The sequence below is a fragment of the Micromonospora sp. B11E3 genome, assembly GCF_039871625.1.
Taxonomy (GTDB): Bacteria; Actinomycetota; Actinomycetes; order Mycobacteriales; family Micromonosporaceae; genus Micromonospora.
In genome coordinates this window covers 1-56766 of the sequence record NZ_JBDPMC010000037.1, presented here as the reverse complement: position 1 = coordinate 56766, position 56766 = coordinate 1, and the positions used below count along the sequence as shown (strand labels likewise).

The 56766-nt window shown below is 74.5% G+C and carries 53 protein-coding genes, 1 tRNA gene, 1 pseudogene and 1 riboswitch; of the genes and pseudogenes, 13 read left to right on the top strand and 42 right to left on the bottom strand.

Annotated elements, in window-relative coordinates:
* Positions 1-79 precede the first annotated feature (79 nt).
* From gcvP to ABGB16_RS19275, 18 genes are all read right to left on the bottom strand, one after another.
* On the bottom strand, positions 80-2902 hold the full coding sequence (gene gcvP, locus ABGB16_RS19360) for an aminomethyl-transferring glycine dehydrogenase (protein WP_347669484.1): 2823 nt from the start codon (positions 2900-2902) through the stop codon (positions 80-82).
* An 82-nt stretch (positions 2903-2984) separates the two neighbouring features.
* A riboswitch (glycine riboswitch) is annotated at positions 2985-3082 on the bottom strand.
* Between the two features lie 95 nt (positions 3083-3177).
* Positions 3178-4035, bottom strand: a complete 858-nt coding sequence (locus tag ABGB16_RS19355; protein WP_347669483.1) for an NAD-dependent protein deacetylase — start codon at positions 4033-4035, stop codon at positions 3178-3180.
* A gap of 95 nt (positions 4036-4130) precedes the next feature.
* Positions 4131-4763, bottom strand: coding sequence for a hypothetical protein (locus ABGB16_RS19350; RefSeq protein ID WP_347669482.1), 633 nt, complete (start codon positions 4761-4763; stop codon positions 4131-4133).
* On the bottom strand, positions 4760-5992 hold the full coding sequence (locus tag ABGB16_RS19345) for a globin domain-containing protein (RefSeq protein WP_347669481.1): 1233 nt from the start codon (positions 5990-5992) through the stop codon (positions 4760-4762). Before ABGB16_RS19345 ends, ABGB16_RS19350 begins: the two co-directional genes overlap by 4 nt.
* Positions 5993-5995: 3 nt before the next feature.
* Positions 5996-7189 carry a nitric oxide synthase oxygenase gene (locus tag ABGB16_RS19340; RefSeq protein ID WP_347669480.1) on the bottom strand — a complete coding sequence of 398 codons (1194 nt, stop codon included), beginning with the start codon at positions 7187-7189 and terminating at the stop codon, positions 5996-5998.
* A gap of 360 nt (positions 7190-7549) precedes the next feature.
* Entirely contained in the window at positions 7550-8131 is a 582-nt protein-coding gene (locus ABGB16_RS19335) for a MerR family transcriptional regulator (protein WP_347669479.1), read from the bottom strand.
* A gap of 207 nt (positions 8132-8338) precedes the next feature.
* Entirely contained in the window at positions 8339-8803 is a 465-nt protein-coding gene (locus tag ABGB16_RS19330; protein WP_073833177.1) for a bifunctional nuclease family protein, read from the bottom strand.
* 225 nt (positions 8804-9028) lie between these two features.
* Positions 9029-9733, bottom strand: a complete 705-nt coding sequence (locus ABGB16_RS19325) for a MerR family transcriptional regulator (protein ID WP_347669500.1) — start codon at positions 9731-9733, stop codon at positions 9029-9031.
* Between the two features lie 50 nt (positions 9734-9783).
* The gene (locus tag ABGB16_RS19320; RefSeq protein ID WP_347669478.1) at positions 9784-10233 is read right to left on the bottom strand and encodes an FHA domain-containing protein; all 450 of its coding nucleotides are present in this window, start codon (positions 10231-10233) and stop codon (positions 9784-9786) included.
* Between the two features lie 213 nt (positions 10234-10446).
* On the bottom strand, positions 10447-10827 hold the full coding sequence (gene gcvH / locus ABGB16_RS19315) for a glycine cleavage system protein GcvH (RefSeq protein WP_347669477.1): 381 nt from the start codon (positions 10825-10827) through the stop codon (positions 10447-10449).
* A gap of 61 nt (positions 10828-10888) precedes the next feature.
* Positions 10889-11812, bottom strand: a complete 924-nt coding sequence (locus ABGB16_RS19310; RefSeq protein ID WP_347669476.1) for a DUF881 domain-containing protein — start codon at positions 11810-11812, stop codon at positions 10889-10891.
* A 10-nt stretch (positions 11813-11822) separates the two neighbouring features.
* Positions 11823-12155, bottom strand: a complete 333-nt coding sequence (locus tag ABGB16_RS19305; RefSeq protein WP_347669475.1) for a small basic family protein — start codon at positions 12153-12155, stop codon at positions 11823-11825.
* On the bottom strand, positions 12152-13117 hold the full coding sequence (locus ABGB16_RS19300; protein WP_347669474.1) for a DUF881 domain-containing protein: 966 nt from the start codon (positions 13115-13117) through the stop codon (positions 12152-12154). The genes ABGB16_RS19305 and ABGB16_RS19300 overlap by 4 nt, the downstream gene beginning before the upstream one ends.
* The gene (locus ABGB16_RS19295) at positions 13114-13743 is read right to left on the bottom strand and encodes a CDP-alcohol phosphatidyltransferase family protein (RefSeq protein ID WP_347669499.1); all 630 of its coding nucleotides are present in this window, start codon (positions 13741-13743) and stop codon (positions 13114-13116) included. The genes ABGB16_RS19300 and ABGB16_RS19295 overlap by 4 nt, the downstream gene beginning before the upstream one ends.
* 437 nt (positions 13744-14180) lie before the next feature.
* The gene (locus tag ABGB16_RS19290; RefSeq protein ID WP_347669498.1) at positions 14181-15659 is read right to left on the bottom strand and encodes an IS1182 family transposase; all 1479 of its coding nucleotides are present in this window, start codon (positions 15657-15659) and stop codon (positions 14181-14183) included.
* Positions 15660-15778: 119 nt separating this feature from the next.
* A complete protein-coding gene (locus ABGB16_RS19285; protein ID WP_347669473.1) occupies positions 15779-16240 on the bottom strand; it encodes a MarR family transcriptional regulator in 462 nt (153 codons plus the stop codon).
* A 46-nt stretch (positions 16241-16286) separates the two neighbouring features.
* Positions 16287-17474, bottom strand: coding sequence for a PP2C family protein-serine/threonine phosphatase (locus tag ABGB16_RS19280; RefSeq protein WP_347669472.1), 1188 nt, complete (start codon positions 17472-17474; stop codon positions 16287-16289).
* 173 nt (positions 17475-17647) lie between these two features.
* Positions 17648-18394: an SAM-dependent methyltransferase gene (locus ABGB16_RS19275; RefSeq protein WP_347669497.1), complete on the bottom strand. Its 747-nt coding sequence runs from the start codon at positions 18392-18394 to the stop codon at positions 17648-17650.
* Positions 18395-18514: 120 nt separating this feature from the next.
* Between ABGB16_RS19275 and ABGB16_RS19270 the strand changes: the two genes are divergently transcribed.
* From ABGB16_RS19270 to ABGB16_RS19260, 3 genes are all read left to right on the top strand, one after another.
* Positions 18515-19390 (top strand): universal stress protein, encoded by an 876-nt coding sequence (locus ABGB16_RS19270; RefSeq protein ID WP_347669471.1) that lies wholly within the window; start codon positions 18515-18517, stop codon positions 19388-19390.
* Between the two features lie 85 nt (positions 19391-19475).
* Positions 19476-19685 (top strand): phosphatidylethanolamine-binding protein, encoded by a 210-nt coding sequence (locus ABGB16_RS19265; RefSeq protein ID WP_347669470.1) that lies wholly within the window; start codon positions 19476-19478, stop codon positions 19683-19685.
* A complete protein-coding gene (locus ABGB16_RS19260) occupies positions 19682-20155 on the top strand; it encodes a hypothetical protein (RefSeq protein WP_347669469.1) in 474 nt (157 codons plus the stop codon). The genes ABGB16_RS19265 and ABGB16_RS19260 overlap by 4 nt, the downstream gene beginning before the upstream one ends.
* Before the next feature lie 4 nt (positions 20156-20159).
* Here ABGB16_RS19260 and ABGB16_RS19255 read toward each other — a convergent pair whose 3' ends face one another.
* Positions 20160-20366: a hypothetical protein gene (locus tag ABGB16_RS19255; RefSeq protein ID WP_347669468.1), complete on the bottom strand. Its 207-nt coding sequence runs from the start codon at positions 20364-20366 to the stop codon at positions 20160-20162.
* 123 nt (positions 20367-20489) lie between these two features.
* Here ABGB16_RS19255 and ABGB16_RS19250 point away from each other — a divergent pair, with 123 nt between their 5' ends.
* Positions 20490-21143 (top strand): hypothetical protein, encoded by a 654-nt coding sequence (locus tag ABGB16_RS19250; RefSeq protein ID WP_347669467.1) that lies wholly within the window; start codon positions 20490-20492, stop codon positions 21141-21143.
* Positions 21144-21152: 9 nt separating this feature from the next.
* Here the strand turns inward: ABGB16_RS19250 and ABGB16_RS19245 are convergent, their stop codons facing one another.
* From ABGB16_RS19245 to ABGB16_RS19175, 15 genes and pseudogenes are all read right to left on the bottom strand, one after another.
* Positions 21153-21338, bottom strand: a complete 186-nt coding sequence (locus ABGB16_RS19245) for a hypothetical protein (RefSeq protein WP_347669501.1) — start codon at positions 21336-21338, stop codon at positions 21153-21155.
* 97 nt (positions 21339-21435) lie between these two features.
* Complete coding sequence (locus ABGB16_RS19240; protein WP_347669466.1) at positions 21436-22713, bottom strand: hemolysin family protein; 1278 nt, start codon at positions 22711-22713, stop codon at positions 21436-21438.
* A gap of 34 nt (positions 22714-22747) precedes the next feature.
* Positions 22748-22945: a hypothetical protein gene (locus ABGB16_RS19235; RefSeq protein ID WP_347669465.1), complete on the bottom strand. Its 198-nt coding sequence runs from the start codon at positions 22943-22945 to the stop codon at positions 22748-22750.
* 87 nt (positions 22946-23032) lie between these two features.
* Positions 23033-24799 carry a selenocysteine-specific translation elongation factor gene (selB, locus tag ABGB16_RS19230; protein WP_347669464.1) on the bottom strand — a complete coding sequence of 589 codons (1767 nt, stop codon included), beginning with the start codon at positions 24797-24799 and terminating at the stop codon, positions 23033-23035.
* Position 24800: 1 nt separating this feature from the next.
* Positions 24801-26105 (bottom strand): L-seryl-tRNA(Sec) selenium transferase, encoded by a 1305-nt coding sequence (gene selA, locus ABGB16_RS19225; RefSeq protein ID WP_347669463.1) that lies wholly within the window; start codon positions 26103-26105, stop codon positions 24801-24803.
* Between the two features lie 104 nt (positions 26106-26209).
* Positions 26210-26305 (bottom strand) — tRNA-Sec (locus tag ABGB16_RS19220).
* A 58-nt stretch (positions 26306-26363) separates the two neighbouring features.
* Entirely contained in the window at positions 26364-27512 is a 1149-nt protein-coding gene (gene nrfD, locus ABGB16_RS19215; RefSeq protein WP_347669462.1) for an NrfD/PsrC family molybdoenzyme membrane anchor subunit, read from the bottom strand.
* Entirely contained in the window at positions 27509-28552 is a 1044-nt protein-coding gene (locus ABGB16_RS19210) for a 4Fe-4S dicluster domain-containing protein (protein ID WP_347669461.1), read from the bottom strand. Before ABGB16_RS19210 ends, nrfD begins: the two co-directional genes overlap by 4 nt.
* Positions 28545-31813, bottom strand: a pseudogene (gene fdh, locus ABGB16_RS19205) (formate dehydrogenase). The gene ABGB16_RS19210 and the pseudogene fdh overlap by 8 nt, the downstream one beginning before the upstream one ends.
* A gap of 481 nt (positions 31814-32294) precedes the next feature.
* Entirely contained in the window at positions 32295-32888 is a 594-nt protein-coding gene (locus tag ABGB16_RS19200) for a hypothetical protein (protein WP_347669496.1), read from the bottom strand.
* A gap of 601 nt (positions 32889-33489) precedes the next feature.
* Positions 33490-33798 carry a MazG-like family protein gene (locus ABGB16_RS19195; RefSeq protein WP_347669460.1) on the bottom strand — a complete coding sequence of 103 codons (309 nt, stop codon included), beginning with the start codon at positions 33796-33798 and terminating at the stop codon, positions 33490-33492.
* Between the two features lie 274 nt (positions 33799-34072).
* Positions 34073-34816, bottom strand: a complete 744-nt coding sequence (locus ABGB16_RS19190) for a hypothetical protein (RefSeq protein WP_347669459.1) — start codon at positions 34814-34816, stop codon at positions 34073-34075.
* Positions 34817-35034: 218 nt separating this feature from the next.
* The gene (locus ABGB16_RS19185; RefSeq protein WP_347669458.1) at positions 35035-35844 is read right to left on the bottom strand and encodes a DUF3626 domain-containing protein; all 810 of its coding nucleotides are present in this window, start codon (positions 35842-35844) and stop codon (positions 35035-35037) included.
* 87 nt (positions 35845-35931) lie between these two features.
* Positions 35932-36561: an MBL fold metallo-hydrolase gene (locus ABGB16_RS19180; protein WP_347669457.1), complete on the bottom strand. Its 630-nt coding sequence runs from the start codon at positions 36559-36561 to the stop codon at positions 35932-35934.
* On the bottom strand, positions 36558-37646 hold the full coding sequence (locus tag ABGB16_RS19175; protein ID WP_347669456.1) for an S-(hydroxymethyl)mycothiol dehydrogenase: 1089 nt from the start codon (positions 37644-37646) through the stop codon (positions 36558-36560). The genes ABGB16_RS19180 and ABGB16_RS19175 overlap by 4 nt, the downstream gene beginning before the upstream one ends.
* Positions 37647-37850: 204 nt before the next feature.
* Between ABGB16_RS19175 and ABGB16_RS19170 the strand changes: the two genes are divergently transcribed.
* Positions 37851-38273: a hypothetical protein gene (locus tag ABGB16_RS19170; RefSeq protein ID WP_347669455.1), complete on the top strand. Its 423-nt coding sequence runs from the start codon at positions 37851-37853 to the stop codon at positions 38271-38273.
* Positions 38274-38374: 101 nt separating this feature from the next.
* Here the strand turns inward: ABGB16_RS19170 and ABGB16_RS19165 are convergent, their stop codons facing one another.
* Entirely contained in the window at positions 38375-39691 is a 1317-nt protein-coding gene (locus ABGB16_RS19165; RefSeq protein WP_347669454.1) for an MFS transporter, read from the bottom strand.
* A complete protein-coding gene (locus tag ABGB16_RS19160) occupies positions 39688-40350 on the bottom strand; it encodes a GntR family transcriptional regulator (protein ID WP_347669453.1) in 663 nt (220 codons plus the stop codon). Before ABGB16_RS19160 ends, ABGB16_RS19165 begins: the two co-directional genes overlap by 4 nt.
* A 160-nt stretch (positions 40351-40510) precedes the next feature.
* On the opposite strand from ABGB16_RS19160, the gene ABGB16_RS19155 reads away from it, so the two are divergent.
* Positions 40511-41959, top strand: a complete 1449-nt coding sequence (locus tag ABGB16_RS19155) for a cryptochrome/photolyase family protein (protein WP_347669452.1) — start codon at positions 40511-40513, stop codon at positions 41957-41959.
* Between the two features lie 6 nt (positions 41960-41965).
* On the opposite strand, the gene ABGB16_RS19150 is transcribed toward ABGB16_RS19155, so the two are convergent.
* The 3 genes from ABGB16_RS19150 to ABGB16_RS19140 all read right to left on the bottom strand — a co-directional run bounded on the left by ABGB16_RS19150 (position 41966) and on the right by ABGB16_RS19140 (position 45133).
* Complete coding sequence (locus ABGB16_RS19150) at positions 41966-42862, bottom strand: SDR family oxidoreductase (protein ID WP_347669451.1); 897 nt, start codon at positions 42860-42862, stop codon at positions 41966-41968.
* Between the two features lie 22 nt (positions 42863-42884).
* Complete coding sequence (locus ABGB16_RS19145) at positions 42885-44399, bottom strand: NAD(P)/FAD-dependent oxidoreductase (RefSeq protein WP_347669450.1); 1515 nt, start codon at positions 44397-44399, stop codon at positions 42885-42887.
* 125 nt (positions 44400-44524) lie between these two features.
* Positions 44525-45133, bottom strand: a complete 609-nt coding sequence (locus ABGB16_RS19140) for an MBL fold metallo-hydrolase (protein WP_347669449.1) — start codon at positions 45131-45133, stop codon at positions 44525-44527.
* Positions 45134-45287: 154 nt separating this feature from the next.
* On the opposite strand from ABGB16_RS19140, the gene ABGB16_RS19135 reads away from it, so the two are divergent.
* Positions 45288-45716, top strand: coding sequence for an archease (locus ABGB16_RS19135; RefSeq protein WP_347669448.1), 429 nt, complete (start codon positions 45288-45290; stop codon positions 45714-45716).
* Between the two features lie 72 nt (positions 45717-45788).
* Here the strand turns inward: ABGB16_RS19135 and ABGB16_RS19130 are convergent, their stop codons facing one another.
* On the bottom strand, positions 45789-47207 hold the full coding sequence (locus ABGB16_RS19130; RefSeq protein WP_347669447.1) for an RtcB family protein: 1419 nt from the start codon (positions 47205-47207) through the stop codon (positions 45789-45791).
* A 177-nt stretch (positions 47208-47384) separates the two neighbouring features.
* On the opposite strand from ABGB16_RS19130, the gene ABGB16_RS19125 reads away from it, so the two are divergent.
* Positions 47385-48338, top strand: coding sequence for a pentapeptide repeat-containing protein (locus ABGB16_RS19125; protein ID WP_347669446.1), 954 nt, complete (start codon positions 47385-47387; stop codon positions 48336-48338).
* A 74-nt stretch (positions 48339-48412) separates the two neighbouring features.
* Entirely contained in the window at positions 48413-48658 is a 246-nt protein-coding gene (locus ABGB16_RS19120; RefSeq protein ID WP_347669445.1) for a hypothetical protein, read from the top strand.
* 82 nt (positions 48659-48740) lie between these two features.
* Here ABGB16_RS19120 and rnhA read toward each other — a convergent pair whose 3' ends face one another.
* Positions 48741-49256 carry a ribonuclease HI gene (gene rnhA / locus ABGB16_RS19115; protein ID WP_347669444.1) on the bottom strand — a complete coding sequence of 172 codons (516 nt, stop codon included), beginning with the start codon at positions 49254-49256 and terminating at the stop codon, positions 48741-48743.
* A 164-nt stretch (positions 49257-49420) separates the two neighbouring features.
* Here rnhA and ABGB16_RS19110 point away from each other — a divergent pair, with 164 nt between their 5' ends.
* Entirely contained in the window at positions 49421-50533 is a 1113-nt protein-coding gene (locus ABGB16_RS19110; protein WP_347669443.1) for a serine hydrolase domain-containing protein, read from the top strand.
* Positions 50534-50764: 231 nt separating this feature from the next.
* On the opposite strand, the gene ABGB16_RS19105 is transcribed toward ABGB16_RS19110, so the two are convergent.
* Positions 50765-51985 carry a lycopene cyclase family protein gene (locus ABGB16_RS19105; protein WP_347669495.1) on the bottom strand — a complete coding sequence of 407 codons (1221 nt, stop codon included), beginning with the start codon at positions 51983-51985 and terminating at the stop codon, positions 50765-50767.
* A gap of 1675 nt (positions 51986-53660) precedes the next feature.
* Between ABGB16_RS19105 and ABGB16_RS19100 the strand changes: the two genes are divergently transcribed.
* The 3 genes from ABGB16_RS19100 (at position 53661) to ABGB16_RS19090 (ending at position 56068) form a co-directional block, all read left to right on the top strand.
* Positions 53661-54143, top strand: a complete 483-nt coding sequence (locus ABGB16_RS19100; RefSeq protein ID WP_347669442.1) for a hypothetical protein — start codon at positions 53661-53663, stop codon at positions 54141-54143.
* Between the two features lie 89 nt (positions 54144-54232).
* Positions 54233-54859, top strand: coding sequence for a class F sortase (locus tag ABGB16_RS19095; RefSeq protein WP_347669441.1), 627 nt, complete (start codon positions 54233-54235; stop codon positions 54857-54859).
* Positions 54860-54961: 102 nt separating this feature from the next.
* Positions 54962-56068: a magnesium and cobalt transport protein CorA gene (locus ABGB16_RS19090; RefSeq protein ID WP_347669440.1), complete on the top strand. Its 1107-nt coding sequence runs from the start codon at positions 54962-54964 to the stop codon at positions 56066-56068.
* Positions 56069-56766: the final 698 nt, after the last annotated feature.

The window sequence follows — 56766 nt, the reverse complement described above, 5'->3', positions numbered from 1 at the left end:
TCACCCGGGCACACCGGCCGGCGCCGGCCTCGACGCGCCGGCCGGGGCGGCACGCTCGGCACCGCCCCGGCGCCGCCCGTCACAGCTCGAACGCCTCCGGCGACGGACACGAGCACACCAGGTTCCGGTCACCGTACGCGCCGTCGATACGCCGCACCGGCGGCCAGTACCGCCCCGCCCGATCCACACCCGCCGGGTACGCCCCCACCGACCGCGGATAGGCGTGCCCCCACTCGTCGGCCGACACCATCGCCGCCGTGTGCGGGGCGTTGACCAGGGGATTGTCCCCTGCCGGCCACTCACCCGAGGCCACCTTGTCGATTTCACCCCGGATGGCGATCATCGCATCGCAGAACCGGTCCAGCTCGGCCAGGTCCTCACTCTCCGTCGGCTCCACCATCAGCGTCCCCGCCACCGGGAACGACATCGTCGGCGCGTGGAAACCGTAGTCGATCAGCCGCTTCGCCACGTCGTCCACGCTCACCCCGCTGGCCTTCGTCAACGGACGCAGGTCCAGGATGCACTCGTGCGCCACCAGGCCCTTGTTGCCGGCGTACAGCACCGGGAAGTGCTCCCGCAGCCGCGCCGCCACGTAGTTCGCCGCCAGCACCGCCACCCCCGTCGCCCGGGTCAGCCCCGCCGCGCCCATCATCCGCAGGTACGCCCACGGGATCGGCAGGATCCCCGCCGACCCGTAGCGCGCCGCCGAGATCGCCACGGCGCCCTCGGCCCGCTCACCCGCCGGGTCACCCGGCAGGAACGGCGCCAGGTGCGCGCGCACCGCCACCGGACCCACCCCCGGACCACCGCCGCCGTGCGGAATGCAGAACGTCTTGTGCAGGTTCAGGTGCGACACGTCCGCCCCGAACCGGCCCGGCTTGGCGAACCCCACCAGGGCGTTGAGGTTCGCCCCGTCGACGTACACCTGCCCGCCCGCGTCGTGGACCTTCGCGCACAGCGACGCGATGCCCGTCTCGTACACCCCGTGCGTCGACGGATACGTCACCATGATCGCCGCGAGCGCGCCCCGATGCTTGTCGATCTTCGCGTCCAGGTCGACCAGGTCGACGTTGCCGTCACCGTCACAGCCGACCACCACCACCCGCATACCCGCCATCACCGCCGACGCCGCGTTCGTGCCGTGCGCCGACGACGGGATCAGGCACACGTCCCGGTGCCCCTCACCCCGCGAGCGGTGGTACGCGCGGATCGCCAGCAGCCCCGCCAGCTCCCCCTGCGACCCGGCGTTGGGCTGCACGCTGACCGCGTCGTAGCCGGTCACCTCCGCCAGCCAGCCCTCCAACTGCGCGATCATCTCCCGATAGCCGGCGGTCTGCGACTCGGGGGCGAACGGGTGGATGTGCGCGAACTCCGCCCAGCTCACCGGCTCCATCTCGGTGGTGGCGTTCAGCTTCATCGTGCACGACCCCAACGGGATCATGCCCCGGTCCAGGGCGTAGTCGAAGTCGGCCAGCCGCCGCAGGTACCGCAGCATCGCCGTCTCCGACCGGTGGCTGCGGAACACCGGGTGGGTGAGGAAGTCACCGGTGCGTCGCAACGCCTCCGGCAGCCGGGTGTCCGTCCCACCGTGCGCGGCCGGCACCCCGAACGCGGCGCACACCGCGTTCAGGTGCGCGCCGGTGGTGGTCTCGTCGCACGAGATCCCCACCCGGTCGGCGTCGACCAGCCGCAGGTTGACGTTGCGCTGCGCGGCGGCGGCCACCACCTCGGCGGCCCGGCCCGGCACCACCGCGGTGATCGTGTCGAAGAACGGCACGTCGACGACCTCAACGCCACCGGCACGCAGGCCGTCGGCGAGCCGCGCCGCCATCCGGTGCGTGCGCTCGGCGATCCCACGCAGCCCGTCCGGGCCGTGGTAGACGGCGTACATGCCGGCCATCACCGCCAGCAGCACCTGCGCGGTGCAGATGTTGCTGGTCGCCTTCTCCCGACGGATGTGCTGCTCCCGGGTCTGCAACGCCAACCGGTACGCCGGGGCGCCGGCCGCGTCGCGGGACACCCCCACCAGACGCCCCGGCAGCATCCGCTCCAGACCGGCACGCACCGCCAGGTAGCCGGCGTGCGGGCCACCGAAACCCATCGGCACCCCGAACCGCTGCGTGGTGCCGGCGGCGATGTCCACGCCGATCTCCCCCGGCGGGCGCAGCAGCGTCAACGCCAACAGGTCCGCCGCCACCGTCACCAGCGCCCCCACGGCGTGCGCCGCGGCGACCAGGCCCGCGTGGTCGCGTACCGCCCCCGACGCCCCCGGGTACTGCAGGTGCAGGCCGAAGAACTCCGCCGGCAACTCGTCGGCGTCCAGGTCGACCACCCGCACCTCGATGCCCAGCGGCTCCGCCCGGCCGGTGATCACCGCCACGGTCTGCGGGAGGGTGTCCGCGTCGACCACGTACACCGGACTCTTGCTCTTCGACGCCCGCCGGGCCAGGGTCATCGCCTCCGCCGCGGCGGTGCCCTCGTCGAGCATCGACGCGTTCGCCGTGGCCAGCCCCGTCAGATCGGTCACCATCGTCTGGAAGTTCAGCAGCGCCTCCAGGCGGCCCTGGCTGATCTCCGGCTGGTACGGCGTGTACGCCGTGTACCAGGCCGGGTTCTCCAGCACGTTACGGCGGATCACCGCCGGGGTGTGCGTACCGTGATATCCCAGCCCGATCATGGACACGGCGACGGTGTTGCGGGCGGCCAGGGCCCGCAGCTCGGCCAGGGCGTCGTGCTCGCTGGCCGGCTCCGGCAGGCCCAGGGTGCCGTGCCAGCGGATCACCTCGGGGATCGCCGCGTCCATCAGCTCGTCGATCGAGTCGTAGCCGACGGCCTGCAGCATGCGACGCTCCGCCTGCGGGTCGGGGCCGATGTGCCGGGCGGCGAACTGCTCTGCGGTCATGGGCGGACACTCCGGGGTGAGGTCGAACAGGTCGGCCTCCCCCTGAGTCGCACCCCACACGGCGTGGGGCTGCTCCACAGTGCCTGCCCACGAGGTCCTTTTGCCTGAGAGGTTCCGGGGAGGGGTCTGCCCCTTCGGCGCCGCCCGCGACACCCGGGCGGTCTCTCCCACGTGGGTGTACCGGCGCACTCCACGCTACCAGCGCCACCCGGCCGGCCGCGCCGCCGGTCCGGGTCGGCGCCCGGCGGCCCCGCCCGGACGCCCCTGCCGCCCGCTCAGACCGGCGACCCGACCGGCTCGCCGGCGACCCGGTCGGCCAGGGCCGGCACCACCACCCCCAGCGGCGCGTCCACCGTCACCGCCGCATACCCGTCACCGCGGGTCGCCCCCTGGTTGACGATCGCCACCGGAACACCCCGCCGCGCCGCGCGGATCACGAACCGGCGCCCCGACAGCACCGTCAACGACGACCCGAGCACCAGCAGCGACCGGGCCTCGTCCACCAGGTCGAAACAACGCGCCACCCGCGCCGGCGGCACCGCCTCCCCGAAGAACACCACGTCCGGTTTCAGCATCCCCGTGCCGCAGAACGTGCAGTCGACCGTCGTGAACCCGGCAGCCGTCTCGTCCGGCAGATCCACGTCACCGTCCGGGTTGACCGCCGCCGCCGCGGCCGCGAACCCCGGGTTCGCCTCCCGCAGCCGCCGGTCCAACTCCCACCGGGAGATCAGGTTGCCGCAGTCCAGGCACACCACCTCGGCCAACCGGCCGTGCAACTCCACCACCGACGGCGACCCCGCGGCGGTATGCAGCCCGTCGACGTTCTGGGTGATCACCGCGTCGACCAGCCCCGCCCGCTGCAGCCGGGCCACCGCCCGGTGCCCCGCGTTCGGCGCCGCCCCGGCGACCGCACGCCACCCCAGGTGGCTACGCGCCCAGTACCGCCGCCGGGCCACCGGGTCACCGGTGAACGTCTGGAACGTCATGGGGGTGTGCCGGCGGGCCACACCGCTCGGCCCCCGGTAGTCCGGGATGCCCGACTCGGTGGACAGGCCGGCGCCCGACAGCACCACGACCCCGCCGGCGGCGAGCAGCCCCGCGAGGGCGTCGATCGTCTCGGTCACGCCGTCCATGCTGCCGCACCGCCGACGGTGGCGGCGACCGCCGCCGCACCCGCGTCCACGAGCCCACCCGGCCGGGGCGGCCCGCACCGGCGCCGGACGGCGGGCTACCCGCCGAGCACCTGCCGCAGGTGCGCGCTGGCCGCCCCGGCAGTGACCGCGTCGGCCCGCAACTGCTCCGCCTGCTCCGCCAGCCGCGCCTGCCACTGGCTCAGGTGCTGCTGCGCCGCCGCCACCGCCGCCGACAACGCCGCGTGCCGGCCCTCCAACTCCCGTACCTGCCGCCGCAGATCCTCACCCGCCGGACCCGCCTGCGCGGGCACCGCCCCGGCCCGCCGGTGCGCCTCCGCGAGGATCTCGTCGGCCTGCCGCCGGGCGTCGGCGATGATCTCCGCGCCCTCCTCGCTGGCCTCACCGATCGTCCGGTTCGCCTCGTCCTGCGCCCGCACCGCCAACTCCACCACCATCGGGTCCGGGCCCTGCTGCCCGGCCGCGCCCGGCAACGCCCCGTGCCGCAGCAACTCCACCTGCTGCGCCAGGAGCTCGTTCTCCCGCCGCAGCCGGTCCAGCTCACCGCCGAGGAACGCCAGCCGCTCGTCGGCCGAGCGGGCCACGCGCGCCACCTCGTCCGCGTCCAACCACTGGGCGCCGCGGAACCGGCGCGCCTCCAACGCGGCCAACGCCCGCGACGTCTCACCACGCGGGTCGACGGCGACCAGATCGCCGTGGTTCGTGCTCATTGGGCACCCATCCAAGTGACGTCAGGCGACGCGGACGCCGCCGCGTTCACCAGAGGCGGATACAGGGAATGGTCGTAACTCTCCACGAGTATCCGGTCCGGCGCGACGCCGGAGGCCGCCAGGGCGGAAAGCGTCGCCTGGGTCATCTCCGGGCTGCCGCACACCAGCACCTCCGCGTCCCGCCACGGCCCCAACCGCACCGCCGCGTCCGCCGCCGTACCCACCGCACCCTGCCACTGCCACCCGGTCTCCACCGTCGGCACGTACCGCAGCCACCCGCCGCCGCCACCGGACTGCCACGCCCCCGCCGGCGGCATCGCCGCCAACTCCCGCAACGCCCGGTCGTCGTACAGGTCGTCCGGCGTCTTGCCACCCACCACCAGCGTCGTCGGCCGCCCCGGCCCCTGCTGCACCGCCTCGGCCACCGCCCGCAGCGGCGCCAGACCCGTACCGCCGGCCACCAGCAGCAGCGGCAGCTGCGGCGACCGGTTGAACGACGACAACGCCGTACCCACCGGCAACCCCAGCAGCAGCTGGTCACCCACCTGCAGCTTGCGCACCAGGTGCGTGGAGAACCGGCCCGCCGCGCGGACGTGGAACTCCATCGTCCCGTCCGGACGCGGCGCGTTCGCCGGCGACAGGTACCGCCACGTCCGCAACGCCGGCACCTGCACCGGCAGCGACTGCCCCGGCAGGTAGTCACACAGATAGTTCGGGCGCACCGTGAACACGCACACGTCCGCCCGCCGCCGCTGCGTCGCCAGCACCTCCGCCTCCCAGTACGGCGGCGACGTCCGCTCCGCCTCCGCCGCGCCGGTCAGCATCATCCGCGCCACCGTCTCGTACGCCGTCGCCCAGTCCGCCCGCAACGCCGGCGTCCACCGCGGCCCCAGGAACCGCTCCAACGTCGACAGCAGCGCCTGCCCGACCCAGATGTAGTGCCACTCCGCCAACGGCACCGACCGGCCCTGCCGGTCCTCACCCCGGAACCGCCGGTGGTCGGCGCCCAACCGCTGCGCGAACGCCGTCAACTCTCGCTCGTCGTCGACGTGCGTGATGATGTGCCCCAACGCCGCCAACAGCTTGTCCTGCTGATACTGCATGTTCGTCGGGAACATCGACCGGGTCTCCGGCGCGATCAGGAACAACGTGGCGTAGAAGTACTTCGCCGCCTCCGGGCCCGCCATGGAGAACTGGGCCCAGCTCTGCCGCAGCGCCGCGACGTCCACGGCTCAGCCCTCCCGCAGCCGGGCCGCGACGTGCCGCTGCCGCAGACCCAACTGCGCCACCCCGGTCGGCCCGTACGCGCGCTCCCCCGGCCACAGGTTAAGGTTCGGCACCCGCGTGTCGTAGTAGCGGTGGTGCACCGCGTGCAACGCCGCCCACCCCACACTGCCGTTGAGCCACGACCAGTCACCGTGCACCGGCCGACCCGCCCGCTCCTCCTGCGCGCAGAACTTCATGAACAGCTCCGACTCGGTGTGCGGATCCGACACCCGCACCCCGGCCTGCTTGAACGAGTACAGCACCGCCTGGTTGATCACCAGGGCGGCGTGTTCCCGCCACAATGTGTCCTCCCGGGACGTGTCCAATCCCAACCCCCGCGCCACCGGCAGCAACTGGTCGTAACGGCCCTGGTCGCCCAGGTTCCGGGTGCCGATCTCGTCACCCAGATAGTGGCCGTTGAACGGTGCGCAGCTGTAGTCCACCCCACCGATGCGCAACCGCATGTTACTGATCACCGGCAGGGCATGCCAGCGCAGCCGCAGCTGCTCGAACCACCGGTGCTCCGGGTGCACCAGCGCGACCTCCCGCACCAGCTCCCGCGGCGCCTCCACCAGCGTCGGGTCCTCGTACTCCGTCTCGATCACCCACGGCAGCAGGTCGAACCGGCCCAACACCGGCGGCGGACGCCAACCCAGCCGCTGCGCCGCGTCCGTCATCGCCACCTGCGCCGGATCACCCAGCACCGTGTCGCCGCCCGCCCGGTACCCGCAGTACCGGATCAGCTGGTCGTTCCAGATCCGCGCCCGCGGACCCACCCCCGGCCGGTCCGGCGCGAACACCGTCATCACCGACTGGATCCGCCCGCCGTTGTCCGCCGCCACCAGATGCTGCGCCAACTCCCGCGCGATCCCCGACACGGTGACCACGGTCCGGCGGTCCCGGACCTTCAACCCCGCCCACCGCACCCGGCCCACACAGCGCACCGAATTGCGCCACGCCACCTTCGCCCCGTACACCAACTCCTCAGTGGTGTGCCGGTACGTACCGGTCAGCGCGATCTCCTCGCGCAGCTGCGCGATCCGCGCCGCCACCCCGGGCAACCGCCGCTCGTCGTGATACAGGTGCAGGAACTCCACCGCCTCCGCCAGGACCTCGCCGGGCGGCGGCACCAGCGGCGCCGCCGGCGCAGGAGCGTGCATGACCGGGCAACCCGACCCGGCCCCGTTCATGAGACGTCCGTCGACATCCACCAACGTCGTGGTGGCATGACTGTCAGCATGCACTCTGCTTCAAATCCGATCGTCGGGCAGCGTCGTCGCCGTTCCTCGCATCGTCACCGGCTCACCGTCCCCACGCAGTGCGGACACGCGCGGCGACAACCCTCCACCGGGCGACGAGCCGGCCATTAGGATTCCTGGGAACACAAAAACTGTCAACAAGGCGACTTGCCCCAGGAGCCCGCAGAACAGACACATCCCGCCAGGGACGCCACAATGGACACCCGACACCGGCGGTGACCAGCGCAGACGCCCGCGCGTCCCCGCCGAGGACCGCCGCCGTCAGCCCGCGCGGCGACGCGCCCGACGCGCCGCCAACTCGTCGCCCACCGGATCCACCGCCGGCTCCTGCGGCACCGCCGCAGGCTCCGCCGGCAGATGCGACAGCGAACCCTCGATCTCCTTGAACGCCCCACCGATCGCGATACCGAACACGCCCTGGCCGCCCTGCAACAGGTCGACCACCTCCTCCGGCGACCGGCACTCGTACACCGTCGTCCCGTCCGAGATCAACGTGATGCCCGCCAGATCGGCCACCCCACGCGAGCGCAACGCCTCGATCGCCTTACGGATGTTCTGCAACGACACCCCGGCGTCCAACAGACGCTTCACGACCTTCAACACCACCAGGTCGCGGAACGAGTACAGCCGAGACGTCCCCGAACCCGACGCGTCCCGCACGCTCGGCACCACCAGCGACGTCCGCGCCCAATAGTCCAACTGCCGGTACGTGATGCCCACCGCGTGGCACGCCGTCACACCCCGGTAGCCCACCGCACCGTCACCCTCAGTCGCCGGCCCCGCCGGCACACCACCCGCCCCCTGCTGCTGCACACCAGGATCGGGATCTCGCGGCTCGTGCATCCGGACAACCTCCCCGCCAGTGCGGTGACACGTCGTTTCCGGGACGTGCACCCCTCGACACGGCAACCCTATAGCGCCCTTGAAGGGTTACCGGGCAGGAAGGGACGCGACACGCCGCGCAGCCACAGCAAAGATCACCAACGCCACCAGGCCGTCACCCACAGTGACCAAGCCGGAACGTGAAAAAACGGAAACGGACCGAGCACCTCAGCCGGCGAAATCCTCCGGACGCACCTGCTCCAGGAACTCCCGGAACTTCTCCACCTCGTCCTCCTGCTCGTCCGGGATCACGATCCCCGCCTCACTGAGGACCTGCTCGGCACAACGAATCGGCGCCCCGACCCGCAACGCCAACGCGATCGAATCGCTCGGCCGCGCCGACACCCGCACCCCGTCACCGATCAACAGATCGGCGTAGAAGACGTTCTCCTTCAACTCGGTGATCTCCACCGCCCGCAACGGCGCCTGCAACGCCGCCAACACGTCCCGCAGAAGATCATGCGTCAACGGCCGGGCCGGCTTGACCCCCTGCTGCTCGTAGGCGATCGCCGTCGCCTCGACCGCGCCGATCCAGATCGGCAGATAGCGGTCCCCCTCGACCTCCCGCAGCAGGACGATCGGCTGATTGCTGGGCAACTCCACCCGAACCCCGACCACGCTCAGCTCGCGCACCGCCGCCTCCGTGTCGTTGTCACCTACGCCCGCACCGTGCCCTTCCTGCACGGTACACGGACCGCGACACACACGTCCCATGCGCTACGTGCACCACGCCCCGCGCCAGAAAGGGGTTACCCCAGCAAGCCTACGACACGCACCCCGACCCAGATCTTTCCCACCGCCCCCGCAGACACCGACGCGGCCCGGGCCCACGCCCGGGCCGCGCAGCACCACACAGGATCAGCGACCCAACGTCGACCGCAACCCCACCCGCACCAACGCCGCGTGCAACTGCTGCGACAACGCCACCAACTCCCGCGCCGTCTCCGCCGCCCGCGCCCGCGCCGCCGGATCACTCTGCCGCGCCAACGGCGCCACCAACTGCGCGAACAGACCGACCTCCCGATCCGCCGCCGTCCGATAACCCCGCAGATGCCGCGGCTGGAACCCGTACGCCGCCAACCCCGCCACCGCCCGCGCGATGATCAACGCATCCCCGTCGTACCAACCCGGCGGATCCGACACCACCAACCCGAGCCGCTCCAACTCGGCCAACGTCGACTCGTCGACCCCGCTGCGCGCGATCAGATCCGACCGGCCCAGCCGCACCTGTGCCGAATCCGCCGGCTCCGCCGACGCGGCCCGCCCCGGCACCTCACCACCCGGACCCACCGCCACCAACGTCGGCCGCGACGACACCGGCCCGTCACCGGACGCGTCCCACCCGGCAAGCTGCTCACGGATCACCCGCAACGGCAGATACTGGTCCCGCTGCGCGGTCAACACGAACCGCAACCGCGCCACATCGTCCCAGCTGTACTTCCGGTACCCCGCCGCCGTCCGCTGCGGCTCCACCAGCCCCTCGGCCTCCAGGAACCGCAACTTCGAGATCGTGACGTCCGGAAACTCCGCCCGCAGATGCGCCAGCACCTCACCGATGCTCATCAGCGCCTGGGACCGGGCCGCCCCGGCCGGCATCGAAGCCGCAGGCTCGTTCACCCCCGGCCGGCCTCCTCCGGACGCGGACCGGCGATGAACACCACCCGGAACTTACCGATCTGCACCTCGTCACCATTACTCAACGTGGCCGCCTCGACCCGCTCCCGGTTCACGTACGTGCCATTCAGGCTTCCCACGTCCCGCACCGTGAACGTGCCACCGTCCCGGTGGAACTCCGCGTGCCGCCGCGACACCGTCACATCGTCCAGGAAGATGTCACTGTCCGGGTGCCGACCACTCGTCGTCACATCATGATCCAACAAGAACCGGGCACCCGCGTTCGGACCCCGACGAACCACCAGCAGCGCCATTCCCGGCGGCAACGAACCGGACATCCGGCTCGGCACCACATCGGTGTCCGGCCCCTCCAGTACTTCTTCGAGCGAACCGAGATTGAGCGTCGAAGTGACGTCGAGCGGGGTGAACTCGTCGTCTGGGCGCGTCATGGATCACCTCACGGATCTGTTTCGCGTCGGCGTCGGGTAATGGCGGGTCTGGCCGCCGGGCACGTACACACCCGGCGGCTGGCTCCCCGTGCCCGCAAAGGCAATTCCGCAACGCTCAACTATTTGGTTCTCGGTCGACTGGGCGAGCCTAGCCAGCGCCGAAATACAGGGCAACCGGACGCGCGGAAACAACCCCGCACGCCCAACGGACACTCAGCTCTCGGTGAGCTCCCGGTACGCACCAGCGGTCAACAACCCGTCCACCGCCGCCGGATCACCCGGCGTGATCTCCACCAACCAACCCGCACCGTACGGATCCGAGTTGATCACCTCGGGGGCGTCCGCCAACGCCTCGTTACGCGCCACCACCGTCCCACTGACCGGGGCGTAGATCTCCGACACGCTCTTCGTCGACTCGATCTCACCCAACGAGTCACCCGCGGCGACCTCCGCGCCCGCCTCCGGCAACTGGACGTACACGATGTCGCCCAGCGCGTCCTGCGCGAAGTGCGTGATGCCGACCCGGACCGAACCCGACCCGTCACCCGCCACCCACTCATGCTCGGCGGTGTACCGCAGATCCTCAGGAATCACCAGACGTCCCTCACCGTCGTCGACCATCGTCGCACCGGAAGAACCGGCGCCACCGCGCCGGTCAGGAGACCGGACGGGCGTGCTCCAACTTCACAGGCGCGTGCAGCGCCGAAACCTCGGCAACATCACGCTCCTCGACGATCACGGTACCGCCGTCGCCGGCAACCGATGCGGCCACCCCGCCCGGAATCTTCAACGCCGTCGCCATCGTCGCCGGATCACCGATCACCGTGATCGTGAACGGACCCGTCAACCGCCGCCCGTCCACCACCAACGAACCGTCCTCCCCGTCCAGGAAGTACGTCGACGCGATGATCCGCACCGGCGCCTGATCCCCCGTCGAGATCTGCATCGCCTCCGCGCCCGCACCCCGCAACTCCTGCACCGCGTCCAGAATCCGGTACGCCGAAATCGGCTTCGTCCCCGCCTCGAAGCGCACCGCCAACCCCGGCCCCCGCGCCGGCAACGTCCCCGCCAGGATCCCCAACTCGTCCGCCCGACGCGTCGCCTCCTCCAACGCCGCCTGACGACCCTGCTCACCCGAACGCAACTGCCGCTGGCTCTCCTCCAACGACTCGATGTCCTGCCGCAGCCGCTTCTCCCGCGAATCCAGATCCGAGAAGATCCGGACCAGGTCCTCCTGCCGCGTCGCCGCCGTCGTCGGATCCGTCGACGTCGTCCGCAACTGCACCACCAGCGTGAAACCCAACAACCCCAGCAACAGCGCGATCATCACCCCCGCCGAGGTGAACCGCCGCCCCGCCGCCGCCAACCCACCGGCCGAACCCGCCGACCCGTCGGCGCCCGGCTCCGCCTCCGGCGACGGCCGCTGCCCGTCACCCGGCTCACCCTCCGGCGCCAACGGACTGATCTCGTCCGCATCGGGCGCCTCCGGCCGCGGATCAGGCTCCCCCGCCGGCCCACCCGCACGCCCCGGAACCGCCCCCGGCCACCCCGTCCCCGTCCCGCCCTGCTCCTCGCTCATCGCCACACACCTACGCCCGGAACAGGTGCCGGCGAATCGCCGCCACATTGCCGAAGATGCGCACCCCGAGCACGACCACCACACCGGTGGACAGCTGCCCACCCACCCCCAACTGGTCGCCCAGATACACGATCAGCGCCGCCACCAGCACGTTCGAGATGAACGACACCACGAACTGCTTGTCGTCGAAGATCCGATCCAGCTTCGCCCGCACCCCGCCGAACACCGCGTCCAACGCGGCGACCACGGCGATCGGCAGGTACGGCTGCAGCGCCGCGGGAACACTGGGATCGAGGTACACCCCGAGGACCACACCGGCGAGCAACGCCAGCACCGCGATCATCGGCCACCTCCGGAGGGGCTGGGAGACGAACCCGAACCGGTCGGCCCGGGACTGGACTTGGGCGCCACCGGCGAACCCGACACGAGCGGACTCGGACTGACCGACGGCTCGGCGTAGCGTAGCCGTGGCTCCGGAGCCGCCGGCAGGGTGAGGTCGTCCACCTCACGCACCTGGAACGACAACCCCACCGACTCCACCAGGTCCCGCATCAGAAACGCCGCCCGGCTGTCCTCGAACCGCTCCCGCAACGACCTCGGCCCGACCGCCGACACCTCGTACGGCCCCGTCACCGGACGGAAATCCACCAGGATCGCCTCGCCCGCCGCCCGGATCGTCGACGTCGCCGTCAACCGCTGACCGTTGATCGCCACCGCCTCCGCGCCCGCCGCCCACAGGTCGTTGGCCACCTTCTGCAGATCCGTGTACAACACCCGCGGCGGACCGGCCGACGACCCCGTCACCGCGTTCTTGTCCTTCGCCGGCGCGTCCGCCAGGCGCACCACCACACCGTCACCGCGCACCCGGCCCAGGCCCGTGCCCGCCTCCAGCGTGCGCAGCCGCGACGCCTGCGAACCGCTCAACGCCGCGTCCCGCTGCCGACCGACCTCCTCCCGAAGCCGGTCCGCCCGCGCCGCCAACTCGTCCGTCTCCGCCTCGCGCTCCTTGATCTGCGCCACCAGACCCGCCCGCGCCGTGCTGCGCCCCGGCTCCTCCGCCACCGTCTGCCGGTACGCCACCGCGAACAGGAAACCCACCACCACGATCACCAACAGGCTCACCGAACGCGTCGAGGCCGCCCGCCACCCCGCCGGCGGCGGCGACTCCCGGCGCCGGGCCGCCGCGTCCTCGTACCCCGGATCCAACGGCTTGCGGAACAACTCCATCAGGAAGTCCGGCGCGTACACCCGGGTCGCCGGACCCCGGCCCTCACCGCTCGTCCCCGCGCGCTGCGGCCCCGTCATGCCGCCACTCCCCCCGACCCGGCGGCCCGCACCAGCCGCGCCGCCTGCACCACGTAGAGCGCCCCGGCCGCCCAGTACAGCACCAGGCCCCACCACGCCAGGCCCCAGCCCACCGCACCGGCCACCGTCGCGGTGACCGCCGTGGTGGCGTGCGCCAGCAGCAGGATCGGGAACGCGGCCAGCAGCAGGAACGTCGCCGTCTTGCCCACGTAGTGCACCGGCGGCGGGCCGTACCCGTGCCGGCGCAGCACCCCCAGCGACCCCAGCAGCAACAACTCCCGGGCCAGCAGCGCCGCCGTGAACTGCCACGGCACCACCTCCTGGGTCGTGAACGCCAGCAGCGTCGCCAGGATGTAGAGCCGGTCGGCGAGCGGGTCCAGCAGCTCGCCGAGACGGCTGACCTGGCGCAGCCGGCGGGCGATCCAACCGTCCACCCAGTCGGTCGTGCCGCCGATCGCGAGCACCACCACGGCGGCCACGTCGGCGTGCGCGACCAGCAGCAGATAGAGGAAGAGCGGCACGCCCAGCAGCCGAACGAAGCTGATCAGGTTGGGCACGGTGAGCACCCGATCCCCGCTCGGCGCGGCGCCCGGGCCGCCGGTGGTCTCCGGGGGCTGCGCCCCCACCGGCCGACGCGACACCGAACCTCCCTCCGCAGCACGATCCGGCGCCGCGGCGGGCGCTGCGGAGGCACGTGCGCGTTGCCGGCCGGCCCTCGCCGGCGCCTTGTGCGATCCCGGGCTGGGACCTCCCCTGGTACGGCCCGAAACCGCGGTGATCACGGGCCGACGCGTTGCGCTGCCACTATATCGGGCTCGCTTTCGCCTCCCCGGAGGCTGCGTCCGCGTTGTTGGGGCGTTCGTGTGACTGTGGGGGCGATCACGTCGTGTAGCTCGTCCTAGGACACTAGGAGCGTGTCTCAGTAACGGGCAAGGGGCCCGCTATCCGTGATCGGTGGATTGGTGGTGGCGGGGTTGTCCGGGCTGTTGGGGGGCTGTCAGGGGGTCCTGCCCGTTGGGTGTCGGGCCGGAAGAGTTGGTGACCTGGTCGGCGGTCGGGCCGGTCAGCTGGCCAGGGCGGTGAGTCCAGCGGTTCCCGCGTGCCGGAAGATCTTGCGGAGATTGTGGCAGGCGGCGAGCAGGCGCCACTCGCCTCGGGCACCGTCCTCGCCGCGTAGGAGGAGCTGGCGGCCGTTCTGACAGGTCATGATCTGGCCGAAGACGGGCTCGACGATGGCCTTGCGGCGGCTGTAGGCAGCCTTGCCGGGCTTGGTCCGTAGCTTGCGGGCCATGCGTTCCTTCAGGGTGGCGTTGGTGGGGATGCGTCCGCGGGGCGCGGGTGGGACCTGTTCGTCGTGGCCGAGTCGTCCGGTGGCCATGAACGTGTCGGTGCCGCAGGACAGGTGGCGGTCCTTCGCGGCTTCGAGGTTGGCCTCGGAGCAGTAGCCGGCGTCGACCAGGGCCTGCCTGGGATGGGTGCTGGTGTTCTGGGCGGACTGGTCGAGCATGGTGGTGTAGTTCAGCGCGTCGGAGGCGTTGGTCGTCACGTCGGCTGCGGTGATGACCTGGTGTTGCTCGTCGACGACGGCTTGGGCGTTGTAGGCCTGGATGTAGGCGCCGTCGCTGTTCTTCATGATCCGCGAGTCGGGGTCGGTGAAGTTGGCCTGGGCCTTCGGCTTCGGGCGGGCCTTGTCGGCGGCGGCCTCGCCGGCGTCGGCGATGGCCCGCTCGTCGTTGGTGCCGGTGCGCTGCTGGCGGCGGCGCTCCTTGTCCTCGGCGTGGCGTCGCGCTTTCTCGGCGGCCTCGGCCTCGATCTGGGCACGGGCAGCCTGCAATCGTGCGAGGCGCTTCTCGCGCCGGTCCAGCTCGGCGGGCAGATCCGCGTCCTTGCCGTGGGCGCCGAACGTGGCGTCCTCGGCGGTGTCGGTGGCCTCGGCGTCGGCCAGCAGAGCCTGGGCGGCGGCCTCCAGGTGGGCGATCTCGGCCTCGACCTGCTGTTCCCTGTCGACCATGCGGCCGTAGCTCATCGCCTTGTGCTTGGAGGCGTTAGCCTCCAGCTTCGTACCGTCCAGGGCGACGCGGCCCATCTTGACCATGCCCAGCCTCATGGCCAGGTGCAGCGACTGGGTGAACAGGCCCGCGAGCGCGTCCAGGTGGCGGCGGCGGAACCGGGCGATCGAGCGGAAGTCAGGTGCCTGGTCGGCGGCCAGGAACCGGAACGCGACGTCGTCGACACACCTGCGCCCGATCGCCCGCGAGGAGCGCACACCGGTGGTGTAGCCGTAGATCAGCAGACGCACCATCAGCCGGGGATCATACGGCGGGTAGCCGCGCTTCTCGGTGTAGTCGGCCAGGACCGGCCCCAGGTCCAGCACCTCGTCGACCAGGTCCGCGACGAACCGGGCCAGGTGGTCCTCGGGCAGCCAGTCGTCAAGCGACGGCGGCAGCAGTAGGACTTGGCGCGGGTCGAACACCCGGAAGGTCTTGTCCACCGCCGCCGCACGATGCGTCCGCTTCGGCTCGACCGGCTCGACCTCGAACAGCCCATCCTCACGACGCATACCCGGATCATTCCGTATGAAAGATCACGAGATGCAAGGCGGGTGCCCTTTACTGAGACACGCTCCTAGCTGTCGAAGGGGGTCGGCCGGCGGGCGGGCGTTCAGGCGGTACGGGCGGACGAGTCCGGCTGTGCCTCCGACGCGGCGGCCCGCGCGAACGCCAGCAGCCCCAGCAGCAGCTCCTGCTGCGTCCGGGGCGGCATCCGGTCCAGCACCGCCCGCACGGCGCGCTGCCGGCGCTCCCGCAGCTCCCGCAGCAGGGCCTCGGCCGTCGGCGTGGGCACCAGCCGGACCTCGCGGCGGTCCCGGGGATCGGTCACCCGGCGCAGCAGGCCGACCGCCTCCAGCCGGTCGCACAGCCGGCTCGCCGACGAGGGCACCACGTCCAGCAGCTCGGCGAGCCCGTTGACGTTGGTCACCGGGCGGCTGCTGATCAGCGACAGCACCCGCAGCTGCGTCGGCGAGACGGTCATCCGGTGCCGCACGCCCGCGGCGTCCAGCACATCGACGAGCGCCACGGCGGCAGCGTCGATCGCCGCGGCGAGATCCGAAGATTGCTCCACCCGACGTCCCCTGCGATTTCCCGCTCGTGTCCCGCTACGGCCCGTCTCACCGCGTCCCGCCGCCCGCTCCCCCGCCCCGGCCGTGCCAGTCGAGGCAGACGACCACCGCGTCGTCACGCAGATCGCGCTCGGCGTGGTAGGACTGCAGTCCGCGCATAACCGTACCAACCGCCTCGGTCGCCGGCTGCAGGCGCGTCGCGCGCATCGACCGCGCCATCGCCGCCTCCCCGAACGGCTCTCGGCCGCCGGGGGCCGCCGCGTACACGCCGTCGCTGACGACGAACAGCCGGTCGCCCGGCTCCAGGCCGAACTCCTGCACCTCGTAGCGGGTCTCGGCGAACATGCCCAGCGGCAGCTGCTGCTCCAGCGGCACCCGCACCACCGAGCCGCCGCGCAGTCGCAGCACGTGCGGGGATCCGGCGTCCACGGCCCGGACCCGGCCGTCGGTGGCGTCCAGCTCCAGCAGCAGCGTCGCCACGTGCCGGTTGCCCCGGTGCTGGTAGAAGATCGTGTCCGAGGCCAGCTCCGCCTGTTCGACCAGGCTGCCGCCGGAGCGGCGGGCGTTGCGCATGGCATTGACCGTCACCGCGGTCAACAGGGCTGCCGACAGTCCGGTGCCCGCGCCGTTGAGCACCGTCACGGTGAGCCGGTCGCCGTCGACGGACCAGTCGAAGTGGTCGCCGCCCACGGTGTACGCCGGCTCCAGCTGACCGGCCAGCAGGAACGCGCCGTGGGTGACGCTGCGCCCCGGCAGCAGGTCCCACTGCATCTCCGCGGCCATGCTCAGCCGTTCCCGGCGCCGGGCCCGCCGGTACCTGTCGGTCCCCCGGTCGGCCGCGCGCAGCGCGAGCGCCAGCTCGCCGGCGATGTCCCCGGCGGCCTCCAGGACGGCCGGCGACGGCCCGGCCGGCAGCTCCACCAGCAGCACACCGAGGCGCTCGCCCCAGACCGTCAGCGGCAGGTACACCCGGCACCGCCCGTCCCCGGCCCCGTCCAGCACCGGCTGTTGGCTGCTGAAGCACCGCTGCGCCAGGCCGTGACAGGCCAGGAAGCCGGCGTCCGGCAGCTCCGGGTCCAGCACCGGCCACAGCCCGCTGATCCGGTAGTCGGCGACGAACACGTCCGTCCGCGACGCGCCCAACCGGGCGCGGATGGCCCGGTCGGCAGCCTCCGCCAACCGGTCGGGCGGCGCCTCCCGCAGCGCGCGGGACACGGTTGCGGACGCGTCCGGCATAATCACCCTCCGACAACTCTTGCTGTAGGGCAAGCATCATACGGAGGGAACCTGACAGGGCACGGGCACGGTCGACGGCTCTGCCCGCGGCAGGGGCGGGAACACGGCTGTCGGGCACGGTCACCTGGAAGTCGTGGCCCGCAGGCGGTCCGACGCGGGCGGGCCCGCGCCGGTCAGGCGGCGGGCTTGGTGGCCAGGGCCCCGTAGAAGGCGTCGGGCAGGTCCGCCGGCGGCTCCTCCGGCCGCCAGTGCTGCACCGGGACGATCCCGTCGTCCGTCGGCGTCCACCGGCCCAGCAGCGGGGCGAACGCCGCGGGCGGACGCATCCGGAACGCCGGCCCCATCATCGCCAGGGCCTGCGGGTGCGTCGCCAGTTCCTCGCTGTCGAAGTCCACCGCCAGGAAGCTGCCCGGCGCCACCGCCGCGTACAGCTCGTCGAGGGTGCCGGCCAGGGTCGCGTCGTCGAGGAACGCCGCCAGCCCGAGGAAGACCACCCCGACCGGGCGCCGCCCCCAGCCGGGCACGAACCGGTGCAGCAGCGCCGGGTCGATCGTGCCGACGTCGGTGGCGTCGCCGAAGCCGTAGCCGGCCCGGTCGCTGCCGGCCAGGATGCGCTGGCCCAGGCGGATCGTCACCGGGTCGACGTCGGTGTAGAGCACGGTCGCCTCCGGGGCGACCTCGTGCACGTTGCCCCGGGTCGGCACACCCGCGCCGAAGACGAGGAACCCGTCCACCCCGGCCGCCGCGATCGCACGCACCGCCCGACCGAGGAACCCGCGCATCTGGCGGAACAGCGGGGCGCACGGGCCGTACGCGCCCTCGAAGGCGCGGGCCGCGGCCACGTCGACGGGAAAGTGGTGCTCCCCGCCCAGCCAGAAGTCGATCATACGTGCGGTGCTCGGCTGGTCGGCCTCTTCCATCGACACTGCCCCTCTTCGGCGGTTCGCGCCAGCGTACCGATCCCGGCGGCCTTCGCGGTATCGCCCCGGCGGCCCCGGCCCGGCCGGGATACTGGCCGCGAGCCCACGGGAGGTACGGCGGTGGACGACGGCGCGGCGGTGGTGGTCGGCGTGGACGGCTCGGAGCCGGCCCGACGGGCGATCCGGCTCGCCGCCGCGGAGGCGACCCGGCGACGCCTGCCGTTGCGCGTGGTGCACGGCTTCATCTGGCCGCTGCTACGCGTGCCGGTCGGCCCACCACGCGACGCGCCGTCCGGCGGCGGGCTGCGCCCCCAGGCCGAACGGCTCGTCGCGCAGGCGGTGGCCGAGGCCGAGGCGGCCGCCCCCGGGGTGCGGGTCACCGGCGAGGTCGTCGACGGGGAGGCGGCGGCCGTGCTCGTCGGCGAGTCACCCACCGCCGCGATGATCGTCCTCGGCGACCGGGGGCTGGGCGGGTTCGCCGCCCTGGTGGTCGGCTCCGTCGCCGGCCAGGTCACCGCGTACGCCGAATGCCCCGTGCTGGTCGCCCGCGGCGCCGAACGCACCGACGGACCGGTCGTGGTGGGGGTCGACGGCTCCGCGCTGTCGCGGGCCGCGGTGCGGTTCGCCGCCGACGAGGCGGCGGTGCGCGGCGCCCCGCTGCGGGCCGTGCACGCCTACCGGCACCCGGCCTCCGCCGGGCCCGGCGACATGCAGCCCCTGGTGCACGACCCGGACCTGCTGCGCGGCGAGGAGGATCGGGTGCTGGCCGGGGCGCTGACCGGGCTCGCCGAGCGGTACCCGCGCGTCCCCGTCGAACGGGTGGTGGCCCACGCCCGACCCGTCGCGGCGCTCACCGAGGCGTCCCGCGCCGCGCAGCTGCTGGTCGTCGGCGCGCGGGGCCACGGCGAGTTCACCGGCCTGCTCCTCGGCTCGGTCAGCCACGCCGTGCTGCACCACGCCGACTGCCCCGTCGCCGTGGTCCGCGCCGGCGGGTGACCGGCGGCCCCGTCGCGGCGACGGTTGGCCCCGACGCAGCCGGGTAGACGGCTGAACACGGCCACAGCGACTTCGGGAGGCGACGATGCCAGGACCACGGCCGGGCAGCAGCGCGTACGACAAGGAGCGGGCGCGGTTGCGCGATCTGATCGAGAACTCCGGACGGGCGGCGGACCAGGAGGCCGACCAGGTCGCCAACCGGATCCTGCAGGAGGACCGGGGACAGCGCGGCGTCGTACGCGGGGAACGGACGTACGGGCCGAAGGGCGAACGCGAACCGGGCGACCCGAAGTGAGCCGCCCCGGCGCCCTCGACGGTGCCGTCGCCGGCGCGGTCGGCACCGTCGCGCTCAACCTCGTCACCTACCTCGACATGGTGCTGCGCGCCCGCCCGGCGAGCAGCACCCCCGAGGAGAGCGCCCGCCGCCTCGCCCGGCTCGCGCACGTGAACCTCGGCCCGGAGGACCGGGCGGCCAACCGCCGCTCGGGCCTCGGCGCCCTCATCGGGTACGCCACGGGCATCGCCGGCGCCACCGCGTACGCCGCGCTCGCCGGCCGCCGCCGGGTCCCGCTGCCCCTCGCGGCGGCGGCCCTCGGCGCGGGCGTGATGGCCATGTCGGACGGGTCGTTGGCCGCCCTGCGGGTCAGCGACCCGCGCCGGTGGAGCAGGTCCGACTGGCTGTCGGACGTCGTGCCGCACCTGGCGTACGGAACGGCGGCCGCGGCCACCCTGGGGAGGCTGCGACCGCCGGACTCCCGGCCCTGACCTGTCAGCGCCCGGAGTCGCTCTCGTCGTCGGCGACCTGCGCGCCGGCCGGGCCGTACGGCGAGACCTGGCCGCGCGGCACGGTGCGGCCGCGGTCGCCCTGGGAGGTGCCGCTGTTGCGGGGATGGCCGGACGTGCCGGGGCCCTTGGCGTCCTGCACCGCGTCGTTGCGCGCGTTGCGGCGCAGCTCGGGTTGCTGCGGGTTCGTCACGGGAATCTCCCTTCCGGGTGGGAGGCGCGCTGAGCCGCGCCCACGACGGGTTACCCGCCGCCGTGGCCGCCATGCCGCCGGGCGTGCACGGGTGGGTGGCCCGCCAGCGGGTACCCACGGGTCGTGGCAGCAGACGATCGGAGGACCGCCCAGGTCCTGCTGGAGCGGCAGGGCCGCACGTACGCCGAGGAGGCGGGCATCCGGCTCGCCGACCGGCCCGCCCCGCTGTACCAGCTGCTGGTGCTGGCCACCCTGCTGAGCACCCGCATCCGGGCGAGCGTCGCGGTGGCCGCCACCCGGGAGCTGATCGCCGCCGGCTACCGGACGCCGCAGGCGATGGAGGCGGCGAGCTGGCAGGACCGGGTCGACGCGCTGGGCCGAGGGCACTACCGCCGCTACGACGAGCGGACCGCCACGATGCTCGGCACGGGCGCCCGGCTGTGCCTGGACCGCTGGCGCGGCGACCTGCGCCGGCTGCACCGCGAGGCCGACGGGGACCGGCAGGCGCTGCGCCGGCTGCTCACCGAGTTCCCCGGGATCGGCCCCACCGGCGCGGACATCTTCCTGCGCGAGGCGCAGACGGTCTGGCCGGACGTGCGCCCGTACGCCGACCGGCGGACCCTGTCCGGGGCGAGGCGGCTGGGTCTGCCTGCCAACCCGCAGGGGCTGGCCGGGCTGGTCGGCGAGGACGAGTTCGGCCGGCTCGCCTCGGCGCTGGTCCGGGTCGCCCTCGGGCAGGAGTCCGCCGCGGAGGTCACCCGCACCGCCGCCGGCTGACCCGGCCGCTCACTTGGTGGCGCCGTCCTTCGGCCGGGTCAGGTGCCAGGCCAGCGCGGCGGCCAGCACGGCGAGCACGACCACGCCGCTGGACACCCCACCGCCCTCCTCGGGGCTACGGCCCTTGCTGCCGAAGTAGATGACCGCGAGGCCGGCGAGCACCGCGACGACCGTACGCATTCCTCGGTCCTTCACCCTGGGGACGGTACGGCCGTGCGGGGCGCGCGGCGGCCGGAGCGGGTCGCGTTCCCCCGTCCGGGTGCCCGGCCGGGGAACACCGGGTCGGGGCGGCTCAACCGCGCAGCGCCTCGCCGCGCAGCCGGACCCGGCGGATCGCCCGGCCGGACATCTCCACCACCTCGGCGGTCAGCCCGGGCAGCCGAACCGACTCCCCCGGGGCGGCCGGCACGCGTCCCAGCCCGGCGAGGACCAGCCCGGCCACCGTGGTGTAGTCCCGCGACGGCGGGACGGCCAGCCGCACCCCGACGTCGGGCAGGTCGTGCAGCGGGAAGTCCCCGGCCAGCAGCAGCGACCCGTCCGGTTCCCGGACCACCTCGCCGACGTCCCGGTCGGTCTCGTCGTACAGCTCGCCGACGACCTCCTCGAGCAGGTCCTCCATGGTGACCAGGCCGTCGACGCCGCCGCGCTCGTCGACGACCAGCGCGAGCTGCTGGCGGTGCTGGCGCAGCTGGCGCATCGCGTCGGCCACCGGCAGGCCGGACGGCAGCAGCAGCGGTGGGCGGGCCCGCCCGCCCACCGTGTCGTCGCCGGCGTCGACCAGGTCGCGGATGTGCACCACCCCGACCACGTCCTCGCGCCCGTCGGGGCCCACGACCGGCGCCCTGGACCGCCCCGCCCCGGCCAGCCGGCGCATCCCCTCCCCGGCGGCGAGCGCGGCGGGCAGCACGGTCATGTCCCCGCGGGGGACGAGGATCTGCCGCAGGGTACGGCCGGCGATGTCGAACGCCCCGCTGACGATCTCCCGCTGCTGGGCCGACAGCCCGCGCTGGCTGACCAGCATCTCCCGCAGCTCCTCCTCGGTGACCTCCGCCCGCTGCGCCCGCGGGTCGCCCCCGCAGAGCCGCACCACCACGTCGGTGGCGCGGCTGAGCAGCCACACGGCCGGGCGGGACAGGCGGGACACCAGGTCCAGCGGGCCGGCGCCGAGCAGCGCCCAGCGTTCGGCCCACTGCATCGCCAGCCGCTTCGGGGCGAGCTCCCCCAGCACCAGCGTGGCGAAGGTGAGCAGCACGGTCACCGCGAGCAACGCCACCGGGTGGGCCAGTTCGCCGAGGACTGCCAGCGACCCGGCCAGCGGCTCGGCCAGGGACACCGCGGCGGCCGCCGAGGCGAGGAACCCGGCGAGGGTGATGCCGAGCTGGATGGTGGCCAGGTAGCGGTTCGGGTCGCGGGTCAGGTCCGCCAGCCTGGCCCCGGAACGGCCGTGCCGGGCCAGCTGGCGCACCTGGCCCTCCCGCAGCGACACCAGCGCCATCTCGCTGCCCGACAGCGCCGCGTTCAGCAGCACCAGCACGGCGATCAGCGCCAGCTCGCCGAGACGACCGTCCACCGTCACCCCCTCCCGTCTGCCCTTCCGGCCCCGCTCAGACGCTCTCCAGGTCACCGAGGGACAGGGAGTGGGTCATCAGCCAGCGGGCCAGGGCGGCCATCCCGAACAGCCACAGCGGCGCCGACTCGGTGGTGCCGTTGGTGGCGAAGATGGCGAAGCGCAGGTCCGGCGCCCGGTACGCCTCGATCCGCCAGCGGTGGTTCTTGTCCCGCCACGTCGCCGCAGGGTCCATGCCGTCACGGTAGGCGACCGTCCCGCCGCCGGAACCGGGTTGCCGGGATCGCGCCCACGTACGGCCCCGGGGCGCGGTCGCGCGGGTTCACGGCGCGGGCGGGGCGACCACCGTACGGGCGTCGTCGGGCAGCCGGCGGGTCACGCCGCGCCGGTCCAGCAGCTCCAGCAGCGGCACCGCCACCCGCCGGGTGGTGTCCAGGGCCTGCCGGGCGGCGCTGAGCGTGAACGGCTGCGGCAGCCGGGCCAGGACGCGGGCCGCGTCGTCGACCGCCCCGGGCAGCAGCACCACGTTCTCGGCCAGCCGCAGCAGCGCGCCCGCCCGCACGGCCGCCCCGATCTCCCGTGGCCCCAGCCCCAGGTCGGCCAGCCGGCGCGCCTCGGGGGCCTGGAACGGGCGGTCGCCGTACTCGGCGCGGACCCGGGCCACGGCGCGGGCCACCGGCTCGGGCAGCGCACCCTGCCCCGCCGCGGTGACCCGGCCGGCGGCCAGGCGCAGCGGCGGGCGGACGAGGGCCTCGACCAGCGCCCGGTCGGGCAGGCCGAGGCGGTGGCGCAGCACGTCCACCGGGACGCCCGGCTCCAGGGGGTGCTCGGCGGCGTACCGGGCGGCCTCGGTGGCCAGCCGGGCGGCGAGGCCGCGCCAGTGGTCCGGGTCGGCCAGCCAGTCCCCGGCGACCGCGGCCGCGGTGACGGGCACCCCCATCCGGGTCAGCTCGCCACGGCGGGCCAGGCCGCGGCGGCGCAGCTCCCCGGCCAGGTCGGGCTGCCCGTCCAGATCGGCGAGCACCCGGGCGCGGGCGGCGGCCGCGCCACGGCGGGCCAGCGGCGGCGGGGCCACGTCGAGGACGGTGACGCCGCCGGCCACGTGGTGCCGGCCGGGATCGCGCAGCAGCGCCCGGTCGCCGACGAGCAGCGGCAGCGGTCGGGCCAGCCGCAGCCGGGCGGTGTCCGGGCCCAGGGGACGCACCCGGGCGGCCACGGCGGCCGAGCCGACGTGCAGGGTGAGGGCGGCCGGCAGGTCCGCCGCCGGGTCCCCGACGATCCGCACGTCCAGCAGGTCGGTGCGGCCGAACCGACCGGGGGTGAGCAGGGCGTCGCCGCGGCCCAGCCGGTCCCGCGGGACGTTGCGCAGGTTGACCGCCACCCGGGCCACGGCCTCGACCCGGCCGCGGGCAGCGCCGAGGCGGTGCAGGCCCCGTACCCGCACCGGCTCGCCGGTGTCGGCCAGCTCCAGTTCGTCGCCGACGGCCAGCCGGCCGCCGCCGAGGGTGCCCGTGACGACGGTGCCGCTGCCCCGGATGGTGAACGCGCGGTCCACCCACAGCCGCACCGGCGCGTCGAGCGCCGGGGCGGGCAGCCGGGCGACGAGCCGGTCCAGGGCGGCCCGCAGCTCGGGCAGTCCCGCGCCGGTGACCGCGCTGACCGCCACCGCCTCCACGTCGCCGAGGGACGTCGCGGCGATCCGATCCCGGGCCTGGGCCAGCGCCGGCCCCGGGTCGGCCAGGTCCGCGCGGGTCACCGCCAGCAGCCCGTACGACACCCCGAGCGCGTGCAGCGCGGCCAGGTGCTCGGCCGACTGCGGCATCCACCCCTCGTCCGCGGCGACGACCAGCAGCGCGGCCGGGGCGGGACCGACACCGGCGAGCATGTTCGGCACGAACCGCTCGTGGCCGGGCACGTCGACGAACGCGACGGTGCCGCCGGAGGGCAACGCCGTCCAGGCGAAGCCGAGGTCGATGGTCATGCCCCGGCGGCGTTCCTCGGCCCACCGGTCGGGTTCCATCCCGGTCAGCGCCCGGACCAGGGTCGACTTGCCGTGGTCGACGTGCCCGGCGGTGGCCACCACCCACACGTCAGCCGTCCCCGGGCACGCGCAGGATCGCCGCGCGCAGCGCGTCGTCGGCGTCCGGCGGCACGCAGCGCAGGTCCAGCAGCAGCCGGCCGTGGGCGAGGCGGCCGAGCACCGGCGGAGCGCCGGTGCGCAGCGGCGCCGCGTACCGCTCGGGCAGCGCGAGGGCCCACGAGTCCAACTCGACGCCGGGCGCCCCACCGCCGCCGACCACCGCCACGGCGGGCACCACCTCGGCCTTGCACCCGTCGGCGGCCAGCCGGTCACGCAGCCGCTCCGTACGCTCGCGCAGCCGGCCGGGGTCGGCGTGCAGGGCGGCCCGGGTGGGGGTGTCGGGGCGGTGCAGGGTGGCCGCGAGGGCGGCGAGGGTGAGCTTGTCGACCCGCAGCGCCCGGGCGAGCGGGTGCCGGCGCAGCCGCTCCACCAGGTCGGCGTCGCCGAGCAGCAGCCCGGCCTGCGGCCCGCCGAGGAGCTTGTCGCCGCTGGCGGTGACCAGGTGGGCGCCGGCGCGCAGCGTGCTGGCCGCGTCCGGCTCGGCGGGCAGCAGCGGGTCGGGGGCGAGCAGCCCGGAGCCGATGTCGGCGACCACCGGCGCGCCCAGGGTCGCCAGCCGGTCCACCCCGACGGCGGAGGTGAAGCCGGTGACCAGGAAGTTCGACGGGTGCACCTTGAGCACGAAGCCGGTGTCGGGGCCGACCGCGGCGGCGTAGTCGTCCAGGGTGGTGCGGTTGGTGGTGCCGACCTCGCGCAGCCGGGCGCCGGTGCTGGCCAGCAGGTCGGGCAGGCGGAACCCGTCGCCGATCTCCACCAGCTCGCCCCGGCTGACAACGATCTCCCGCCCGGCGGCGAGGGCGGTGGCGGCGAGCACCAGGGCGGCGGCGCCGTTGTTGACCACGTGCACCGCCGGCGCGTCGGGCACGGCGGCGGCGAGCGCGTCGAGGGCGTCACGGCCGCGGCGGGCCCGACGGCCGGTGGCCAGGTCCAGCTCCACGTCGGTGTGCCCGGCCGCGGCCACGAGGGCGTCGACGGCGGCGGCGGACAGCGGGGCCCGGCCGAGGTTGGTGTGCAGCACGACGCCGGTGGCGTTGAGCACGGCCCGGGGGGCGGGGGCGGGCAGCGCCGCGAGGGCGGCGTCGCGTACCCCCTCGGGGGTGATCTCGCCGCGGCGGGCCCGGTCCTGGGCGGCGGCGACGGCGGCCTTGACCCGGTCGCGGCCGAGCGCGCCGACGGCGGCCGCGAGCCCGGGGTCGGCGAGCAGCGCGTCGGTACGCGGCACGCGCCGCCGCGGGTCGGCCGTGCCGTCACGCATCGGGTCATCTCCCCTGGTCGCCGCGGAGCGGCGGAATCCCCCTGGTCGCCTCGAAGAGGCCGAGTCCCCTGGTCACCGCGGCGAGGCGGCGTCCCGTGGCTGCCTGGCGGAGACGGACGGGAATCGAACCCGCCTGGCCCGGATCCCGGGCCACACCGGTTTTGAAGACCGGGAGGGGCACCAGCCGCCTGAACGCCTCCACCGAGCACTTAACCACATGGGGTCTCCGCCCATCCGGCTGAGGGGCGAAGCGTGGGGTCAGGGCTCGGGCGTGTCGATCCGCGGCTCGTGCCGCCGGGCGCGCTCCCGCTGCGGGACCACCGTGTACCTCGGGTCGCGGGCAGAGGCGACGCCGGCGTGGAACACGCCGAAGCGCAGGGCCACCGACGCGCCGAGCAGGGCCGCGCCGGCCACGGCCGACACGACGCGGCTGCGCCGGCCGGCGAGGGCCCCGACGGCCCCGGCGACGGTGAGCGCCCGGGCGGCGCGCAGCAGCCGGCCGGGGGTGCCGGTGCGATAGGGCTCGCTGAGCAGGCCGAGGCCGGTCTCCACCCGGTGCGCGGCCCACAGCTCCAGGGCCGCGCCCGCCACGGCCATCCGCCGGGCCGGGCCGGCCTGGTCGCGGGGCGCGGCGAGCAGGCCCACGCCGGCGCCGCTGGCCAGGGCGCTGCCCGCGAACATGACCGGCAGCTGCGGGTACGCCTCGTGCCACGACGGCACGGCCGTGTCGGCCAGCAGCACCCCGGGGTATGTGGCCAGGGCCGGCGCGGCGGCGGCGGCGAACAGCCCGGCGGCGTGCCCGACCGGCGGCAGCAGCCGGCGGCCCAGCCCGAGCACACCCCGCTCGGGCAGCCACGGCGCGGCCTCGGCGACGGCGGCCACCCCGGCGGCCGGACCGTAGGCGGCCAGGATCCAGGTGCCCACCGACATGGGGGAGGTCGGCTTCGCCACCCGCAGCATGTGGTGGAACCGCTCGGGCCGGCCGAGGTCGTGGACGAGGAAGTACGTGCTGGCGCCGAGCGCGGCCAGGGCGGTGACCCGGCCGGCGCGGCGCAGCACCGGCCGGCCGGTGAGCTGCCCGCCGGCGGCCAGCAGCGACGACCCGGCGGCCAACCCGCCGGTGAACAGGTACCCGGCGATGTCCCACTTCCACACCGGCGCCTTGAGGACGGGCCGGCCGTAGTAGGAGGTGAACCCGGCCGGGGGCACGGTCACGTCCTCGCCGCCGCGGCGCCGCCGCTCGCCGGGAGCCGGCTGGCGGGGCGGCTCCGGTGCCAGGTTGGCGGCTCGGTCGGTGCGCCCCGCGCTGGGCTCGTCCCGGTCGGCCCCGCCGGGCCGGTCGGCGCCGTCGAGGCGGCGCAGGAAGCGGCGGAACCTCTCGCCCACCTCGGGGCGGCGCGCCCTCACGAGGCACCTCCGACGAACGCGGCGACGGCCGCCGCCGCCATGGCCAGGGCGGCCAGCCCGGCCCGCTTCCACATCCTCGGCAGGTCCCGGGTCGTCACCACCGGGTCCGGGGGCAGGCCGTACACCTCGGGCTCGTCGAGCAGCAGGAAGAACGCGCCGTTGCCGCCGACCCCGTCGCCGGGGTCGTGGCCGTACAGCCGGGCCTCCGGCACGCCGCGTTCGTGCAGGGTGGCCACCCGCGCGGCGGCCCGCTCCCGCAGCTCGTCCACGCGGCCGTACTGGATGGACTCGGTGGGGCAGGCCTGCGCGCAGGCGGGGGTATTCCCGACGCCGATACGGTCGTAGCACAGCGTGCACTTCCACGCCCGGCCGTCGCCCCTGCGCTGGTCGATCACCCCGTACGGGCAGGCGGGGATGCAGTAGCCGCAGCCGTTGCAGATGTCCTCCTGCACCACGACCGTGCCGAACTCGGTGCGGAACAGCGAGCCGGTGGGGCAGACGTCCAGGCAGGCGGCCTGGGTGCAGTGCTTGCAGACGTCCGACATCATCAGCCAGCGGAAGTCGGTGCGCTCGGCGGCGCCGGTGGCCCGCCCGGGCGGCGCGGCGCCGGGCATGCCGAGGAACTGCGGCCCGGCGGCCATCCTGGCGGCCGAGGTCGGCTCCCCCGGAGGCAGTCCAGGGTCCGTGCCGGTGTCCTGGCCGCTGCCGGCGGCCACCGCCGCCGACGCCCCGCTGACCGTCGTGCCGGTGGGCGTGCCGGCGAACGGCGGGGTGCGGTGCCCGGCCGGGCGGGGCTGCTCGACGAACGCCACATGCCGCCACGAGTTCGCCGTCAGTGCGCCGGTGTTGTCGTACGACATGCCGAGCAGGTCGAACCCGGAGGCCGGCACGCCGTTCCACTCCTTGCAGGCCACCTCGCACGCCTTGCAGCCGATGCACACGCTGGTGTCGGTGAAGAAGCCCATCCGGGGCGGGGCGTCGGTCCAGCCGGCGTCCGGGGCCGGGTCCAGCGGGCCGTAGAGGCTGTTGGCGTCAGGCATCCTCGCCTCTCTCGTCCTCGGCGGTGGTGACGACGGGCGCCGCCCGGCCGGGGTCGATCCCGGCCCGGCGGCGATACCCGGCCACCAGCTCCAGCAGGGCCGGCCCGGTCGGCCGCCGGCCCGGCCGGACGTCGCAGGTGCCCACCTTGCTCTCCTGGATCAGCACGTTCGGGTCCAGGGTCATGCCGAACAGGTCGTTGGCCGAGTCGCCGGTGACCAGCCCCTCGGTGCCGAAGTGGTACGGCAGCCACAGCTGGTGGATCAGGCGGCCCTCCACGCGCAGCGGGGTGAGCCGGTCGGTGACCAGTACCCTCGCCTCGATGACGGCCCGGCCGCTGATCAGGTGCGCCCAGCCGAGGTGCGCCAGCCCGGCCTCCGCGGCCAGCTCCGGGGACACCTCGACGAACATCTCCGGCTGCAACTCGGCCAACGGCCGCACGGTGCGGCTCATCCCGCCGGCGGTGTGGTGCTCCGTGAGCCGGCTGACCGTGAACACGTACGGGAAGACGTCGCTGTGCGCCTGCGGCGGGCTCGGGTTGACCGAGTTCGCCGGGTGCTCGTACACCTTGCGGATCGGGTTGGCCTGCTGCCCGTACATGGGGTTGCGGACCGGCGACTCGACCGGCTCGTAGTGCGTCGGCAGCGGGCCGTCGAGCACGCCGGCGGGCACGTACAGCCAGCCCTTGCCGTCGCCCTGCATGACGAACGGGTCGTCGCCGGCGATCGCCTCGGGCCCGGTGGCGTCGGCCGGCGGCCGGTACGTCGGTGGCTTCGTCCGCTCGAAGTCCGGCACGTCGTACCCGGTCCACTCCCCGGCGTCCGGGTCCCACCAGACGTACTTCTTGCGCTCGCTCCACGGCCGGCCCTGCGGGTCGGCGGAGGCGCGGTTGTACAGGGTGCGCCGGTTCGCCGGCCACGCCCAGCCCCACTCCGCGGCCACCCAGTCCTGCTCGTGGCGGGACCTGCGCCGGGCGGCCTGGTTGACCCCGTCGGCGTACACGCCGCTGTAGATCCAGCAACCGACCGCGGTGGAGCCGTCGTCGCGGGCCTCCGGGAACCCGCCGAGGAGACGACCGCTGGCCACCTCGTACCCGTTGATCTCGCGCAGCACCGCGTCGGCGCTCGGCTCCGCGTCCGGGCCGTGCGTGGGGTAGTCCCAGGCGAGGTCGAGCAGCGCCCGGTCCCGCGGCTCGGTGGAGCCGGCCAGCTTCTCCCGCAGCCGGCGCCCGAGGTGGTAGAAGAACCACAGCTCGGAGCGGGCGTCGCCCGGCGGTTCGACGGCCTTCTCCCGCCACTGCAGCAGCCGCTGGGTCTGGGTGAACGTGCCATCCTTCTCCACGTGCGAGGCGGCGGGCAGGAAGAACACCTCCGTGCGGCACTCCTGCGGCACGATCTCCCCGGTGGCCACCTCCGGGCTGTTCTTCCAGAACGTGGCGCTTTCGATCATGAACAGGTCGCGGACGACCAGCCAGTCGAGGTTGGCCATGCCGAGCCGCTGGGCGCGGCCGTGCGCCGAACCGACCGCCGGGTTCTGGCCGAGCAGGAAGTAGCCCCTGATCCGGCCGTCGATCATGCTGAGCACCTGCTGGTACGTCCCGTGGTCGCCGGTCATCCGGGGCAGGTACCCGTAGCAGAAGTCGTTCCCCGGCCTCGCCGCGTCCCCCCAGTACGCCTTCAGCAGGCTCGCGGCGAACGCCCGCGAGTTGCCCCAGAAGCCCTTCTGGTGGGGGTTGCGGATGCTGTCGACCCAGTCGTCGAAGGTGACCTGGTCGGCGTGCGGCATCGGCAGGTAGCCGGGCAGCAGGTTGAACAGCGTCGGGATGTCGGTGGAGCCCTGGATGCTGGCGTGCCCGCGCAGCGCGAGGACGCCGCCGCCCGGACGGCCCACGTTGCCCAGCAGCAGCTGGATGATCGCCCCGGTGCGGATGTACTGCACGCCGACGCTGTGCTGCGTCCAGCCCACCGAGTAGACCAGCGCGCCGGTGCGCTCGCGACCGGAGTTCTCCGTCCAGGCGCGGGCCAGCTCCAGAAACTTCTCCCGCGGGACGCCGCAGACCCGCTCCACCATCTCCGGGTGTAGCGGGCGAAGTGCCGCTTGAGGATCTGGTACACGCAGCGCGGGTGCCGCAGCGTCTCGTCCCGCAGGGTCCGCTCGGGCACCGGCGTGCCGTGCGACTCGTGGCGCAGCCCGGCCGCGGTCTCCCGCTGCATGCTGGTGCCCCCGCTGCCGGCCGGGCCGTTCTCCTGACCCTCGTACTGCCAGCTCGTCTGGTCGTACGAGCCGGTCTCCGGGTCGTAGCCGGAGAACAGCCCGTCCAGGTCCTCGGTGTCGGCGAACCGCTCGCTGACGATCGTCGCCGCGTTCGTGTACGCCAGCACGTACTCCCGGAAGTCCAGCTCGTTCTCCAGGATGTACCGCACCACGCCGCCGAGCAGCGCGATGTCGGTGCCCGCCCGGATCGGCAGGTACGTGTCGGCGAGCGCGCTCGTCCGGGTGAACCGCGGATCGACGTGGAAGACCCTGGCGCCGCGCTTCTTCGCCTCCATCACCCACTGGAAGCCCACCGGGTGGGCCTCGGCCATGTTGGAGCCCTGGATGACGATGACGTCAGCGTTGGCCAGGTTCTGCTGGAAGTCCGTGGCGCCGCCGCGACCGAAGCTGGTCCCCAGACCGGGGACCGTGGCGGAGTGTCAAATGCGGGCCTGGTTCTCGATCTGGAGCGCCCCCATCGCCGTGAACAGCTTCTTGATGAGGTAGTTCTCCTCGTTGTCCAGCGTCGCCCCGCCCAGGGCCGAGATGCCCATCGTCCGGTTGAGCGGGCGGCCCGCGTCGTCGACGTCCTCCCAGGTCTCCGCGCGGGCGGCGAGAATCCGGTCGGCGATCATGTCGACGGCGGTGTCGAGGTCCAGGTCCTCCCACTCCGTGGCGTACGGCCGGCGGTAGCGGACCTTCGTCTGCCGCAGCGGGCTGGTGACCAGGCTCTTGCTGGCCGAGCCCTTCGGGCACAGCCGGCCCCGGGAGATCGGGCTGTCCGGGTCGCCCTCGATCTGGGTGACCCGGCCGTCGGAGACGTACACTCGCTGGCCGCAGCCCACCGCGCAGTAGGGGCAGACGGAGCGGGCCACGCGGTCGGCGGTCTCCGTGCGCGCGGTCAGCGCCGCCGAGCGGGGCGACCGGGCCGCGGCGCCCCGGCCCAGCGGGTCGGTGCCGGTGAGCTGCCGGTAGACCGGCCAGCCCTCGATGAAGGTCCGCAGACCCACCCCGGGACACCTCCTCCCCCGTTGACGGGAAGCCGACCCCCCGAACATAGGCCAGGCCCCGCCGTCCCCGCGACCCGGGACCAATCTTTCCTCGTGTTTTTGCTGCCCGGCGTGTGGATGGTTGCGCTGGGGGGTTGGGGCCCGCCGTGACCGGCTCCGGGCGGTCACGCTTGATCCCTGCGCCGGTCACGGCGGGCCCCACCCCGTCGTGCGCGGTCGCGTACCGCCCGCTGAGCCGCCTTCCTATCTTCGGGTCGGCAGACGAAACCGCCCCCGGCCGCATGGCCGGGGGCGGTTCGGGGTGTCGGTGTGCAGGTCGCCTCTCGGCGAGTGGCACGACGCGGCTCCAGCCGAACGGTATTCCGCGAAGGCAATATGGTGAGGCCCGGGGACACTGGACACACCGACACCGGGTTCAACGTACCCCCTCGGCGCCCTGTTCCGCCCGGCGCCGTAATCCACCTCACCCGGCGGATCAGGGTCAGTTGTTCCAGTGTTGGGCGACGAGGTCGGCGGCCTGCTGCTCCCACTGCGCGTACGCGTCCGGGTACGCCGACACCTGCACCGTCTGCGCGGCGTCGGTCAGCGGCATGTCCTGCCACCCGTCCACCTGCTTCAAACCCTTCAGGAACGCCGTCGTCGAGTACTGCGGATCCGTGATCTGCTCCGGGGTGCCCCAACCCGACGACGGGCGCTGCTGGAACAGGCCCAGCGAGTCGTGGTCGTTACGGTCACCCAGGTGCCCCAGGTTCTCCAACTTCGACTCCTGCAGGCTGGTGGCGATCGAGATCACCGCAGCCCGCTCGGGCAGGCCGGCCTTCTTCGTCGCCGCGATGATCGCCTCTGCGTTCGCCACCTGCTCGTCGTCAAGGTCGATGCGGGACTGGGCGCCCTGCACCCCGTGCGGGATCAGCTTGCCGCTGTCGGGCTTGTCGGCCTGCACGGCCACCGCGACCGGCTGCACCTGCGCCGGGGCGGCGTGCGCGGCGGTGGCGTGCAGGGGGCCGGCGGCGAGGCCACCGGCGAACGCGAGACCGGCGACACCGAGAACGCTCTTACGCAGCATCGTGTTCATCATGATCAAAGCTCCATTCGGGGGTCGACACCCAGCCCGGGCCGTATGGGGGACGGCCTGTGCAGGGTGTGAGCACCGTCAGGGCGCTCGAAAGCCTGAAAAAGGGGGAAAGAATCTGCCCGGCGCGCACCGCGGGGCGGGGACCCGGTCGAGGCAAAGACGCCTCGGTCTGCCACTCGGGCGGGTGCCTCGATCGGGGCGGGGATTGCCTCGTCGCAGTGCCCGGGGCCATGCACAACGACCGGTGGCCCACCATCATTCCGGGGCCGGGTCACCCCACCCGTGGGGCGCCCTCCTCGGCCGTGCACCCGTGTTCAACGCCCCCACCCCCGCCACGATTCCGCCCCGACGATGCCCCGGTCACCCGCCAACACCCCCAGACCGGATATTCAGCGCAAACGGACACACCCGGACGAGTTGATCCACTCCATGTCGGCGACATAGCGGTGTCCAAGCCCCGGGATGCCCGCCATGTCGCCGACATGGAGAGTCGATCACCACCTCAACCGGCCACCACCAACGCGAACACCGAGGCAAAGACCGTGCCCGGAAGGGGGAAGAATCCCGGCGAGGTGGCTTCGGCGAGCCGGGCGCGGGCGGCCTAAGCAATCCGGGAGCGGACCTTGGCCGCGCACTGCGCCAGCGCCGACCGCGCCTCGAACCCGAGGCTCTCGATGGCGACCAGCGCCGTGAACGCCACGTCGGCCAGTTCGGCGGCAACGTCGTCCCGCGTGTGCGTGACCCCCTTTCGCGGGTTCTGCCCGAGGGCGCCGATCCACGCCCCGGCGACCTCGCCGGCCTCCTCCGTCAGTTTCAGGATTCGGCAGGTCAACTCCGCGTCTCCGACGCCGTTCGTCGCATCCAACCAGCCACGTGACACCCGCACCGAATCCCAGATCATGTCGTCCACCCGTCCAGTGAACCGGACGAGGCACATGGCACGAGGGGCGCCGGTGGCGTACGGGAATGGTTGGGATCGTGCGCCGGGAACCGGGACCGCCCGACGGACGGCCCCAGGGGCGGACCTGGTGGGGCCCGCCGTGACCGGCGCAGGGATCAAGCGTGACCGCCCGGAGCCGGGCACGGCGGGCCCCACCCCCACCGCGACCACCCACGACCGGGCGGAACCGAAAGGCCCCCGGCCGGCCCCGGAAGGGGCCGACCGAGGGCCGCGCAGAAATGGGTCACCACAGCTGCTGGACGATGTCCGCCGCCTGCTCCTCCCACTGCGCGTACGCGTACGGGAACGCCGACACCTGCACCGTCTGTGCCGCCGCGGTCAGCGGCAGGTCCCGCCAGCCGCCCACGTTCTTCAGCGCGTCGAAGAACGCCCTGGCGGCGTAGTCCGGGTCCGTTACCTGCTCGGGCGAGCCCCAACCCGACGACGGCCGCTGCTGGAACAGCCCCTGCGAGTCGTAGTCGTTGTACACGCCCAGGTGCCCGAGGTTGTACAGCTTCGACTCCTGCAACGACGTGGCGACGCCGATCACCGCGCCGCGCTCACCCACGTCGGTCTCCTTGGCGGCCTTGATGATCGCCTTGGCGTTGGCGACTTGCTCGTCGTCGAGCGGGATACGCGACTGCGCGCCCTCGACGCCGTGCGGGATCAACTCGTCCCGGCTCGGCTTGTCGGCCGACGCCTTGCCGCTGGCCTTGTCGCTTGCCGCGCCGGTGGTCAGCGCGGACTCGGCCGTGGCGCCCTGCCGGGCCTTGCCGGTGGCGAGGTCGATGGCGGCGACGGCGCCGGCGTGGGGGCCGCCGGTGACCGGTGCGGCGACGGCCGTCGGGCCGAAGGCGAGGCCGCCGAGGACGGCGACGCCGGCGATGCTCAGCACCGCCTTGCGGTTCGTGGTCTTGGCGATGGCCGGGAGCCACCGGTCCGTGGTCTTGGCGATGGCCGGGAGCCATCGAGTGAAGTCGGCCTTCACGATGGTTGCCCTTTCGATCGTTGCGACGCGCTCCGGTTGAGCGCCCCTTGGGGGAACTGCCGCGCCGGTGAGGTTTACCGGCGGGAGGTACGGGGGACACAACCAGGTTGCCGTGTCGGTCATTCCGGAAATGGGGGGACCATGGCGGTTGCGACCCGGGTCACCCGGAGCACGGGACCACCGAGCGCCTCGGAACCGAACTGGGAGGCGGGAACCGGTCAGCGGGCGCGAGGCGCCCCGAACCGGACGAGTACGTGCCAGAGCTGCTTGAGGTGCTGGAGGGTCACCGTCGGCGCCCCCGGGTCCGCCCAGCGGTCCGGCTCGGTGACCAGCGAGGCCGCCGCCCGGCCGACGAGCGCGGCGTCGACCGGTTCGCCCGGCCGGGCGAACTCGGCGTGGATCCGCGCGGCCAGCGGCGGGATGTCCGGGCCGCGGAAGTCGGGGTCGATCCCGTCGGCGGGCAGTTCGAACCCCGCGTGCCAGCGCAGCGCGATACCGTGCCGGGCGGCGAGGCCGGCCAGCGTCCGGCCCACCTCGGCGTCCTCGAACGACGGGTCCAGCACCAGCGCCTCGACGTCCCGGGCCAGGCTGATCTCGCCGTGGACCTGCGCCTCCACGTAGTCGTCCAGGGAGCGTGCGGCGGGCCCGGGGCGCCACGCGTCCCGTTCGCGGCGGCGCAGCAGCGCCCGGGCCAGGGCGGCCGTGTCCATCCCGGCCACGCCGAGGCTGACCCCGGTGTCGGCGGTGGCGGCGAGGAGGGCGGCGAGTACCGGTTCGGGGACGTCCACGGTGCCGAGACACGTCGGTCCCGGGTGGCTGTCGCCGAAGCAGAACGTCGCGCGGGTCAGCACCTCGGGGCGCAGTCGCAGGTGGCAGGAGCCGAACCGCGGGCAGGCGCCGTCGGGATGGTCGAGCAGGTTGGGCCCGCCGTACTTCGGACGGTCCGCCGGCCGTACGCCCGGGGCCTGGTACGCGCCGCCGAACAGTTCCTCCTCCCACCGGTCCCGGTCCCCTGGGGCGGCGGCCACGCATTCGTGGCAGCCGCAACCCCGCGGCACGCCCGGGGAAACTCGTGCCCCACGGGCCAGACGCCGGGGTCGGTGGCCCCGCCGGGGTCAGTGGCCCCGGGCGATCCACTCGTCGAGGTGCGGGGCCTCCGCGCCGATGGTGGTGCTGCCACCGTGGCCGGTGTGCACCACCGTCTCCGGCGGCAGGGTGAGCAGCCGGGTGCGGATCGACTCGATGATGGTGCCGAAGTCGCTGTACGAGCGGCCGGTGGCACCCGGCCCACCGGCGAACAGGGTGTCGCCGGTGAAGACCGCGCCGAGCGCCGGGGCGTACAGGCAGCAGGCGCCGGGGCTGTGGCCGGGGGTGTGCAGCGCCCGCAGCGGCGTACCGGCCACCTCGATCGTCGTCCCGTCGCGCAGTTCGCCGTCGGGGGTCACGTCGGGGTGGACCATGTCCCACAGCACCCGGTCGTCGGGGTGCAGCAGCACCGGCGCGCCGGTGGCCCGGGACAGCGCCGGAGCCACCCGGACGTGGTCGTCGTGGGCGTGGGTGGCCAGGATCGCCACCACCCGGCGCCCGCCGACCACCCGCAGGATCGCCTCGACGTCGTGCGGGGCGTCGACGACCACGCACTCGGTGTCGTCGCCGACGACCCACACGTTGTTGTCGACGTCGAAGGTCTGCCCGTCGAGGGAGAAGGTGCCGGAGGTGACGGTGTGGTCGACGCGGGCGGTCACGGGAAGACCACCACCGAGCGCAGCACGTCACCGTGGTGCATCCGGGTGAACGCCTGCTCGACCTGGTCCAGGGCGATCTCCTCGGTGACGAACGCGTCCAGGTCGAGCCGGCCCTGCAGGTACAGCTCGGTGAGCAGCGGGAAGTCGCGGCTGGGCAGGCAGTCGCCGTACCAGCTGGACTTGAGGGCGCCGCCGCGGCCGAAGACGTCCAGCAGCGGCAGCTCGACCTGCATCTGCGGGGTCGGCACGCCGACCAGTACGACGGTGCCGGCGAGGTCGCGGGCGTAGAACGCCTGCTTCCAGGTCTCGGGCCGGCCGACGGCGTCGATGACCACGTCGGCGCCGAAGCCGCCGGTGGCCGCCCGGATCGCCTCGACGACGTCGCCCTCGGAGGCGTTGACGGTGTGGGTGGCGCCGAACCTGCGCGCCCAGTCGAGCTTGCGGGAGTCGGTGTCGACCGCGATGATCGTCGTCGCGCCGGCCAGGGTGGCGCCGGCGACGGCGGCGTCGCCGACCCCGCCGCAGCCGATGACGGCCACCGAGTCGCCGCGGCCGACCGCGCCGGTGTTCATCGCCGCGCCGAGGCCGGCCATGACGCCGCAGCCGAGCAGGCCGACGGCGGCCGGTCGGGCGGCCGGGTCCACCTTGGTGCACTGTCCGGCGTGGACGAGGGTCTTCTCGGCGAACGCGCCGATGCCCAGCGCCGGGGCCAGTTCGGTGCCGTCGGTGAGGGTCATCTTCTGGGCGGCGTTGTGGGTGTTGAAGCAGTACCAGGGCCGGCCACGCCGGCAGGCGCGGCAGGCGCCGCACACCGCCCGCCAGTTCAGCACGACGAAGTCGCCGGGCGCCACGTCGGTGACCCCGTCGCCCACCTGCTCCACGATGCCGGCCGCCTCGTGGCCGAGCAGGAACGGGTACTCGTCGTTGATCCCGCCCTCCCGGTAGTGCAGGTCGGTGTGGCAGACCCCGCACGACTGGACACGGACCACCGCCTCACCCGGCCCCGGGTCGGGTACCACGATGGTGGCGACCTCCACCGGCGCGCCCTTGCTGCGTGAGATGACTCCCCGGACTTCCTGGCTCACGTTTCGCCCCTCCTGCTCCACACCGTGTCCGTCGCCGCCGGCCCACAGGCCGGCCGTGGCGGGCGCGGTGGCCTGCGCGGACGCCGCCGCCCACGCCCCAGACGAAACTACCTGTTGATCATCGCGTCGGCCTCATCGGCCGGCGGTTACGGCCGCCGGTGCCGGGTAGGCGGGGGCACTGTCGTCGGGGTACGGGAGGGCCAGATGAAGCTCACGCACGTGCCGCTGCGCACCACTGTCGGCGCATTCATCCTGAACTCGGGCCTGGGTAAGCGGAGTCTGGAGGGTGAGGCCGCCGCGGGCATGCACGGCATGGCCGCCGGGGCCGTCCCGCAGCTGCGGCAACTCGGGCCGGACCGCTTCGCCCGGTTGCTGTCCCGGGGCGAGATGGCGCTCGGGGCCGCCCTGCTCGCGCCGTTCGTCCCGTCCCTGCTCGCGGGGCTGGGTCTGACCGCGTTCGGGGCGGGACTGGTGCAGCTGTACCTGCGCACACCCGGCATGCGGGAGCCGGGCAGCCTGCGGCCGACCCAGCAGGGCATCGGCCTCGCCAAGGACGTCTGGCTGGTCGGCGCCGGGCTGACCCTGGTGCTGGACGACCTCACCCACCGCCGCTTCCGCCGCCCGTAACGCCCCGAAGGCTCCTCGCGATCTTGCAGTTTCGGCCCCCGATATGGGCGATTCACGAATTTAGTCCGGGCCGAAAGTGCAAGATCAGCGAACTCGGGGAGTCAGGCCGCCGGCCGCGCCAGGGCCGGTGGGGGCGCGGGCTGCGGCTGCGCCGGGGCCGCCGCGGCGTGCAGGAGGCGGCGGGCGGCGTTGCGGTAGCGCAGCACCTGGACCGCGCCGAGCGCCCACAGGGCGTACTGCGCGGCGAAGGCCCAGCGGAACGCGGCGAGGTCCGGGGCGGACCGGCCCGCGGGGGTAGCCAGGTCGAGGACGACGCCGACGGCGAGCATCAGGACGATCGAGGCGACGAAGCCGCCGACGTTGACGATGCCGGTGGCGCTGCCGATCCGGCTGGCCGGGTTGAACGTGCGGGCGTAGTCGAAGCCGATGGCCGAGCCGGGACCGTTGACGGCGAGCACCAGCACCAGGACGACGAGCAGCCAGCCCGGGGCGCGGCCGGGCCAGGCGAGCACGACCGTCCACACCACGGCGCTGGCGGCGGTGACGCCGAGGACCAGCGCGGAGCGGTGGTACGGGTGCCGCGCGCACAGTTGGGCGACGACGGGCCCCGCCACGAGGCCGGCGAGGGTCATCAGGGTGAGCAGGGACGCGGCGGCGGTGGGCGCCATCCCCTGCCCCTGCACGAGGAACGGGTAGCCCCACAGCAGCGCGAAGACCGAGCCGGAGAACTGGGTGACGAAGTGCGTCCACAGACCCAGCCGGGTGCCGGGCTGGGCCCAGGCGGCGGCCAGCTGCCGGCGTACGGTGGCCGAGTCCGGCGCCGGCGCGGCGGCGTGCTCGCGGTGCGGCGTGTCCCGGACGGCCGCCGCGACCGTCGTCAGCGCGGTCGCGCCGAGCGCGGCGGCGGTGAGGAACGCGGGGGTCCAGCCGGCGTGGTGCAGCAGGGCCACCAGGGGCACGGCGCCGAGGACCGCGCCGAGCTGGCCGAGGGTGCCGGTGAGCTGCACCAGCATCGGGTTGCGCCGGCCCGGGAACCAGAACGTGATGATGCGCAGCACGCTGATGAAGGTGGTGGCGTCGCCGAGGCCGACCAGGACGCGGGCGGCGATGGCCAGCCGGACGTCGGTGACCAGGGCGAAGCAGAGCTGCCCGGCGACCATCAGCGCGCCGCCGGTGATGAGCAGCCGGCGGGAGCCGAACCGGTCGAGCAGCACCCCGACTGGCACCTGCATGGCGGCGTACACGGCGAGCTGGGCGACGGAGAAGGTGGCCAGCGTGGCGGCGTTGATGTGGAAACGGTCGGCGGCGTCGACCCCGGTCACGCCGAGGGAGCTGCGGTGGAACACCGCCGCGACGTACGCGCTCAGCGCCACCGCGAAGACCAGGACGGCGGAGCGGCGGCGGGCGGGGGCGCTCACCGCAGGGTCCGCAGCACGGTCGCGGCGTTGTCGACGTGCGCGGCGACGCTGTCGAGCCAGGCCTGCGGGTCGTCGCCGTCGAGGGCGGCGAGCTGGGCGGCGTGCTCGGCGAGCACCACCTGGGCCCAGCCGGGCGAGAGCCGGAAGCTGGCCTCGCCCATGCGCACCTGGCGGTCGCGCAGCCGGTGGTACAGCTCGGCCAGGATCTCGTTGCCGGCCGTCTCGACGACGGCGGCGTGGAAGGCCCGGTCGGCGGCCATGAGCGCGGTGACGTCGCCGGCGGCGTGGGCCTCACGCATCCGGTCCAGCCAGCGGGCCAGGTCCGCCCTCAGCTGCGCGCGGCGGGGCCAGACCCGCTCGGCGGCGTACACCTCGACGAGGCGGCGCGCCTCGATGACGTCGGCGATCTCCCGGGCGGAGACGGGCCGGATCAGGGCGCCGCGCTTCGGGTAGAGCGCCACGAGCCCCTCGGCCTCCAGTCGCAGCAGCGCCTCCCGTACGGGGGTGCGGGACACCCCTGCGGCCTCGGCGATCTCCCCCTCGCTGATCAGCAGGCCGCCCGGGTAGACCTGTTCGAGGATCGACCGCTTCAGGTGCTGGTACGCCCGATCGGCGGCCGAGGGGGCGGCGGACCGCGCCGGAGGGGTGGGATGCGTCATGTATCTATGATGTGCCTCAGGCGGGGCGGGCCGGCGCGCGCCCCCTCCGACCGTGTCGCACGCCACCCGGCCGACCCCGGCGCGAGGGTGTGGTGTGAACCACCGCGGGACGCGGCGGGTCCAGCGGGCGGTACCCGAGCGGACTCGGCAGAATCGACGTATGTCTTTTTCCCGCCGGTGGCTGCTCGCCGATCAACTCGGGCCGCACTTCCTCGACGATCCGGCGCAACCGGTCCTGCTGGTGGAGGCACGGGAACTGTTCCGGCAGCGCCCGACGCACCGTCAGAAGGCCCACCTGATCCTGTCCGCGCTGCGGCACCGGGCGGCGGAGTTGGGCGACCGGGCGACGCTGGTGCGCGCCGGGACGTTCCGGGAGGCCCTGACGCGGGTCGGGGAGCCGCTGGAGGTGTGCCACCCGCCGTCCCGCGCCGGGTTGGCGTTCGCCCGATCGGTGCCCGGGCTGACGATCCTGCCCCCGCGCGGCTTCCTCACCGACCGGGACGACTTCACCGCATGGGCGGGCGCGCAGCGCCGGGGGCCGCTGCGGATGGCCGACTTCTACCGCTGGGCGCGCCACGAGCACCGGGTGCTGGAGGGACCGCCGGGCCGCGTCCCACGCCGGTCGCGCGCCTCCGCCGGAACGGTCGCCCCGGAGCCGCCGCCCATCGTGGAGGACGCGATCGACGCCGAGGTCCGCGCGGATCTGAACCGGTGGGAGAAGGAGGGCGTCCGGTTCGTCGGACGCGACGGCCCCCGCCGGTACCCGGCCACGCACGCCGAGGCCGACGCCCGGCTGCGGCACTTCGTCCGGCACCGGCTGCCCGACTTCGGCCGGTACCAGGAGGTGATGAGCGCCGACGACCCGCTGCTGGCGCACAGCGTGCTGTCGTCGTCGTTCAACCTGGGGCTGCTCGACCCGGCGGAGGCGATCCGGGCGGCCGAGGCGGCCTGGCGCGCGGGGGACGCGTCGCTGTCGGCCGTGGAGCCGTTCGTGCGCGGGCTGCTCGGCTGGCGGGAGTTCCTCTGGCAGTTGTACTGGTACCTCGAGCCGCGCCTGCGGGACGCGAACCGGCTGGCCGCGACCGGACCGCTGCCGGACTGGTTCGCCACGCTGGACGCCGACGCCGTCGAGGCGCGCTGCCTGGCCGACGTGCTGGCCGGGGTACGCGACCGGGCGTGGGCGCACCACGCGCAGCGGCTGCTGGTGCTGGGCAACTACGCGTTGCAACGCGGATGGCGGCCGGCGGAGCTGGCGGACTGGTTCCGGCGGTGCTTCGTCGACGGCGCCGACTGGGTGATGAACGCGACCGTGATCGGCATGAGCCAGTACGCCGACCCGGACCGGGTCGACAGCCGCCCGTACGCCGTGGACGGCCGGTACGTCGACGAGCTCAGCGACTACTGCGCCGACTGCCGATACCAGCCGGAGACGACCCTGGGTGACCTCGCCTGCCCGTACACCGGGGGTTTCGACGCCTTCCTGCACCGCAACCGGGACCGGCTGGCCGCCGACCCCCGGCTCGCCGCCGAGCTGGCCGAACGCGACGACCCGCACCTGCGGGAGGCGGTGCTGGCCCAGGAGGAGAAGCGCGGCGGCAGCCCGCCCTGACCGTCGTCATGAGCCGTCCGCCGCAGCCGGTTCCGCCGGGCGGTGGGGCGCCGGCGCGGTGGCGACGCCGGTCCCCGCGACGCGGCGCGTGACGAGCGCCAGGACCCGACCGTACGAGGCCGGGGCGAACCGGGCCAGCAGGTCGGGCAGCTTCGCCGACCAACCGATCAGCACCCGGCCGCGGCGGCGCCGGACCCCGCGCAGGATGACCTCGGCGGCCCGCGCCGGATCGATGGTGAGCAGCTTCTCGAACCGCCGGCGGCCGGCCTCGTACTCCTCGACCGAGACGCCGCTGCCGACGCGGGCGCTGCTCGCGATCCGGGTCCGGACGCCGCCCGGATGCACGCAGGTCACCCCGACGCCGTCGTCGACCAGCTCGTGGCGCAGCGCCTCGGTGAAGCCCCGGACGGCGAACTTGCTCGCCGCGTACGCGACCTGCCCGGCGGGGGCGATGAGCCCGAAGAGGCTGGAGACGGTGACCAGGTGCGCGCCGGGTTCGGCCTTCAGCGCCGGCAGCAGCGCGTGGGTCAGCTGCACCACGGCCCGGAAGTTGACGTCGACCACCCAGCTGAACTCGTCCAGGGTGACCTCGTCGAACCGGCCGCCGAGGGCGACGCCGGCGTTGTTGACCAGCAGCCGCAGGCGCGGATGGCGCCGGCGGACCTCCTCGGCCACCCGGGCCGTCGCCGCGGCGTCGGCGAGGTCGACCAGGTAGGTGGCGACCTGCCGGTCCGGGTGGGCGGCCCGGATCGCGGCCGCCACGGCGGTGAGCCGGTCACCGTCCCGGTCGAGCAGGACCAGGTCGCTGCCACGGCGGGCCAGCCCGTGGGCGAGCGCCTCGCCGATGCCGCTGGCCGCCCCGGTGACCACGGCCGTGCCGGCCGTGAAGTCGAACGTACGCACGTCGTCTCCTCTGCTGGCCCGGTCAGCCGACGGCGGCGTCGGCGGGCCGGGCGGGGTTCGGGCGGTCCGGGGCGGGCGGCGCGCCGGCGCGGGAGAAGCGCACCCCGGCGTCGGTCAGCCGGCCGTGACGCATCAGCAGCACGTCGCGGGGATAGTTCTGGTACAGCCGCCACGGCGCGGACACGCCCTGCTTCGGCAGCGCGTCGACGCCGCGCCGCACGTAGCCGGACTTCAGGTCGATCAGCGGCGCCCGCTCCCCGGAGGCGGGGGCGAGCGGGGTGACGACCTGCTGGCCGGTGGCGTCCAGGTGCCGCAGCAGCCGGCACACGTACGTGGCGACCAGGTCGGCCTTCAGCGTCCAGGAGGCGTTGGTGTAGCCGATGGTCATGGCCAGGTTCGGCACGCCGGAGAGCATCATCCCCTTGTACGCGACCGTCTGGGCGAGGCCGACCTCGGCGCCGTCGACGGTGACCGTCATGCCGCCGAGCGCCAGCAGGTTGAGCCCGGTGGCGGTGACCACCACGTCGGCGGGCAGCTCGGCGCCGGAGGCGAGCCGGAGGCCGGTCGGGGTGAACGTGTCGATCCGGTCGGTCACCACGTCGGCGCGGCCCTGCCCGACAGCGGTGAACAGGTCCCCGTCGGGCACCACGCACAGCCGCTGGTCCCAGGGGTCGTAGCGGGGCGAGAAGTGCCGCTGCACGTCGTACCCGGCCGGGAGCCTGCCGGCGGCGGCGCGCAGCAGGAACCGCCGCACCAGCCTCGGGGCGCGGCGGCTGAGCTGGAAGTTCGCCACGCCGAGCAGCACGTTCTTCCAGCGCACCAGCGGATACGCGACCCTCGCCGGCAGCCGGCGCCGCAGCGCGTCGGCGAGGCCGTCGCGGGAGGACAGCGCGATCACGTACGTCGGCGAGCGCTGGAGCATCGTGACGTGGGCGGCGCGTCCGGCCAGCGCCGGCACCAGGGTCACCGCGGTGGCGCCGCTGCCGATGACCACCACCCGTTTGCCGGTGTGGTCCAGGTCGGCGGGCCAGTGCTGCGGGTGCACCAGCCGCCCCTCGTACGCGTCGACGCCCGGCAGGTCCGGGGTGTAGCCGGCGTCGTAGCGGTAGTAGCCGGCGCAGACGAACAGGAACCCGCAGGTGAGAGTCACGTCCTCGCCGGTGTCGTCGCGGCGGGCGCGCACTGTCCAGCGGGCGGTGGCGCTGTCCCACTCGGCGCCCAGCACCCGGTGGTGGAGGCGGATGTGCCCGGTCACCCCGTACTCCTGGGCGGTCCGCCGCACGTAGTCGCGGATCGAGTCGCCGTCGGCGATGGCCTTCGGGTCGGTCCACGGCTTGAACGAGTAGCCGAGGGTGAACATGTCCGAGTCGGACCGGACGCCCGGGTAGCGGAACAGGTCCCAGGTGCCGCCGATCGCGCCGCGCGCCTCCAGCACCGCGTACGTCTTGTCGGGGCAGGTGCGGCGCAGGTGGCAGGCGGCGCCGACGCCGGAGAGGCCGGCGCCGACGATGAGCACGTCGACGTGGTCGTGGGCCATGGCGCGTCTCCCGTCGCAGGGTGCGCCCCAGACCCTATCTCCGTCGGCGCCCCGGCCCGCGGCGCGGCGTCCTCCGGACGGGCGGGTGGTCGAACGCGCGGCCGCTCGGGCCCGGCGGGCCGCGGTCAGACGCTCTCGCCCGGGGCCAGCCACCCGTACGCGTCGCCGAGCGTCTCGGCGAACCAGCCGTTCACGCTGGCCAGCCCCCGCTCGTTGAGCTGGGCGTCGTGGATCGGCAGCACCCGGCGGGCGGCGGCCGCGCGGGCGAAGTCGATCGCCTCGGTCAGCTTCAGCCAGGACGCCTGCGCCGGCACCAGCAGCGTGTCCACCGGCTGCCCCGGCGGGTGCAGGGAGTCGCCGGGGTGGTAGACCGCGCCGTCCGCGACGACGTACCCGAGGTTGACGCAGTCGGGCTGGCCGCCGTGGATGGTGGCGTGCCGGCCGCCGACGGCCAGCACGGGCAGGCCGGCGGCGGTGAACCGCTGCCCGGCGCGGACCCGGGTCACCGGCAGGTCGACCAGCGACGGCAGGGCGGCGCCCTCGGGGGCGAAGACGGGGGCGCCGAGGCCGGCGAGGCGGAGCACGTCGACGTGGTCGGTGTGCTCGTGGCTGACGAGCACCGCGTCCGCCCCGGCGAGGGCACGCGGCTCGCTCCACGTGCCCGGGTCGACGACCAGCACCCGCCCCTCGTGCTCCAGGCGCACGCAGGAGTGCGTGAACTTGGTGATCTTCATCGGCCGAGGGTACGCCCCCACGCGCTCCCCCACGGGCCCCTCGCCTTCACCCTGCCCCTCGGCGGGCCCCTCGTCTCCGCTCCGCCCCTCGGCGGTTCCCCCGTTTCCGGGCGACCCGCGGCGGGCCGGCCCCGGGCGGCGGGATGATCGGGGCATGGAGCGAGGACCGGGGCGGGGCCACCGGGCCGTGCCGCACACCGCGGACGTGCGGGTCGAGGCGTGGGCGCCGGACCGCGAGGGCTGCCTGGCGGAGGCGGTGCGGGCGGCGGTGGAGACGTTCGTCGACGTCTCGGGCGCGGGGCCGGGCACCGAGGCGACGGTCGACGTCCCGGCCGGCGACGACGCGGACCTGCTGGTGGCCGTCCTCGACGAGGTGATCTTCCGGCTGGAGACCGAGGGGACGCTGCCGGTCGCAACGGACGTGACCGCCCGCCCCGACGGGGGCCTGCGGGTGCGCTGGCGGGTCGTGGACACCGACGCGGTGCAGCCGGTCGGCGCGGTGCCGAAGGCGGTATCCCTGCACGAGCTGCGCTTCGGCCCGGACGAGCACGGCTGGTCCTGCGCGGTGACCCTGGACGTCTGACAGCCCGCCTGCCGGGGCGCTGCGTCGGTCCCGGACGGCGGACGGGCCAGGGCGGACGCGACGCGGGGCGGGTCAGCCCTTGACCACGCCCAGCGGCACCAGCCGGGCCACCCGGCGGCACAGGCCGGCGCCCTCGGCCACCCCGACCACCTCGGTGACGTCCTTGTACGCCTCCGGCGTCTCCTCGGCCAGCCCCCGCCAGGACGCCCCGCGCACCGCGATCCCCCGGTTCTCCAGCTCCCGCCGCAGGTCCTGCCCCCGGACGGTCTTCGTGGCCTGCTTGCGGCTGCGTACCCGGCCCGCGCCGTGGCACGTCGAGGCGAACGCCGGGGCGCCGGCGACGCCCGTGAGCACGTACGAGGCGGTGCCCATGGAGCCGGGGATGAGCGCCGGCTGGCCGGCGGGACGCAGGTCGTCGGGCAGGTCGGCGTGCCCGGGTGGCAGCGCCCGGGTGGCGCCCTTGCGGTGCACGCACAGCCGCTTCTCGGCGCCGTCCACCCGGTGCGTCTCGATCTTGGCGAGGTTGTGCGAGACGTCGTACACCAGGTCGAGGCCGCCGCCGGTGACCCGGGTGAAGACCCGGCGGGCGGCCTCGGTGAGCAGTTGCCGGTTGGCCCGGGCGTAGTTCGCGGCGGCGGCCATCGCCGCCAGGTACGCCCGCCCCTCCGGCGAGTCGACGGGGGCGCAGGCGAGCTGCCGGTCGGGCACCTCGATGCCGTCGCGGGGCATCGTGCGCTCCATGGTCCGCACGTAGTCGGTGCAGATCTGGTGGCCCAGGCCGCGCGACCCGCTGTGGATCATCACGCAGACCTGGCCGGCGCGCAGCCCGAACGCCGCCGCCACCTGCTCGTCGTGGACCTCGTCGACCGCCTGCACCTCGAGGAAGTGGTTGCCGGAGCCGAGGCTGCCGACCTGCCCCTGGCCGCGCTGCACGGCCCGGTCGCTGACCTGCGTCGGGTCGGCGTCGCCGACCGCGCCGTAGTCCTCGCACCGGTCCAGGTCCCGGGGCACGCCGTGTCCCCGTTCGACGGCGTACCGGGACCCGTCGCGCAGCACCGCGTCCAGCTCGGCCCGGTCGGTCAGGTGCCACACCGAGCCCCGGCCCATGCCGCGCGGGATCGCGGCGTCCAGGCCGTCCATCAGGGCCTGGATTACCCGCGGCAGTTCGTCGCGGTGCAGGTCGGCGGTGAGCAGCCGTACCCCGCAGGAGATGTCGAACCCGACGCCGCCCGGGGAGACCACCCCGCCCGCGTCGACGTCGGTGGCGGCGACGCCGCCGATCGGGAAGCCGTACCCCCAGTGCACGTCCGGCATCGCGTACGAGGCGCCGACGATGCCCGGCAGGGTCGCGACGTTCGCCACCTGCTCCAGGGACCGGTCCTCCCCCACGTCGGGGATCAGCGCGCGGGAGGCGAAGACGACCCCGGGCACCCGCATCGTGTCCCGCCGCTCGATGCGGAACCGGTACGGCGCCTCCTCGACCAGCTCCATGCGTCGCGGCTACCCGCCGCGCGGACGGCTACACCTCGCGCCCGGCGTGGACGTGGCGCCCGGCGTGGACGTGGCGCCCGGCGCCCCACGCCCCTGACAGCGGGTGCTGCGGGACAATGGGGGCGGCCCGGGGTGCCGGGCGTCCCTGCCCCGACCAACCCCTGGAGAACGGTCAGCGTGCCAGAAACACCCCAGCCCGCCCGGCGCGACGACCTGCGGGCCGACTGCTCCCGCTGCTTCGGGCTGTGCTGCGTCGCGCCGGCGTTCTCCGCGTCCTCCGACTTCGCGCTGGACAAGCCGGCGGGGCGACCCTGCCCCAACCTGGGCGACGACTTCCGCTGCGGCATCCACCGGGACCTGCGGGCCAGGGGCTTTCCCGGGTGCACCGTCTTCGACTGCTTCGGGGCGGGCCAGCAGGTCGCCCAGGTCACCTTCGGCGGGCGGGACTGGCGGGCCGCCCCGGAGACGGCGACGCGGATGTTCGACACGTTCGCCGTCATGCGTCCGCTGCACGAGCTGCTCTGGTACCTCACCGAGGCGGTGACGCTGACGCCGCGCGGCCCGCTGCGCGACGAGTTGGACGCCGCGCTGGGCGAGACCCGCCGGCTCACCGCCGGCGGCCCGGAAGAGCTGCTCGCGCTCGACGTGGACGCGTACCGGGATCGGGTGAACCCGCTGCTGGCGCGCGCCGGCGAGCGGGCCCGGGCGGACCGGGCCGGGGCCGACCGGCGGGGCGCGGTGCTGATCGCCGCCGACCTGCGCCGGGTCGACCTGGCCGGGGCGAACCTGCGGGGCGCGGTGCTGCTCGGGGCGGACCTGCGCGGGGCCGATCTCACGCTGGCCGACGTCACCGGCGCGGACCTGCGCGGGGCCGACCTGCGCGGCGCGGACCTGCGGCGCACCCTGTTCCTGCACCAGTCCCAGGTCGACGCGGCCCGCGGCGACCACCGCACCGGGCTGCCGCCGGGGCTCACCCGGCCGGCCCACTGGTCGCTGCCGGTCACCCCGCTGCCCCGGGCGGCGTCCGGCCGGACCGGCGGCGGTGGGCGGACCGGGAGCGGTGGGCGGGCCGAAAACGGCGGCCGGACCGGCGGCGGTGGGCGGGGCGCGCCGAGGGGTCGTCGCCGCTGACGCGGCCCGCCGCGCCCTGGCGGGCAACCGCCCCACCGGCGTTTGCCGGCCGCCCGGACGGGCAGGAGTGCGACATGACCAGTGAGAGGCGCTTCGACCGAGCCAGCACCGACGAACCCGACGGCGCGACCGCCTACGAGGCGTCGCTGCGACCGCCGGGCGAGTCGCTGCACACGACCGACGACACGGGGGACGACTTCGCCGACCTGCCCGCCGAGAACCGCCGGTCGGCCCGGGAGACCAGCCGCGCCGGGTACGACGTCGACGCGGTCTCCGGCACCGCCGACCCGGCCAACGAGCCCCCGGCCAACGAGCCGTGACCGCTCCCGGCCGCCCGGCCCCGCCTCGGTGATCAAGAAGTTCGCGTCAGCTTTCGCGCCGCCGACGACGCAACTCTCTTGATCACCGGCGCGGGGCGACGGCGGGCCGCCGGGCGTGTCCGCCGGGGCCGGCGGGCGCGCCCGCGCGGGCCTCGGTCATGCCGCGGTTGGCCAGCGCGTCCGCCCGCTCGTTCTCCGGGTGGCCGTTGTGCCCCTTCACCCACAGCCAGGTCACCGTGTGCCGGGCGCAGGCCGCCTCCAGCCGCTGCCACAGGTCGGCGTTCTTGACGGGTTGCCGGGCGGCGGTGACCCAGCCGTTGCGCTTCCACCCGGCCAGCCAGCTGGTGATGCCGTTGCGCACGTACGTGCTGTCGGTGTGCAGCTCGACGGCGACCGGCCGGGTCAGCGCCTCCAGGGCCTGGATGGCGGCCATCAGCTCCATCCGGTTGTTCGTGGTCGGCGTCGCCTCACCGCCGCACAGCTCCCGCTCGTGCGAGCCGTAGCGCAGCACCACACCCCATCCGCCCGGGCCGGGATTGCCGCTGCACGCCCCGTCGGTCCAGATCTGCACGACCCCGCCGGCCGCCTCGTTGACCATGCCCGCAACCTACCGGGCGCCCGCCGCGCACCCGGTCGGCGGGACCCGGGCCGCCGGGACGGGGATCGGGGGCCGACGGCACGGCGGAGATCGGGGGCCGGCGGAAGTCGGACGGCGGAAAATCGGGGGCGCCGCCCGGCGTCCCTCTGGCAGGGTGGCTCACCGTGACCGGACCTTGGGACGGCCTGCGGGCCGAGGTGCGCGCCGCCCTCGACGACCTCGTCGGCTCCGGGCGGGAGGCCGGGGTGCAGGTCGCCGCGTACCTGCGCGGCGAGCCGATCGTCGAGGAGCAGGCGGGGCTGGCCGACACCGTTACGCGCCGCCCGCTGACCGCCGGCACCCCCGTCTACAGCGTCTCCACCGGCAAGGGCCTGACCGCGACCGTCGTGCACGTGCTCGCCGAGCGGGGGCAGCTGGACTACGACCTGCGCGTCGCCGATGTGTGGCCCGAGTTCGCCCGGCACGGCAAGGACGGGATCACCCTGCGCCACGCGCTCACCCACACCGCCGGCGTGCCGGCGCTGCCGGCCGACGTCACGCTCGACGACTTCGCCGACTGGGACCGGATGTGCGCGATCGTGGCCGACGCCGAGCCGCTGTGGGCGCCCGGTGAGCGACTGGCGTACCACGCGTGGACGTTCGGGTGGATCGTCGGCGAGGTGGTCCGGCGGGTCACCGGCCGTCGCGTCTCCGCCGTCCTGGCCGAGGACGTGGCCGCACCACTCGGCGTGACCGGCGAACTGTTCCTCGGCGTGCCGGAGGCGGACCAGGGCCGGCTGGCCCGGGTGGAGGACGGCAACCTCTCGGCGATGCTGGAGGGGATCAGCGGCCACCTGCCGAACCTGGACCGGGTCGTTCCGCCCGGGGCACGACCGGACGCCACCCTCGGCCTGCGGCCCGACGTGCTGCGGGCCGACGTGCCGGCCGTCGGGACCGTCACCGCCCGGGCCGCCGCCCGGATGTACGCGGCGTTGATCGGCGAGGTGGACGGTGTGCGGCTGATCTCGCCGGGGCGGCTGCGCGAGGTGGCCTCGGTAGCGGCGCGCGGCCCGGAGTGGGTCTTCGGCCAGGAGGCGACCTGGGGGCTCGGCTACGCCGTCGAGGGCGACGGGGTGGCCTTCGGCAGCGCCGGCAGCGGCGGCAGCCTCGCGTACGCGTACCCGGGTCTGGGACTCACGGTCGCGGCGACCCGCAACCGGCTCGCGGTCGCCGACGGCGACCCGATGGAGCGGCTGCGCGCGCTGATCCACGACGCGGTCGCCGCGCGGGTCGGCTGAACGGTCGAACTCCCGACCGCGGGGATGTCGATTCCGGTCGCCCGGTCTCGACCGTAGGTGCAGGCCGTGCGGCGGCCCCGGGGCGGTCCGGCACGGCGGTCCGGCACGGGGTGGACCGGCACGGCGGTCCGGCACGGGGTGGACCGGCACGGCGGTCCGGCACGGGGTGGACCGGCACGGCGGTCCGGCACGGGGTGGACCGGCACGGGGTGGGGACGACCAGGTGGGCGGTCAGCCGGGGCGGTCGGCGCGGCTGCGCAGCCGGCCGCGCAGCCGTCCCGCCGCGTCCCCGAGGACGGCGGAGGTCATGGGCAGCAGCGGGCTGGACCGCATCACCGCCAGGTCCTCCCCCGGCGAGGTACCGCCGTCGAGGAAGCGCAGCACCCGCTCCGGCGGGTTGCGGTCGAACAGCCGGTCGAAGAAGTCGGGGCCGTGCAGCCGCCCGGTGTCCAGCGCCCGCAGCGCGACCGCGTCCATCCACAGGTGCCGGCGGGGGTACGCGGGCGCGGGCACCGGCGGGCGGCCCGCAGCCACCGCCCGGGCCACCTGCTCGGCCTGCCGCAGCATCGCCGAGAACGTGAAGCCGGTGGCGGGTCGGGTGGCGCCGCCGGCCGTGCCGAGGCGCACCACCCGCGGCGAGGGCCGGCGCGCGAACGGGGCGTCGGTCATCGGGATCACCCCGTGCTCCACCTCCCGCACCGTCAGCGCGTCGGGGCGCAGGCCGAGCCGGCCGGCGTAGTCGCGCAGCGCCCGGTCGTACGCCTCGTCGGTCAGCGGCGCCGGGGAGAACTCGGTGTACTCGACCAGGGCGTACCGGTCGCCGACCGGCAGGACGTAGCCGAAGGACACACCCCGCTGCGGCTGCGGGGTGCGGAAGTCCATCAGCACCGCCCGGTCCGGGTCGAACGCCGCCGCGTCGACCTGCACCCACCAGCCGCGGAAGTGCTGCAACCAGGACGTACGGCCCGGCCGTCGCGGTGGGTGGGGGCGGGAGTCGAGCACCCAGGACGCCCGGGCCAGGGGCGCCCCGTCCACGCCGCGGACCAGCACGCGGGAGCCGTCGTCGGCCAGGACACCGACCTCGGCGTCGATCCGGGTCACGCCGAGGCGCCGCTCGGCCTCGGCGGCCCGCTCGTACACCGGGGCGGAGCGCAGCATCGCGTACCGCAGCGGGGCGAGGTCGAGCACGCGGCGGCGCGCGGGCGTGGCCACCTCGACCCGCCGCCAACTGGCGCTGAGCACCGGCTCCAGGTCGCCGCCCGGCCGGCCCCAGAACGCCCAGGTGCGGTCCTGGCCGCGCCTGCGCACCGGGTCGAGCACGGCGACCCGCACGCCCCGCACGCCCCGCCGGTGCAGGGCGGCCAGCACGAGGGACGCCGCGCCGCCCCCGCCCACGAGGGCGAGGTCCACGTCGACGGGTACGGCGGGGTCCACCCCGCCACGCTGCCACACGGCGCGCCGGGGCACGGCACCGGGCGGGGCCGGCCCGGCTCCACCATGGCGGGGTCCCCGCCGTCGCGGTCGGCTGTGGCATCCTCGACGCCGTGCCGCCGACGGGCGCCCGGCCGTCGCATCCGACTCCCGGAGGAAGCCCGCATGAGCGTCGCCGCCACCAACGCCCTGACCGCCCGATGGGCGTCCACCGTGGACGACGGGCAGACGGTGTTCTCCGGCGCCAGCGTGTACCCGCTGCTGGCGCTGCTCGCCCGGTACGCGGCCGGGCCGGCCCACGCCGAACTGCTGGCGGTCGCCCCCGAGGCGGCCCGGTACGGCCTGGACGCCTCACCGGCCGTCCGACTCGCCCTGGCCTGCTGGGTCCGGCGGGAGTTGGAACTGTCGCAGCGGTGGCGGCAGGAGGTGCCGGCGCCGATACGCGGCGATCTGACCGGGCAGCCCTCGGTGGACCAGCCGGCGCTCGACGGGTGGGTACGGGCCCAGACCTCAGCGGGGGCACGTGGGCGCCACGCTGGGCGGAAAGGATGTAGTCCGGCCCGTACCGGGCGACCAGCCGGCCGCCGTCGCGGGCGTACACCGGCCACTGGGCGAAGCTGTCCGGCCCGTCGCCGGTACGCCGGTCGTGCCACCACGGCTCGTACAGCACCCGGGCCAGGTCGGGACGGGTGCGCACGATCTCGTTGTGCACCGCGACCGAGCTGACCACGGTGCTGAGCCCACCGGAGCGGGCGGGCCGCACGCAGAGCAGGGCGACGACGTCGGCCGGGTCGGCGTGGAAGCCGAGGCGCCGGCTGTGCTCGTAGCTGTGGGTGGTGGGGTGGGCGGGGTCGGCTCCCCGATCGCGTACGTGCCGCAGGGCCACCTGGTCCGCGCCCTGCGGCACGAGCCGGCCCACGTGGCTGGCCACCCCGACGGCCAGCAGCTCGCACCGGTGCTCCGGCAGCCCCTCGACGGGGAGGCCCCGGACCAACCCGACGCCGCAGCCGTCGGTCACCTCGCCGGCGAGCCGCCCCAGCCGCGGCCCGAGGGTCGGCAGCGGGAAGTCCGCACGCGACAACCCGTCGAGGGGTACGCCCGTGGCCTCGGCGGCGGCGACCGCGGCGAGCAGCTCCGCCCGCTCGTCGTCGCCGACCCGCAGCGTCCACCGCCCACCGTCGGCGAACTGGTCGGCGCGCCAGTCCGCCGGGCCACAGACCTCAGTGATCACCGACGTCTCGCCGCTTCCCCTCGGACCCGTTCGCCCCGGCCGGAGCTGTCCCCCCATCCTGGCCTCCCCTCGGTTCCGGCCGCCCGGCCGGAACTGTCCCCCCATCCTGGGCCGACGCCGGCGCCCGGGACGGCCCGCTCTGCCACGGGCGTAACGCCGACGGACGGGGGTCGGGCCACCCGGGTGTACCCCTCACGTCCGACCGGTGGGGCGAATCGCCGGCAGACGGGCCGGGCCGGGACGGCGGGGACAGGCCGGCGCGGGCGGTCACGGGCGGCGCCGGTCCGGTCCTTTCCGCAGCTCTTCCGCTGCTTGGGCGGACACGTGACGGCAACGAAGAATTCTCATTTTCACCGGATCCGGGGGCCAACCCTCCTAGTGTTGGGCACACCGGTGCTAGTTGCGGTGTTGGCCACCCGAACGACGTCCCACCCGATCAGCGGACAGAAGTGAGGGAAGACGCGTATGAAGGCACAGTCAGTACTCGTATCGGCGACGCTCGGCGTGGGTCTCGGCACGCTCCTACTCCCGGCCGCCGCGCTCGCGGAGACCACCGTCTCACCGGCCACCACACCCGTCGGCGGGACCGTGGTGCTCACCGCGAGCTGCAACCCGAAGTCGGGCGACGCGATCTTCCACGTCACCGGCCCCAACCGCGACCAGAACGTCCGCTCCACCACCGCCGCCGCCGGCGGCGGACTGAGCGCCGAACTCTTCACCGCCGGATTCACCATCGGCACCTACACAGTCACCGCCACCTGCGGCGACGGGACCTCCGCAGGCAGCGCCACCTTCGCCGTCACCCCCATCGGCGGGGCGGCGGCCGGCGAGGGCGCCAACGCCGACACCACCGGCCTCCTCGCCGCGGGCGGCACCCTCGTCGGCGCCGCCGCAGCCGGCACGCTGGCCCTGGTACGCCGCCGACGCCACGCATCCACCCTCGCCTGACCCGGCGCACGTCACGACATCCCTGACACGAACGCCCGCGCCGGCCGACCACCGGCGCGGGCGTTCGCCACGCACCCGGAGGTGTGCCCGTGTTCCCAGGCCACCGGACCGCCGCGGCGGCGATCGCGCTGACCGGCGTGACCGGGCTCGGCCTGCTCGCCGTCGGAGCGACCCGCCCGCCCCCGCGCCCGCCCCGACCACCGGCCCCGGCCGCGGCCGACCCCGCGACCGGCCAACCGGCCACACCCGCGCCACCCCTGCCCCACGCGAACCCCACCCGCGTCACCATCCCGGCGATCGACGTACGCGCCGACCTCGTGCCGGTCGCCGTCACCAGCACCGGCGAACTCGAGGTCCCCCCACCGGACCGGCCGACCATCGCCGGCTGGTACCGGCTCGGCGTCAGCCCCGGCGAAGCCGGCAACGCGGTCATCGTCGGGCACGTCGACTCCCGCGACACCGGCCCGGCGGTCTTCTTCGACCTCGGCCGACTCCGACCCGGCGACCGGATCCGCGTCGCGCGCGCCGACGCGACGGAGGTGACGTTCGCCGTGGACGGCGTCCGGTCGTACCCGAAGACGGCCTTCCCCGCCGACCTCGTCTACGGTGCCGGCACCGTGCCCCGACTGCGCCTGATCACCTGCGGCGGCCGCTTCGACGAACGCGAGCGCCGCTACCTCGACAACGTCATCGTCTTCGCCACCGCCGTCGCCTGACACCACCCCGGATACGCACGACGGTTCCCACCCGGCTCACCACCCCTCGCAAAGATCGCCTACGGTTGCCGGCAGTAGCCCCGGCGAGGCGGAGGTGACCGAGTGGCCCAGCAACCCGCGCGCACCCCGTGGCGGGAACGCCTGCCCGGGCTGCTGCGCCGCGCGCTGGCCCGCCCCGCTCACGCCGCCGCGCCCGCCCGACCCGCCAACCCGGACGCCGTGGTCGACTGCGCCGTCTACGTCGACGGCCGGCGCCGGCCCGGACGCCCGCACTACACCGACGCGTACGCCCAGACCCGCCGCCGACGACGGTCGTTCGTCTGGCTCGGCCTGCACGAGCCGTCGCCCGCGGTGATGGCCGAAGTCGGGCGGACCTTCGACCTGGACGCATTCAGCGTCAAACAGTCCCTCGCCGACGGCCACCGCCCCACCCTGCAACGGCACGGCACGGTGACACTGCTGGTGCTGCGCACCGCCGGCTACGTCGAACACACCGAACTGACCGGCACCTCCGAGGTGATCGACACCGGAGACGTGATGATGTTCCTCGGCGACCGGTTCGTCATCACCGTCCGGCACGGCGCGGCCGGCGCGCTCACCCCCGTGCGCGAGGGCATCCAGGACCGCCCGGCGGTGCTCGCCGAAGGCCCCTGGGCCGTCGCGTACGCGGTGTGCGCCCGGATGGTCGATCTGTACCTCGAGGTCGCCGGGCACGTCGAGCAGGACCTGGAACGCGTGGAGGAAATGGTCTTCGCCCGCGACCGGTCCGCCGACGTCCAGCAGATCTACCAACTCAAACGGGAGATCGTGGAGTTCAAACGGGCGGTGCTGCCGTTGCAGGCGCCACTGCGTACGCTCACCGAACCGCGCCCCGACGGCCCGCCCCCGGCGCTGCGCCCGTGGTTCGTCGAGGTCGAGGGGCAGCTCGCCCGGGCCGTCGACCGCGTCGGCGCGTACGACGACCTGCTCAACTCCATCCTGCAGTCCCGGCTGGCACAGCTCGCCGTCGAGCAGAACAACGACATGCGCAAGATCGCGTCCTGGGCGGCCATCGCCGCGGCGCAGACCGCGATCGCCGGGATCTACGGGATGAACTTCGCCAACATGCCCGAACTCAACTGGCGTTACGGCTACCCCGCCGCGCTGCTGGTGATGGCCGCCGCCGCGTTCACCCTGCACCGCCTGTTCCGCCGCTCCGGCTGGCTGTAACCGCCCACCGGCTCGGGATGATCGCCCCAACTCCGCCGACCTGCCCCGCCTGCCCCGGAACGGTCATCGACCCCACATCGCCGACATGGCGCCTTCCTGCCCGCCCGGATCCCGCGATGTCGGCGACACGACCACCACTTCCCCGGCGGCCGCCAGCCCCCGGCCTCTCCTCAGGGCGGTTGACCCCATATCGCCGACATGGGGCCAACCACGCCAGCCGGACTCCGCCATGTCGGCGACATGCAGCGACCATGCCCTGGCCGGCGACGGGTGAGGTGGAATGCCGACGGCCCCGGAGGCGTTACACACCCGGACGCCCGAGCAGCAGTCCCGGCCGAACCCCTCCGGGGCAGGTCCGGCGGAATCATCGCCCGTCCCGGGCCGTTACACCACCCGGGCCACGGGCCCCGGGTACCGCTCGACTCCATGTCGCCGACATGGCCCCTTCCTGCCCACCCGGACCCCGCGATGTCGCCGACATGCACTCACCACCCGGGCCCACGCGCCGGGGCGTTACACCACCCGGGCCCACGCGCCGGGGCGTTACACCACCCGGGCCCACGCGCCGGGGCGTTACACCACCCGGGCCCACGCGCCCCCGGGTAACCACAGGGCCACACGGCGGAATGCCGCCAGCCGCCCGGTCGTTACACCCCCGGGCCACCCGAGCCGAGCACCACCGCCGGGACACGAGCCCT

Bases quoted from the DNA above. Each gene is read 5' to 3' on its own strand.
- gcvP (WP_347669484.1), bottom strand. From the start codon at position 2,902: ATGACCGCAGAGCAGTTCGCCGCCCGGCACATCGGCCCCGACCCGCAG.
- ABGB16_RS19355 (WP_347669483.1), bottom strand. From the start codon at position 4,035: ATGGACGGCGTGACCGAGACGATCGACGCCCTCGCGGGGCTGCTCGCC.
- ABGB16_RS19350 (WP_347669482.1), bottom strand. From the start codon at position 4,763: ATGAGCACGAACCACGGCGATCTGGTCGCCGTCGACCCGCGTGGTGAG.
- ABGB16_RS19340 (WP_347669480.1), bottom strand. From the start codon at position 7,189: ATGCACGCTCCTGCGCCGGCGGCGCCGCTGGTGCCGCCGCCCGGCGAG.
- ABGB16_RS19335 (WP_347669479.1), bottom strand. From the start codon at position 8,131: ATGCACGAGCCGCGAGATCCCGATCCTGGTGTGCAGCAGCAGGGGGCG.
- ABGB16_RS19325 (WP_347669500.1), bottom strand. From the start codon at position 9,733: ATGAGCATCGGTGAGGTGCTGGCGCATCTGCGGGCGGAGTTTCCGGAC.
- ABGB16_RS19320 (WP_347669478.1), bottom strand. From the start codon at position 10,233: ATGACGCGCCCAGACGACGAGTTCACCCCGCTCGACGTCACTTCGACG.
- ABGB16_RS19310 (WP_347669476.1), bottom strand. From the start codon at position 11,812: ATGAGCGAGGAGCAGGGCGGGACGGGGACGGGGTGGCCGGGGGCGGTT.
- ABGB16_RS19305 (WP_347669475.1), bottom strand. From the start codon at position 12,155: ATGATCGCGGTGCTGGCGTTGCTCGCCGGTGTGGTCCTCGGGGTGTAC.
- ABGB16_RS19300 (WP_347669474.1), bottom strand. From the start codon at position 13,117: ATGACGGGGCCGCAGCGCGCGGGGACGAGCGGTGAGGGCCGGGGTCCG.
- ABGB16_RS19280 (WP_347669472.1), bottom strand. From the start codon at position 17,474: ATGCCGGACGCGTCCGCAACCGTGTCCCGCGCGCTGCGGGAGGCGCCG.
- ABGB16_RS19275 (WP_347669497.1), bottom strand. From the start codon at position 18,394: ATGGAAGAGGCCGACCAGCCGAGCACCGCACGTATGATCGACTTCTGG.
- ABGB16_RS19265 (WP_347669470.1), top strand. From the start codon at position 19,476: ATGCCAGGACCACGGCCGGGCAGCAGCGCGTACGACAAGGAGCGGGCG.
- ABGB16_RS19235 (WP_347669465.1), bottom strand. From the start codon at position 22,945: ATGGACCCTGCGGCGACGTGGCGGGACAAGAACCACCGCTGGCGGATC.
- selA (WP_347669463.1), bottom strand. From the start codon at position 26,105: ATGCGTGACGGCACGGCCGACCCGCGGCGGCGCGTGCCGCGTACCGAC.
- ABGB16_RS19210 (WP_347669461.1), bottom strand. From the start codon at position 28,552: ATGCCTGACGCCAACAGCCTCTACGGCCCGCTGGACCCGGCCCCGGAC.
- ABGB16_RS19200 (WP_347669496.1), bottom strand. From the start codon at position 32,888: ATGAACACGATGCTGCGTAAGAGCGTTCTCGGTGTCGCCGGTCTCGCG.
- ABGB16_RS19170 (WP_347669455.1), top strand. From the start codon at position 37,851: ATGAAGCTCACGCACGTGCCGCTGCGCACCACTGTCGGCGCATTCATC.
- ABGB16_RS19160 (WP_347669453.1), bottom strand. From the start codon at position 40,350: ATGACGCATCCCACCCCTCCGGCGCGGTCCGCCGCCCCCTCGGCCGCC.
- ABGB16_RS19155 (WP_347669452.1), top strand. From the start codon at position 40,511: ATGTCTTTTTCCCGCCGGTGGCTGCTCGCCGATCAACTCGGGCCGCAC.
- ABGB16_RS19145 (WP_347669450.1), bottom strand. From the start codon at position 44,399: ATGGCCCACGACCACGTCGACGTGCTCATCGTCGGCGCCGGCCTCTCC.
- ABGB16_RS19140 (WP_347669449.1), bottom strand. From the start codon at position 45,133: ATGAAGATCACCAAGTTCACGCACTCCTGCGTGCGCCTGGAGCACGAG.
- ABGB16_RS19135 (WP_347669448.1), top strand. From the start codon at position 45,288: ATGGAGCGAGGACCGGGGCGGGGCCACCGGGCCGTGCCGCACACCGCG.
- ABGB16_RS19130 (WP_347669447.1), bottom strand. From the start codon at position 47,207: ATGGAGCTGGTCGAGGAGGCGCCGTACCGGTTCCGCATCGAGCGGCGG.
- ABGB16_RS19120 (WP_347669445.1), top strand. From the start codon at position 48,413: ATGACCAGTGAGAGGCGCTTCGACCGAGCCAGCACCGACGAACCCGAC.
- rnhA (WP_347669444.1), bottom strand. From the start codon at position 49,256: ATGGTCAACGAGGCGGCCGGCGGGGTCGTGCAGATCTGGACCGACGGG.
- ABGB16_RS19100 (WP_347669442.1), top strand. From the start codon at position 53,661: ATGAAGGCACAGTCAGTACTCGTATCGGCGACGCTCGGCGTGGGTCTC.